A 57,671-nucleotide genomic window follows, 5' to 3' on the forward strand; every position below is an offset into this window, starting at 1 on the left:
CATCCTCACGGTCCAACGTCAGGTCATCGGCGAAATGCCGGTCACCGGTCGCATCGGGCACGTACTTCACACAGACAACGATCCTCAAGCTCACGGCGGCTCTCCTGTACTTCGTGATGTCTCTGCAGCGATCCTATGGTACCCAGTACCCTGCGTAAAGGTACGCAGTGCCGGATGCGCCGTTCCGGTGCTACGTTTCCGGCATGACCGATGACCGCGGGCCGGCCAAGAAGCCCCCCATGCGTGACGTGCTCGCCGAGGCGGCCTTCGCGCTCTTCATGGAGCGCGGGTTCGAGCGGACCACGGTGGACGACATCGTCGCCAGCGCCGGGGTGGGGCGGCGGTCCTTCTTCCGCTACTTCCCCTCGAAGGAGGACGCGGTCTTCCCTGATCACGAGCGCTGCCTCGCGGACATGACCGCGTTCCTGGAGGCCGCGGGGGAAGGCGATCCGGTGGAGGCGGTGTGCGATGCGGCCCGGCTGGTGCTGCGGATGTACGCCGAGAAGCCCGAGTTCTCCGTGCAGCGCTACCGGCTCACCCGGGAAGTGCCCGGCCTGCGCACCTATGAGCTCTCCGTCGTGCGCCGCTACGAGCGGACCATGGCCGGGTATCTGGAACGGCGGTGGGACGGTGCTCCGGACGCGGCCCTGCGGGCCGAGGTGATCGCCGCGTCGGTGGTCGCGGCGCACAACAACGGGCTGCGGTCCTGGCTGCGTTCGGGCGGCCGGGGCGATGCCGGTGCCGAGGTCGACCGGGCGCTCGAACTCGTCCGTTCCGTATGGGGAGCGGCGGCCGATCGCCCCCCGGCGCCCGCCGCCGAGGACGACGTGATCGTGATGATCGCACCGAAGGGTGCCCCGATGTGGCGCGTCGTGCAGCGCATCGAATCGGCATTCGGTGAGGAACAAGGCGTCACTGAGAGGTAGTTCACTCAGCGGTTCACTTCACCCCGGCACTGAGTACCTTTACTTCATGGAACTAAGTGCCATACGGTGCCGGTGTGCCGCCGCCGGAGGTGCGGCGCACCGAGCCGAGCGCGGGAGGCCGAGACGTGTCCATCACCGGAATCGACGTGGAACCCACTGCTCGCGACGTAGCGGGGCCCCGCCGCACGGAAGGTCTGGTGTACCAGGTGTGCCGGTGGTGCGGCACCGCCTCCTTCCGTAAACTCCTGTGCCCCGTCTGCGCGTCGAGCGATCTGGAGGCGGAACACAGCGACGGCCACGGTGTCGTCGTACGGTCCAGCGTCGTGAACCGCTACTCGCGGGTCATGCGCAACGAGTCCCTGGTCCGGTTCCCCGAAGGCTTCGTGTACCGGTGCCGCATCGTGGGCGCGGCTCCGCACCTGGTGAACGCCGGAGACCGGGTCCGGCCCGTCGGCGGCATGACCTCCGAGGCGGGTGAGGTGGTACTCGAGCTGTGCGACCCGCCCCGGGGTGCCGACTGGTACTGACGCCGGCCGCTCCCGGTGGTCCCGCGCTCACGCCTCCAGATAGCGCAGCACGGCGAGGATCCGCCGGTTGTAGCCGGTGGTCTGCGCTGCCGTCGGGGTCCGCGCCGCCGGTGCCGTCGTCGCGGACGAGCACGGTGAGGACATCGTCCTGCCGTGTGACGCTCACGAGGATGTCCCCGGCGCCCGAGTGCTTGGCGGCGTTCGTCACGGACTCCGAGACGACGAAGTACGCGGCCGTCTCGACGGACGTCGGCAGCGGTCCGGAGACCTCGTACACCACCCCGACGGGGAGGGAGCACCGCTCCGCCACCCCGACCAGCGCCTCCCGCAGCCCCAGACTGTCGAGCGCCGTCGGATAGGCCCGCCATGCCACCTCGCGCAGTTCGGCGAGAACTTCGCCCGACTCCCTGTGCGCCTGCGCCAGGAGCGCGTCCGCCTGCTCGGCGTCGCGGGCGCGACGGGCCCGGCCGAGCAGCATCGCGAGCGCGACGAGCCGCTGCTGGACGCCGTCGTACAGATCGCGTTCGACGCGCCGCCGCTCGCGGTCCACCGCCCGCACCACCGCGGCGCGGCTCGCGGCGAGTTCGTCGATGCGCCGTTCCAGCAGTTCCCGTTCACCGGGTCCGAAGCACTCCCGCGCGAGCCCGGCGTCCAGCGCGGCGAGCGAGAACAGCCCCTGCACGTCCAGGAAGAGCAGCACGGAGCCGAGGACCGTCTGGGTGAGCAACTCCTGCCAGCCCGGCGTCGACCGGGCGACCCCGGTGGCGAGCAGCCCGGCCAGTACGAGGCCGAGGACCAGCAGCCCCGTCACCACCGCGCACAGCAGCCCCGCGTAGGTGCGGGAGGCCGGACAGCGCAGGACCTGCTGATCGGAGGCGTGGTGTCCGGGAAACCGGTCGTCGAAGAAGACGGACCGGCGCCACCGTTCGACAACCGTCAGTCTCCTGGCCCCCGCGACCAGGAGGGCCCGCGCACGGCCGCGGGTGCGCGGCCACAGCAGAAGGGCCCCCAACAGCGCCCCGGCCACGGCGAAGTAGAGCAGACGGGCGAGTGCGGTCGAACAGCCGAGGGGCGCCCCCGCGACCCCGGACACCCGGCCGGTGAAACCGGCCGCACTTCCGGCCGGTGCACCGGCCGGCTGAGTGGAGGGGGGAGGGGCGGGAGTGTCTGTCGCGTTGCCCGTCACGTTCACCGACCCCAGGGCCTCACGTCCGGATCATGCCGGGCTCGCGGGCCGGATCATGCCGGCCTGCGGGTGGCCGGAGCTGTCGGCGCCTCAAGCGGCACGGCGGTGCTGGGCGCGCGCACGCCCGGACCGGACGCGCACCACGACGTAGAGGGCGAGCGCCGCCAGGACCAGGAGCAGTACGGCCTTGGAGAGGAACCCGACATAGGTCTCCACCCAAGGGTGAGCATCACGGGATCCATGCGGGGTCTCCAAACGGGGCGGGGGCCGGACAGGGCGCCACGGCTCCCGGCCACGCCGGGAACCGCAGGACCGCGGCGGTATGCGGGGAGCCGCCGCGTGCGGTGCGGGTTGCCGTACGGCCTACTGCGGTTTCCCGCAGGGCCGGGCCGGGGCCGGCCAGGCAGTCACCGCTGCCAGGTGTGCGCCAACTGCACTGTCGGGCAGTCGGTTTGGTGCCGACGCGGCGGGAGCGGCCGTCACTGTTCCGGCGTTACGGGCGAATTACGTGACGCTGCCGCAATGGTGACGGGGAGCCGGGTCCAAGTCATCCGATGAACCCTGCGCACCACCTTCTCGTGGCGGGTTCCCGCCGCTACCATCGGGACGCGAATGGGAGCGCTCCCACATCCGTGCCCGCCCTGTACCGCCGCTGTCGGCGGTCTCGTTCGGAGAGGACGTTTCCGTGCGCTCAAGCGCTAGACCCCTTGCCGCCCTCCTGGCAGCACTCACTCTCACCGCCGGCCTGTTCGCCACCGGCGCCCCGGCATCGGCGCGAGCCAACGATGCCGTACCTGCCGCCGAAGCATCCGATGTGTCCCTGGCCGCGGACACGTATGACTGGAAGAACGTCCGTATCGACGGCGGCGGTTTCGTCCCCGGCATCGTCTTCAACCGGTCGGAGAAGAACCTCGCCTACGCCCGCACCGACATCGGCGGTGCCTACCGCTGGGACCAGGCGGGCAAGCAGTGGACACCGCTGCTCGACTGGGTGGACTGGGACCACTGGGGCTGGTCCGGGGTGGTGAGCCTCGCCTCCGACTCGGCCGACCCGGACAACGTGTACGCCGCCGTGGGCACGTACACCAACAGCTGGGATCCGACCGACGGCGCGGTCCTGCGCTCCTCGGACCGGGGCGCCACATGGAAGGCGGCCGAGCTCCCCTTCAAGCTCGGCGGGAACATGCCGGGCCGCGGAATGGGTGAGCGCCTCGCGGTCGACCCGAACAAGAACTCCGTGCTGTACCTGGGTGCGCCCAGCGGAAAGGGACTGTGGCGTTCCACCGACTCGGGGGCGACCTGGTCGCAGGTGACGGCCTTCCCGAACCCGGGCAACTACTCCCAGGACCCCACCGACTCCAGCGGATACGGCAACGACAACCAGGGCATCGTCTGGGTGACCTTCGACGAGCGCACCGGCAGCGCGGGCAGCGCGACCCAGGACATCTACGTCGGGGTCGCCGACAAGGAGAACACCGTCTACCGCTCCACCGACGGCGGCGTCACATGGTCGCGGATCGCCGGACAGCCGACCGGATACCTGGCCCACAAGGGCGTGCTCGACTCGGCGGGCGGCCATCTGTATCTGACGCTGAGCGACACCGGCGGCCCGTACGACGGCGGCAAGGGCCGGATCTGGCGCTACACCACCGCCACCGGTGAGTGGAAGGACGTCAGCCCGGTCGCGGAGGCGGACACCTACTACGGCTTCAGCGGACTGTCCGTGGACCGGCAGCAGCCCGGCACCCTGATGGCGACCGCGTACAGCTCCTGGTGGCCGGACACCCAGATCTTCCGCTCCACCGACAGCGGGGCGACCTGGACGCAGGCCTGGGACTACAGCGGTTACCCGAACCGCACCAACCGCTTCACCCAGGACGTCTCCTCCGTGCCCTGGCTGACCTGGGGTGCCAGTCCGACGCCGCCCGAGACCTCGCCCAAGCTGGGCTGGATGACGGAGGCGCTGGAGATCGACCCGTTCGACTCGAACCGGATGATGTATGGCACCGGAGCCACGATCTACGGCACCGAGAACCTCAAGAACTGGGACTCCGGCAGCCAGTTCAAGATCACCCCGATGGTGAAGGGGCTGGAGGAGACGGCCGTCAACGACCTGGCGAGCCCGCCGTCCGGGGCCCCGCTGCTCAGCGCGCTCGGCGACATCGGAGGCTTCCGGCACACCGATCTCGACGCGGTGCCGGGCATGATGTTCACCTCGCCCAACCTCACCTCGACGACCAGCCTCGACTTCGCGGAGAGCAGCCCGAACACGGTCGTACGGGTCGGCAGCGCCGACGCCGCCCCGCACATCGGCTTCTCCACGGACAACGGGTCCAACTGGTTCCAGGGTTCCGAGCCCTCCGGGGTCACCGGAGGCGGCACGGTCGCGGCCGCGGCCGACGGCAGCGGGTTCGTGTGGAGCCCGGAGGGCGTGGGCGTCCAGCACACCACCGGGTACGGGAGTTCGTGGTCCGCGTCCACCGGCATACCGGCCGGGGCGGCCGTCGAGTCCGACCGGAAGAACCCGAAGAAGTTCTACGGGTACAAGGCAGGCACCTTCTACGTCTCGACGGATGCCGGCGCCTCGTTCACCGCGAAGGCGTCGAGCGGCCTGCCCGCCGAGGGCAACGTCCGCTTCAAGGCGGTGCCCGGCACCGAGGGCGACGTGTGGCTCGCGGGCGGCAGCACGACCGGGGTCTACGGCCTGTGGCACTCCATCGACTCGGGCGCGACGTTCACCAAGCTGTCCGGGGTCGAGCAGGCGGACTCGGTCGGCTTCGGCAAGGCGGCCGCTGGAGCCTCGTACCAGACGCTCTTCGTCACCGCGAAGATCGGCGGTGTGCGCGGTGTCTTCCGCTCCACGGATGCGGGCACGACCTGGACCCGGATCAACGACGACGCGCACCAGTGGGGCTGGATCGGAGCTTCCATCACCGGCGATCCGCGGATCTACGGGCGGGTGTACGTCTCGACCAACGGGCGCGGAATCATGTACGGCGACTCCTCGGACGGTGACGGGGGCGGCACCGACCCGGGCACGGACCCCGGCACCGACCCGGGGAACCCGCCCTGGGACGCCGCCTGTTCGGTGACGTACAAGATCACCAACCAGTGGTCGGGCGGCTTCCAGGCCGATGTGACGCTCACCAACACCGGGGCCGCGGCACTGGACGGCTGGCAGCTCGGCTGGACGTTCGCGGACGGGCAGAAGGTCACCCAGATGTGGAACGCGACGCCCACCCAGGACGGGGCGAAGGTGAAGGCCGCCGGCGTCTCCTGGAACGGCAAGGTGGCGCCGGGGGCCTCGGTGGGCTTCGGCTTCACCGGCTCCCTGACGGGTGGCAACACCGAACCGGCCGCGTTCGCCCTGGGCGACGAGGTCTGCGCCACCGGCTGACCGACGGGCCGAGGGGCCTGGGAGGAACGGGGGAGGGGCGGGCCGAGCGGGCGGGCCCGCCCTGTGCCGTGTCCTCGGTCCCGCTCCCGCTCCCGGTCTCGCTCCCGGGGAGGTGGCGGCGCGCGACGGCCTCACTGGCCCCGTACAGGTTCGTCGGCCATACTGCCCGCCGTGGAGCAGCGCATAGATTCGAACACTCAGCCCGCGTACGCCGCAGGGACAGACCCGGCGTACATCCCTGGTCTCACGGCCCCCCGAACCGTCGCGAAGGCGGACGAGGACCCGGAGCAGACCGAGGAGCCCGCACCCGAGGATGCCGTCGTGGAGGCCGCATCCGAGGACGCGGCGCCCGACGGCGAGCCCGCCGCCGGTACGGCGTCGGACGACGAGGAGGACGAGAACGAGAACGAGGACGGGGCGGTCGAGGACCCCGCGTCCGAGGACGGGGCCGCCGACGGCCCGTCGTTCGAAGTGAGCGACCGGCGTGGTTCGATCACCGCGGATCGGGAGGGCATCCGGTTCACGCTGGACGACCAGGCGGCCGACTTCCACTGGGACGAGATCGGTGCCGTCGAGCTGAAGCCGGCCCGGTTCGGCCGCCGGTTCACGATCACGGTCCACATGTCGGCCCAGCGCTGGTTCAACGCCGAGGTCGAGGCGCCCGCCAGGAACAACCTCAAGGAGTGGACGGAGGGCTTCGACGCGGTCCTGGACGCCTACTTCGAGGAATCCTGAGGCTGCGGGGCTCCGTGGCCCGTGCCGAGCAGCACTTCGAGCAGGTGCGGCCAGGCGTCCGCCCCGAGCGCGGCGTCGGCGGCGGGTGAACCTCCGTACCGGAAGCGGTCGGACGGGGTCGCGGGGCCCTCGCCCGGCAGCCGGGGACGGTGTCCCGCGTCGGCGCGGGTGACCAGACGTACGGGGAGACCGGCCGCCCTGCGACGGGCGGCCAGTTCCCCGGCGAACCGCAGGGAGGGCCACATCAGGTCGGCGCCTCCCGCGACCAGTACGAGTTCGGTGCCGGGCCCGGCCGGCGGGATCGACGCGGCCGGGACACGGCCGGCCGCGGTCCGCAGGCTCCGCTCGTAGTGGCCGAGCACCGAGACGGGCTCTCCGTCCTGCTCCACGGGTGCCCAGGCGTCGTCGTAGGGGACGAACGGCAGCGGCTTGCCGCGCCAGGTCCAGGACGACCGGTGCGGCTGCGTCCTGCCGTCGCGGCCCGGTCCCACATTCGCCCAGGTCAGCGAGGTGGGTGAGAGCGCCACGACGGCGTCGACGCCGTCGTGGAGGCCGGCAAGGTGCAGGGCGGCCTCGGCGCCCTTGGAGGTGCCCAGGACGCCGATGCGCCGCACCCCCTCCGCGCGCAGCCACTCGATCGCGGACACGAAGGTCTCCAGCGGGACTTCACAGATGCCCGGGGGCTGTCCCGGGCCGCCGAACCACTGGATCGACAGGGCGGTCAGGCCCTGCCGGGCGAGCAGCCGGCACCGCGCGTCCTCGATCCGCCCGCTGGACCCGGCGAGGACGAGTACGCCGGCGACGCCGCCGTGCTCGGGGGTGGCGAGGAAGCCCGTCCAGGCGTCCGCGCCGCCCCCGGGTCCGGCCGGCACCGCGCGTTCTGCGATCTTCATGGTCCGCTCAGTATCCCGGGCAGTACCCCGTTCGGCTCAGGCGTCCGTCAGGACCACCGACCGGGTCAGGTGTCCGCCGGGACCACCGAGCGGCTCAGGCGTCCGCCAGGACCACCGAGCGGGTCAGGTGGCGGGGGCTGTCCGGGTCCAGACCGCGGGCGGCGGCGCGGGCGATGGCCAGGCGCTGGACGCGGACCAGTTCGGCCAGCGGGTCCAGGCCGCTCTCCACCCAGCGGGCGCCGGTGGCGAGGACCTGCTCGCGCAGTCCCTCGGGGGCGGTGCCGAACGTCCAGGTGGCGGTGCCGGTGGTGGCGATACTGATGGGGCCGTGGCGGTATTCCATCGAGGCGTACGCCTCCGTCCAGGAGAGCGAGGCCTCCTTCATCTTCAGTGCCGCCTCGTTGGCGAGGCCGGCCGTCCAGCCACGGCCGAGGAAGGTGAACTGGGTGCAGTCCAGCAGCCCTTCGGGCAACGGCTCGGCCAGTGCGGTCTCCGCGTCGCGGACCACGGCGTCGGTGTGCAGGCCGAGGTGGGCGCGGAGCAGGGTGAGCAGGGTGGTGGCGAACCGGGTCTGCACCACGGACTGCTCGTCCGCGAAGTCGAGGACGACGACGGCGTCGGCGGACGTCATCACCGGCGTGTTCGGGTCGGCGGTGATGGCCACTGTCGGAGTGGTCCCGCGCAGCCGGTCGAGCAGTTCGAGCACCTCGGTCGTGGTGCCCGAGCGGGTGAGGGCGACGACACGGTCGTAGCGGCGGCGGGCGGGGAACTCCGAGGCGGCGAAGGCGTCGGACTCACCCTGTCCGGACTCCTCGCGGAGCGAGGTGTATGCCTGAGCCATGTAGAACGAGGTGCCGCAGCCGACCACGGCGATGCGCTCGCCGGGGGCGGGCAGCGCGGCGGCATGGCTCGGAGCGAGGTCTGCGGCGCGGCGCCAGCAGTCCGGCTGGCTGGCTGTCTCGATCTCGACAAAAGACACTTTTGCACTCCGTACTGAGGGTTGGATGCTCGTTTACGCACGTTACTCGGTATGAGCGAGCATTATCAAGCATTCAACGTGCATGCGGCTTGACTCGTCGGAGCCTTGTGCGACGCTTGCGCGTGTCCGGTGACCGCGCCCAAGGGGATGGGTGCTCGCAGACCGGGCCCGTAAGGAGACTTCTCTTGTCCAGGGACACCCGGTGGAACGAACTGCTGGAACTCGTCGGCAAGCACGGCCGGGTGGACGTCGAGGACGCCGCCAGGACGCTGGACGTGTCGGCGGCGACCATCCGCCGTGACCTGGACCAGCTGGCCGAGCAGCAGCTGCTCACCCGCACGAGGGGCGGCGCGGTCGCGCACGGTGTGAGCTACGAGCTGGCCCTGCGCTACAAGACGGGGCGCAACGCTCCGGAGAAGCAGGCCATCGGCCGTGCCGTCGCCGAACTGGTCGCGGTCGGCGAAGTGGTGGGGCTGACCGGCGGCACCACCATCACGGAGGTGGCACGGTCGCTCGCCGTGCGGTCCGACCTGGTGGGTGAAGGCGCCGGCGGGACGTCCGGTCAGCCGACCCTGACGGTGGTCACCAACGCCCTCAACATCGCCAACGAGCTGGTGATCCGGCCGCAGATCAAGATCGTGGTCACCGGCGGCGTGGCCAGGCCCCAGTCGTACGAGCTGACGGGCCCGCTGGCCAGCGGTGTGCTGGGCGAGATCACGCTGGACGTCGCCGTGCTGGGCGTCAACGCGATCGACACCGAACGCGGTGCGTACGTCCACCACGAGGGCGAGGCCAGCATCAACCGGCTCCTCGCCCAGCAGGCCCAGCGGGTGGTGGTGGCGGCCGACTCCTCGAAGATCGGCAAGCGGGCCTTCGCCCGGGTCTGCGACCTGGGCGCGGTCGATTTCCTGGTCACCGACAAGGGCGTCACGCCCGAGGCCACCGCGCGCTTCACGGAGGCGGGCGTCACGGTCATCGCGGTCTGACCGCCTCGCTCCGGCCTGTCCCCACCTGCGGTTCGCGGTGTTCTCGGGGCGCCGTCGTGCCCGATCGAGACCCCCGTGTGCTCTCCGGGTGTGCCGGCGGGTGGCCGATCAATGTCAAGAGATGTTTGCCAGCACCCCTAAATGAACAACTCTTGCCATGAGGGTGCGCGGTCGTGAACTATGAGCTGTCGCCGCGAAGGAGGCTTCGGCCTGCCTGCACCGGTGCGGTCCGTCCGTCCGGGCGGGGTGCTCTCGCGCGCCATCGGTCCTGGAAGCCGCACCGCCCGCCGTCGCAGGCCGCCTTCGCCCGCACGACCGTACGTAAAGAAGGGACTCCCGTGTCAGACCTGCGACTCGGCGTCATCGGGCTCGGCCTGCGCCGTTCCATCGCGACGTCCGCCCACCACCCCGGACGGGGATCGGCGATCACCGCCGTCTGCGACCTCGACCCCGAGGTGCGCCGACGCGAGGCCGAGGCCTTCGCCACCGATGTCGCGGTCGAGGACTACAAGCTGCTCCTCGACCGGGACGACCTGGACGCGGTCGTCATCGCCACGCCGGACGACACCCACGAGGCCATCGCCATCGACGCTCTCCGCGCCGGCAAGGCGGTCTTCGTGGAGAAGCCGCTGGGGATCACCGTCGAGAGCTGCGACAACGTCCTGCGCGCCGCGTACGAGACCGGGACCCGGCTCTACGTCGGTCACAACATGCGGCACATGGGCGTCGTGCGGCTGATGCGCGACATCATCGCCCGCGGCGACATCGGGGAGCCCAAGGCCGTCTGGGTGCGGCACTTCGTCGGCTACGGCGGCGACTACTACTTCAAGGACTGGCACGCCGACCGGACCCGGACCACCGGTCTGCTCCTCCAGAAGGCCGCGCACGACATCGACGTGCTGCACTGGCTGGCCGGCGGCTACACCCGGCGCGTCAACGCACTGGGTGACCTTCTCGTCTACGGCGGGCTGCCGCGCCGCGAGGCGGACACCCCGCGCCCGGACAACTGGCTGCGGGAGTTCGACTGGCCGCCGACGGCCCGCAAGGACCTGCACCACATCGTCGATGTCGAGGACGTCTCGGTGATGAACATGCAGCTCGACAACGGCGTCGTGGCCGCCTATCAGCAGTGCCACTTCACCCCGGACTACTGGCGCAACTACACCGTCATCGGCACCGAGGGGCGGCTGGAGAACTTCGGCGACAGCCCCGGTGACGAGGTGAAGGTCTGGAACACCGGCCCCAGCGGATACCGCGCCGACGCCGACATCACCTACCGGGTGCCGGAGGCCGGCGGCACGCACGGCGGCGGCGACACCCGGATCATGGAGGAGTTCTGCCGGTTCGTGCGCGACGGGGGAGTCACCGACACCTCACCGGTCGCCGCCCGGATGAGCGTCGCCGCCGGTGTCCTCGCGACCCGCTCCCTGCGAGAGGGCGGTGTGCCGTACGACGTGCCGGCCCTCGACCCCGAGCTGGTCGCGTACTTCGAACGCGGGCAGGTCCGTTCCTGAGGGCCTGACCGGGAAAGGCCGGACAGGGCCGCGGCCCTGTCCGGCGGGATTCACCGCAACAGATGCGCCGAGCCGGTCCGCACGGCCGGTGCACGCAAGGGCAACGATCCCCCTTCCCCCCACCGGAAGCAGGTGCAACGCATGACCCTGCGCCACTTGTCAGGCACGCTCACCGCCACCGCCACCGCCCTGGCGGCCGCACTGGCCCTGCTCGGCACGGCCGCCCCCACCCGGGCCGCGGAGCTCGGCACGGCCGCCTCCACTCAGGCCGCGGAGCTCGGCACGACTCCCGGCACCTACACCAACTACTCCTTTCCCGGCACTCCGGCACTGACCGAAGTCACCTGGTCCACCACGGTCCTGCACGACCCCGGGTACCGGGCGAACGTCTTCTGGAGCCATCAGTTCGGCTTCGACAAGGGCAGCGGCGCGTACTTCGGGATGCAGTCCAACGGAGGGTCGAAGCGGACGCTTCTCTTCTCCGTCTGGGACGTCTCCGAGGCCACCGCCGGCTCCGCCGGGAGCTGGTGCCAGACCTTCGGCGGTGAGGGCGAAGGCATGAGCTGCCGGATGAACCTCGACTGGACCGCCGGCCACCGCTACGCGTTCGAGGTCGCGGCCGAGGGCGACGGCTGGTTCGGCGCCACCGTCGCGGACACCGCCACCGGCGCCTCGTACAAGCTCGGCAGCATCAAGACACCGGCCACCGCCATCTCGCCCTCCGGGATGGTCGACTGGACCGAGTACTTCGAGTGGAACAATCCTCGCGCCACCTGCTTCGACCAGCCGTTCAGCGACGCCCGTTTCGGGGTGCCCACCGGCAACGGCGGTACGGTCACCGGCGCGGTCGCCTCCACGTCGAGCAGCGGCAACGCCTGTGCGACCCGGATCGACGTCGCCGCCGGCTCCACCGTGCAGAACCTCTCCGTCGGCAACTCGGTGCGCGGCGCGGTGACCGGGCTCGCCGGGAAATGCCTGGATGCGTTGGGAGGTGTCGCGGACGGAGCCGTCGCCGGCCTGTACTCCTGCTCGGGCGGGGCCAACCAGGCCTGGGTGCGAGGGGCCGACGGCACGCTGCGGCTTCCGTCCGACTACTGCCTGACCGCGGAGGGTACGGGCAGCGGCGCCGCCGTACGCGTACGTGACTGTGCGGGAACGGGCGCGGGCGGTGCGGTCACCGACCCGGCCCGGCAATGGACGTACAGCACCACCACGCACGCACTCGTCAACAAGGCGTCCGGGCGCTGCCTCGACGTCCCGGGAAGCGACACCGTGAACGGGGCCGCTCTCGGGCTCTGGGACTGCCACGGCGGCGCCAACCAGCAGTGGAACGTGCCCGCGGCCTACTAGCCCGCGTCGTCGCACTGCCGGGCCCGCGAGTCACAAGCCCCCGGGGTGCCGCCTCCAGCGGTCCTCTCCGGGGGCTTTCGGCGTCTGTTTCCAGCCATGCTCGGTGGGTAATCGGCCTCTGTCGGTTTGACGACGGGCTGCCGTGTATCAGTGACGGTGCGACAGTTGACGGGTTCTTTCTGCGAAAATGTCCCGATGGTTCCATGTGGTGGCCGGTTCGATTGCTCTCGTACGGTGACCGGCCGGGCAACCTCGGAGTGATGGGCAGTCGAATTCACGCCAATGGGATTCCGTTGTTGCCGAGTTCGAACGCGCGACCGGATCGCGGTCGGCATAATCGCGTCCATGTCGATCACGGGTGGAGACGTCGTTGACCTGGGCCGGGGCCTGTACGCATGGCTCCCGCCGAAACGGGGTTGGGGCCTGGCCAACTGCGGCCTGCTCGTCTCACCGCGTGGCGCGCTGTGGATCGACACCCCGTACGACACGGTGCTGGCGGGACAGTTCCTGGCCGAGAGCACGAAGCTGCTGCCCGACGGTGTCTCCATCGACCGTGTGATCGTCACGCACGCCAACGGGGACCACTTCTGGGGCGCCGGAGTGCTTCCGGACGCGGAGATCATCGCGACCCGCGAGGCCCGGGAGCACATCCACTACGAACCCACTCCGCAGCAGCAGCACGCCCTGGTCAACGGCAGTGATCCGGCCACGGCGCTCGGCGCCTACCTCGGGCGGCACTTCGGCCCCTTCGACTGGTCGCAGACCGATCCGGTCCGGCCGACGACCTACTTCACCGGGGAGCTCGAACTGACCCTGGGGGAGTTCCCCGTCCGGATCACGGCCCTGCCTTCCGCACACACGACGGGGGACCTCATGGTCCACCTGCCCGCGCAGGGCGTCGTGTTCAGCGGAGACATCATCTTCTCCTCGACCCCGCAGCAGCCGGGCGACCACCCGATCCACTGGGCCGGCCCGCTGGGCAATGTGATCGCGGCCTGCGAACAGGTACTGGCCACCGGTGCGGAGACCGTCGTGCCGGGCCACGGGCCGGTGCTGGACCGGGCCGGCGTACGCGACCACATCGTCTACCTGGAGTACGTACGGGAGCGTGCCCACGCCCTCCACGCCGCCGGCGTTCCCGCCCTGGAGGCGGCCCGCCGGGTGATCGGCGAGGGGCGGCACCCCGAACTAGGCCTCCCCGAGCGGCTGGTGGTCACCATCGGCAGCGAGTACCGGCAGCTCGACGGCTCCGAACTCCCCAGCGTGCTCCAGGTCATGACCGATGTCGCAGCGGTCGCGCAAGAAGTGGAGCAGGCCAGTGAGACGGCAGGCCGGGCGGACTGACCACCCGGTCCATCGCCGCCCAGGCCAAGGGACCGGCATTCGCCGCCCCGGCCGCACGACCGACCCGACGACAGAAACGCGGTAACGGCATGGGATGGATCGTGGCGGTGGTCGCCGTCATGGCCGCCGTGGCAGCATCGGCACGCTCCTACCGGGCCGCCCGCTCGGAACAGCTGGCCGTGGCCCACGCCGAGCTGGCCGAACGCCAGGCGAAGGCCGCCGAGGCCCGTACCGCGGCCCTCGTCGACGAGATCCGGCAACTGGCGCGCAAGCGCATTCCGGCTGCCGCGCTCGCCCTCTCCCACCCCAGCGCCCAGGTCCCCGGGCTGCGGGAGGCGGCCGATGTCGACGGCGGCGCGGCCCGGCTGCTCACCGAGGCCGTGCAGGCGGCCAAGACCGCGGTCATGGAGGAACGGCAGCGCGTCGACGCGGCCGCCCGAGCGGCGATGCGCGGCACCTCGGCCAAGATCCAGTCCCTGCTCAACCAGTCCCAGCAACTGCTGCACGAGCTCCAGCACGAGTACGACGACCCGCGCATCCTGCAACTGGACTTCCGCAACGAGCTCGCGCTGCGCCGTACCCAGGCCACCGCCGTGCTCTGCGACGCATGGCCCGGCCTCGCCCGGCAGAGCTCACCCCTCGTCGAGATCGTCCTCGGCGCACAGTCCCGGGTCGCCGGCTACGAGCGGATCAAGGTGGCCAACCACCTGCGCGACGAGCGGCTCGCGCTCGCGGCCCGGGCCGCCGAACCCCTCGCGATCGCCCTCGCCGAACTGCTCGCCAACGCCACCGCCTATTCGCACCCCGACACCGACGTACAGGTGACGGTCCAGCAGAGCGGCGGCCGCGGAGCGTTCCTGGTGGTCGACGACGCGGGCATCGGCATGGACGAGGATGCGCTCGACCGGGCCCGCACCCTGTTGGCGGGGCCGTCCGAGGTCCTGCTGACCGAGCTGGGCGACCCGCCGCAGACCGGGTTCGCGGTCGTCGGCCGGCTGGTCCTGCAGTACGGCTTCCACTGCCACATCGAGGCCTCGCCGTTCGGCGGCATGCGCACGATCCTGCGTGTCCCCGCACACCTGCTGACCGTGCTGGAGGACGACCACACCCTTTCCGTCCTGGCCCCGGTGCCGGTGTCGGCGGTCCCTGCCCCGGACCGGCCGGCCGCCCCCGCGGAACCCGGACCGGAGGCACCGCAGCCCGGCGCTGCAGCCTCGGGGCCCGCGGGGCTCCCCAGCCGGCGCCGCCGCGCCCCCCGCCCCGCGCCGGCCGCCACGGCCCCCGCAGCCCCGGCCGCCGGACAGGTGCCCCGTACACCTGAGCAGGCGGAGTCTTCCTGGGCGGCCCTCCAGCAGGGCACCCTGATCGGCAGGAGCGTCGCCGGGCGGGCCCCCGCACCGGATTCGGACGGCCACGACCGCCTGGGCGACCAGGACGAGCAAGGAGACGACGAGAAGTGAGCGCCCCCACTCCCACCACCGGTGACCTCGCATGGGTGCTGACCCCGCTGCTGGAACTGCCCGGAGTCCAGCACGCCGTGGTCGCCACCGGCGACGGTCTCGTCGAGGGCGCCTCGCCCGGCCTCGACCGGGCGTCCGGCGAACGGGTCGCCGCGATGACGGCCACGCTGCACGCCGCGGCCCGCGCCTTCACCACCGCCTTCACCAACGCGGAGTCCCCGCAACTGGCCCAGACCGTCGTCGAGTCGGACCTGGGGTTCGCGATCGTCGTACCGGCGGGGAAGAACACCACGCTCGCCCTGTTCGCCGAACCCGGCGCCAAACTCGGTGACATCGCCTACCAGATGCAGGTGCAGGTCACCGCGCTGACGCGGGCGATGCACGCGCCCGCCCGCCAACCGGACACCTCCCCACGGCCATGACCGCCGGCCCAGGACGCCGTCTGATCCCCGCCTACCTCGTCACCGGAGGCCGGTCCCGGCCCACCGGTCCCACGCTCGACCGGCTCGCCGTGCTCGTGCGCACCGAGGAGGCACTGCCGCAGGACACGGGATCCGAGCAGCGCAGACTGTGCGGACTGCTGGAGCCGGGCGCCCTCACCGTCGTGGAGTGCGCGGCCCATCTGGACCTGCCGGTCAGCGCCACCGTATTCCTGGCCACGGACCTCGCGGCCGCCGGACTTCTGCTCACGCGACCGCCGATACCCAGTGCCGGGGAGATCGACCGGTCGCTCGTCGAGAGGCTGCTCGTTGGACTCCGCTCCCTCCACTGACCGGACGGGCGTCGGCTATCTGCCGGCTACCGCCCGGACCCTGATGAAGCTTGTCGTCACGGGTCCCTTCGGCGTGGGCAAGACGACCCTGATCCGAACCCTCTCGGAGATCCCCACGCTCCACACCGAAGAGGCGATGACCCAGTCCAGCACCCTGCTCGACGACACAGCGGGGCTGCCCGACAAGACCACGACCACGGTCGCCATCGACTTCGGACGCCTCACCGTCCTGGACGACCTCGTGCTCTACATGTTCGGTACGCCCGGCCAGGAGCGGTTCCTGCCGCTCTGGGAGGACATCGCGCGCGGGGCCCTGGGCGCACTGGTCCTGGTGGACACCCGCCGGCTCGCCGACTCCTTCGCCGTCATGGACATGGTCGAAGAACAGGGACTGCCGTACGCCGTCGCGGTCAACCGCTTCCCCGATGCTCCCGCCCACAGCGACGAGGTCCTGCGCAAACACCTCGACCTCGCCGCCGGTACCCCGCTGGTCCAGTGCGACGCGAGGGGGCGACGCGGCAGCATCGACGCCCTGATCGCACTGGCCGAACACGTGCTGACCCGACTGCCGCAGCCCGAGGACCCGTCATGACATCGCATCCGCAGCCGCCGCAGTCCCTGGCGCTGTACGGCCCCGACTTCGCGGCCGACCCGCACGGCCACTACCGCAGACTGCGCGAGCACGGCCCCCTCGCGCCGGTCCGCATCGCCCCCGGCGTCGAGGCGATGCTGGTCACCGACTACCAGGCGGCCGTCGACCTGCTGCGCGACACCCACACCTTCAGCAAGGACCCCCGCACCTGGCAGGCGACGGTCCCCGCGGACTCGCCGGTGCTGCCCGTACTCGGACACCGCCCCACCGCGCTGTTCAGTGACGGCCCGGAACACGCACGCTACCGCGAGGCCATCAACGACACCCTGGCCCTGATCGAACCCCACATCCTGCGCACCGAGGTGGCCAGGGTCGCCCAGCAGCTCATCGGCGAGTTCGCCGCCACCGGCAGCGGGGATCTCATCGGCCAGTACGCGCGGCTGCTCCCGCTGCACGTCTTCGTCACCTGGTTCGGAGTCGACCCCGAGGACGGCGAACGCATCGTCGACGGCGTCGGCGGCATGATGAACTCGGCCCAGGGCGCCGCCGCCGCGTACGCCGACCTCGTCGATGTCGTCACGCGTCTCGTCGCAGACCGGCGGGCCAGGCCGCGCCGCGATCTGACCTCGTACTTCCTCGCGCATCCGGCCCGTCTCGACAACGACGAGACTGTGCGTCAGATCACTTTGCTGATGAGCGCGGGTCACGATCCGGCGACCAATCTGATCGGCAACGCGATCCTGCACATGCTCACCGACGGGCGGTACGCGGGCTCGGTGCACAGGGGTGCGATGACCGCTCACGAGGCGATCAACGAGGTGCTGTGGCGGGATCCGCCGATCGCCAATCTGGCGGCGCACTACCCGCGCCACGACACCGAGTTCCACGGGGTCAGGCTGCGCGCCGGACAGCTCCTCCTGGTCTCCTTCGGAGCGGCCAACACCCAGTCCGGACCGGCGACTTCGGACACCGGAGTCCGGTCCGGGGGCAGCGCCCATCTCGCCTGGTCGGCAGGGCCCCACCGATGCCCCGCGCAGCAGCCCGCACTGCTCATCGCGATGACCGCGATCGAGCAGCTGACCAGCCAGCTGTGCGATGCGGAGCTTGCTGTTCCGGTGGGCGAACTGCTGTGGCGGCCCGGTCCGTTCCACCGCGCACTGGTGCACCTTCCGGTACGTTTCACGCCCTTGGACACCACCGCGTCCACGGGCCCGGACCGGGGCCGGGCGGGTGAGCCGGCCGTTCCGATCGGCTCCTGAACCGTGTCGCTGGTAGGCCGAACGGGTGAGGGGCGAGAGAATTGCCCGATGAACAGTGAGCGCAGCCGGCGTAACGCCAACCGATGCACAGACGGGGTGGTCCGGTGAGCAGGTACGACAGGTACGACGTCACGGACGAGCAGTGGGAGGGGCTGGCCCAGGTCGTACCGTTGCGCAGCCGCAACGAGTGGCCTTCCCGGGTCGACCACCGCACGGTCCCGGACGAGCGGGAGACCGCCGAACAGCGGCGCATGGTGGTGCTGCGGGTCCAGATCTTCGCGGACGCGCGCGAGGTCGCCGAGTACCTGGTCGCGCAGATTCCGGTGCTCCTCGATCTGACCAGCGCCGAGACCGATGTGGCCAAGCGGATCCTGGATTTCACCAGCGGGGTCGTCTTCGGCCTGGGCAGCGGTATGCATCGCGTCGACCGCAACGTCTTCCTCCTGTCGCCCATCGGCATGGAGGTCGAGGGCGTGACGGCGGCGGGCGTACCGGGGGCGTAGCCGGTCTTTCCGAGGGCGCCGCGGCACCCGGTACGGCGTCGTCTCCGGTACGCCGTGACCGGGTGCGGCCCGGCATGCCGTCGGCCCGAGCGGGTGCCGTGGCCGGAGGGCGGGGTCGATGAGTGTGGCCGGCAGGCGTCGACGGAGGACGGGGTCGGTGAACGTGGCCGGGCGGGCGTGGACGGAAGGCAAGGTCGGTGAACGTGGACGATGAGCGTGGCCGGCGCGCGTGGTCGGGGCGGGGTCGCGCTGACATGCGAGGCCGCTCGCACGGGCGGGGGCCGATTCCGGCCGAAGGGCGCCCGGAGCGGCAGTGGTAGACCTGGGGACGTGACAGAACTCGACGTACGGATGCTCCAGGAACGGCTCGCCGCCTTCGCGGCCGCACGGGACTGGGGGCAGTACCACACCCCCAAGAACCTCGCGTCGGCGCTGAGCGTCGAGGCCGCCGAACTCGTGGAGATCTTCCAGTGGCTGACGCCGGAACAGTCGGCGCGGGTCATGGAGGACCCCGGAACGGCCCCCAGGGTCGCGGACGAGGTCGCGGACGTTCTCGCCTACCTGCTGCAGTTCTGCGAGGTGCTGGGCATCGACGCGCTGGCGGCGCTGGCGGCGAAGATCGAGCGGAACGAGCTGCGCTTCCCGGTGCCGGAGCCGACGGATTCCACCGCCCGTCACTCTTCGGAGTGATCGACTTGTTCACAGTCGACTCGGTGTCCACAGATTTCCGAAATCCTCTGGCCTTTCGGTACCGCCACCCTCACTGTGGGTAATGGAAGAGGTGAGTGGGTTTTCGTATCGAACGGGGGCGACGGATGGAAGCGGAGCGGCTTGTAGCAGTCATCCGGAGGGCGCTGGCACAGAGCCGGGGCACGCCGGACATCATCGCCGAGGCCTGGCAGGCCCAGGCGCTGGCGCAGGCGATCGGGAGCCGGCTGGCGGCGAGCGGCCCCAAGGAGTTACGGGGCGAGGCGGGCGGACTCAGCGAGATCGGCGGGCGGAGCAACGGTGCGCTGGACCACCCGGCGGCGCGGGCCGGTGTGGCCCGCGCCGCGCAGCTCTCCGAGGTCGCCGATCCGCGAGCGTCCCTGACGGGCCTGGGCGCGCTGCTCGGGGAAGTGGGGATAGCCCTGGTCGGAGTGGCGTGCGAGACGGATGAACAGGGCCTGTACTGGCAGTGCATGGAGGCGATCGACGCCGCCGACGAGTCGACGGACCGGGTGCACGGGATGCTCCGGCTGCTCGACGAGCGCGACCGGGAACACCGGGAGGATCTGGAGCGCGGCAGGGAGCGCGACGGCCCGCACGGCGTGCTGCACGGACCGGTGGGGCCCGCGACCGACATCGCCTGAGCGTCCGGCACCCGGTGCGCCCGGCGTCCGGCACGCCCCGGCACCCGGCACACCCCGGCGTCCGGCACGACGCGGGCGCGGAGCGGTGGAGAAGGCAGCGGGAGGGGAATCGCGGCGTCCGGAGGTGCAGGATGGAGGCATGGATCTTCGAATCTTCACCGAGCCCCAGCAAGGGGCGAGCTACGACACACTGCTCACCGTCGCGAAGGCGGCCGAGGACCTCGGTTTCGATGCCTTCTACCGGTCCGACCACTATCTGCGCATGGGGCAGGGCGACGGCCTCCCCGGTCCGACGGACGCATGGATCACGCTGGCCGGACTGGCGCGCGAGACCAAGCGGATCCGCCTCGGCACACTGATGACGGCGGGGACGTTCCGGCTGCCCGGAGTGCTCGCCATCCAGGTGGCCCAGGTCGACCAGATGTCCGGCGGCCGCGTCGAACTGGGCCTGGGGGCCGGCTGGTTCGAGGAGGAGCACAAGGCGTACGGCATTCCCTTCCCCAAGGAGAAGTTCGGCCGGCTGGAGGAGCAGCTGGCGATCGTCACCGGTCTGTGGGCCACCGAGGTCGGCAAGACGTTCAGCTACGACGGCACGTACTACCAGCTCACGGACTCGCCTGCGCTGCCCAAGCCCGCGCAGGCCAAGGTGCCGGTGCTGATCGGCGGACACGGCGCGAAGCGGACGCCGCGGCTGGCCGCTCAGTACGCCGACGAGTTCAACATCCCCTTCGCCTCACTGGATGACAGCGAGAAGCAGTTCGGCCGGGTCAGGGCGGCGGTCGCGGAGGCGGGCAGGCGCCCGGACGATCTGGTGTACTCCAACGCCCTGGTCGTCTGCGTCGGCAAGGACGATGCGGAGGTGGCGCGCCGGGCCGCCGTCATCGGACGGGACGTGGCGGAGCTGAAGGCCAACGGACTGGCCGGCTCGCCCGCCGAGGTGGTCGACAAGATCGGCCGGTTCGGTGCGATCGGGGCGTCTCGTATCTACCTCCAGGTACTGGACCTTGATGACCTGGAGCACCTGGAGCTGATCTCGTCGCAGGTCCAGTCCCAGCTCAACTGAGAGAGGAGCCACTGTGTCACCCGCCCGCCACTCCGGCCGATCCGCCGTGCCTCCCTCCGGAACGCTCGCAGCGGCGCTCGACGAGGGCCCGGTTCTGCTCGACGGAGGGCTCTCCAACCAGTTGGAGGCGCAGGGCTGCGATCTCTCCGACGCGCTGTGGTCCGCCCGGCTGCTCGCCGACGGGCCGGAGCAGATCGAGGCGGCGCACGGGGCGTATGTGCGGGCGGGCGCGCAGGTGCTCATCACCGCCAGTTACCAGGCGAGTTTCGAAGGGTTCAGGCAGCGCGGGATCGGGCGGGCGGAGGCGGCCGGGCTCTTCGCCCGCAGCGTGGAGCTGGCTCGTCGGGCGGCGGAGGCGGTGGACCGGGACGTCTGGGTCGCCGCCTCGGTCGGCCCGTACGGGGCGGTCACGGCGGACGGGGCGGAGTACCGGGGCCGCTACGGGCTCACGGTCCGGGAGCTGGAGCGCTTCCACCGCCCCCGGATCGAGGCCCTGGCCGCAGCCGGCCCCGATGTGCTCGCGCTGGAGACGGTGCCGGACACGGACGAGGCGCAGGCGCTGTTGCGGGTGGCGGGGGAGTGCGGGCTGCCGGTCTGGCTCTCGTACACCGTGGCCGGCGACCGGACCAGGGCCGGGCAGCGTCTGGAGGAGGCGTTCGCCCTCGTCGACGGAGAGGAGCAGGTGGTGGCGGCAGGGGTGAACTGCTGCGACCCGGCCGACGCGGACGGGGCGGTCCGGATGGCGGCGGAGACGACCGGGAAGCCGGTCGTCGTCTACCCGAACAGCGGTGAGCGCTGGGATGCGAACGGAAGGAGATGGGCCGGGAGCGCCACGTTCGACCCCGGCCGGGTCAGGGCCTGGCAGAACGCCGGGGCTCGGCTGGTCGGCGGCTGCTGCCGCGTCGGTCCGGCCACCATCGCGGAACTGGCCGCGCTGCTCGGCGAAGGAGGAGCGGCAACCGAGCCCGGGGGGTGAAAATGCCTGGTGAGGGCGAATGAACCGGACCATACTCGGACGCGTGTTCCTGACGATCAGTACCACCGGCACCCCGGAGCGTCCCGCCACCGATCTCGGCTTCCTGCTGCACAAGCATCCCGAGAAGGCGCAGACGTATTCCACCTCCCATGGCACCGCGCACGTCTTCTATCCCGAGGCGTCCGCGGAGCACTGCACGGCAGCCCTGCTGCTGGAGGTGGATCCCGTGGCGCTGGTGCGGCGGGGCAAGGGCAAGGGCCGCGGTGGTGCCCCCGACGCGGCACTCGCGCAGTACGTCAACGACCGCCCCTACGCCGCGTCCTCGCTGCTTTCCGTCGCGATGAGCACCGTCTTCAAGTCCGCGCTGAGCGGCACCTGCAAGACGATGCCCGAGCGGGCGGCGGCACCGATGCCGCTGCGGATCGAGGTGCCCGCCCTCCCGGCCCGTGGTGGTGCCGAGCTGGTGCGCAAGCTCTTCGGGCCGCTCGGCTGGTCGAGGGTGGACGCGGTGGCCGTACCGCTGGACGAGCAGTTCCCCGAGTGGGGGGACTCGCGTTACGTACAGCTCGTACTGGAAGGCGAGTTGAGGCTCGCGGACGCGTTGCGCCAGCTGTACGTCCTGCTGCCGGTACTCGACGACGCCAAGCACTACTGGGTGGCGCCGGACGAGGTGGACAAGCTGCTGCGGGCGGGTGAGGGCTGGCTGGCGGACCACCCGGAGCAGAAGCTGATCACCAGCCGTTACCTGTCGCGGCGCTGGGGGCTGACCCGGCAGGCGATGCAGCGGCTGGAACTGGTGCGGCTGGCCGAGTCCGACGACCTGGACGTCGAGAACATCGACAACGCCGTCGACGAGACGGCCGACACCGAGGAGCGGCCGGTGCCGCTCGCCGAGCAGCGCAGGGCCGCGATCCTGGCGGCGCTGACCGCTGCCGGGGCGAGCCGGGTGCTCGACCTGGGCTGCGGTCAGGGCCAGTTGGTGCAGGCCCTGCTCAAGGATGTGCGCTTCACCGAGATCGTCGGCGTCGACGTCTCGATGCGCGCCCTGACGATCGCCTCGCGGAGGCTGAAGCTGGACCGGATGGGGGAGCGGCAGGCCGCCCGGGTGACGCTCAGACAGGGCTCGCTCACGTACACGGACAAGCAGCTCAAGGGATACGACGCGGCGGTGCTGAGCGAGGTCGTGGAGCACCTCGACCTGCCGCGGCTGCCGGCTCTGGAGTACGCGGTGTTCGGCGTGGCCCGCCCCCGCACGGTGCTCGTGACCACGCCGAACGTCGAGTACAACGTCCGCTGGGAGACCCTCCCGGCCGGGCACGTCCGGCACGGCGACCACCGCTTCGAGTGGACGCGGGCCGAATTCCGGGACTGGGCCGGCGAAGTGGCCCACAGGCACGGGTACGGGGTGGAGTTCGTCCCGGTGGGCCCCGACGACCCCGAGGTGGGTCCGCCCACCCAGCTGGCCGTGTTCACGATGACCGCGGCCGACGTGGCCGACGTGGCCGAGAGTGTGGACGGGACCGGGAGGTCGGGCGCGACGGAGAAGGCCGGCGCGGCCGTGAACGCCGACAACACCGAGATGCCCGGTGCTGCCGCGAACGTCGACAAGACCGAGACGCCCGACAAGACGGACAAGGCCACGAAGCCCACGAAGGCCACGAAGAGCGAGAAGGAGGCGAAGGCAGCATGAGCAGTACCAACGACGGCACGAGCGACAGCACCAGCGACGGCACCAGCGACAGCACCAGCGACGCCACCCGTGACACCACCGGCGACAGCACCAGCGACGCCACCCGTGACACCACCGGCGGCAGCACCGCGCGTGTCCTGCCGGTGACGGACCTCTCCCTCGTCGTTCTCATCGGGGCGAGCGGCTCGGGCAAGTCCACCTTCGCCCACAGGCACTTCAAGCCGACCGAGATCATCTCCTCCGACTTCTGCAGGGGCCTGGTCGCCGACGACGAGAACGACCAGAGCGCCAGCCGGGACGCCTTCGACGTCCTGCACTACATCGCGGGCAAGCGCCTGGCAGCGGGACGGCTGACCGTCGTCGACGCCACCAACGTCCAGTCGGAGAGCCGCCGCCAGCTGGTCCAGCTGGCCCGGGAGCACGACGTGCTGCCCATCGCGATCGTCCTCGACCTGCCCGAAGAGGTCTGCCTCGCACGCAACGCGGCCCGCCCGGACCGTGCCGACATGCCCCGCCACGTCGTCCAGCGCCACCGCCGGGAGCTGCGCCGGTCATTGCGCGGCCTGGAGCGCGAGGGCTTCCGCAAGGTCCATGTCCTGCGCACCGAGGAGGAGGCCGAGCACACCGAAGTGGTCCTGGAGCGCCGTTACAACGACCTCCGCCACCTCACCGGTCCCTTCGACATCATCGGTGACATCCACGGCTGCAGCTCCGAGCTGGAGACCCTGCTCGGCAAGCTCGGCTACGTGAACGGCTCGCACCCGGAAGGGCGTACGGCGGTGTTCGTCGGCGACCTCGTCGACCGCGGGCCCGACAGCCCAGGTGTGCTGCGCCGCGTCATGTCCATGGTCTCGGACGGCGACGCGCTCTGCGTGCCGGGCAACCACGAGAACAAGCTCGGCCGTTACCTCAAGGGCCGCAAGGTCCAGCAGACCCACGGGCTCGCCGAGACGATCGAGCAGTTGGAGCGGGAGGACGCCGAGAACCCGGAATTCCGGGAGCAGGTGAGGGTGTTCATCGACGGCCTCGTCAGCCATTACGTGCTGGACGAGGGCAAGCTGGTCGTCTGCCACGCCGGTCTGCCCGAGAAGTACCACGGGCGCACCTCCGGGCGGGTCCGTTCGCACGCGCTCTACGGCGACACGACCGGCGAGACCGACGAGTTCGGGCTTCCGGTGCGCTACCCCTGGGCGGAGGACTACCGCGGCCGCGCCACCGTGGTCTACGGCCACACCCCCGTGCCGACCACCTCATGGATCAACAACACCATCTGCCTGGACACCGGGGCCGTGTTCGGCGGAAAGATGACCGCGCTGCGCTGGCCGGAGCGTGAGCTGGTCGACGTACCGGCCGAGCAGGTCTGGTACGAGCCCGTGAAGCCGCTGACCACGGAGGCGCCGGGCGGCCGGGAGGGCCGGCCGCTCGACCTCGCCGATGTGCAGGGCCGACGGGTCGTGGAGACCCGGCACATGGGCCGGATCGCGGTGCGCGAGGAGAACGCCGCGGCGGCGCTGGAGGTCATGAGCCGGTTCGCCGTCGACCCCCGGCTGCTCGCCTATCTCCCGCCGACGATGGCGCCGACCGCCACCTCGCACGAGGAGGGGTATCTGGAGCACCCGGCCGAGGCGTTCGCGCAGTACCGGGCGGACGGCGTGGCCGAGGTCGTGTGCGAGGAGAAGCACATGGGCTCCAGGGCCGTGGCCCTGGTCTGCCGGGACGCGGACGCGGCGCGGGAGCGCTTCGGCACGGGCGACTCCGGCGAGGGCGGCCCGACGGGTGCGCTGCACACCCGAACCGGACGGCCGTTCCTGGACGATCCCGCGCTCACCGAGGACGTGCTGGGCCGGCTGCGCGCGGCCGTCACCGCTGCCGGGCTGTGGGAGGAGTGGGACACGGACTGGGTGCTGCTCGACGCCGAGCTGATGCCCTGGTCGCTGAAGGCGGCCGGACTGCTCCGCTCGCAGTACGCGGCGGTCGGTGCCGCGTCCGGCGCCGTCTTCCCGGCCGCCACCGGGGCGCTCGCGGCGGCTGCGGCACGCGGCATCGACGTCGGTGCGCTCGCGGCGCGGCAGCGGGGGCGGGCCGAGGACGCGGCCGCGTTCACCGAGGCCTATCGCCGGTACTGCTGGAGCACCGAAGGCCTGGACGGGGTGCGCCTCGCGCCGTTCCAGATCCTCGCGGTGCAGGGCCGTTCGCTCGCCTCCGTACCGCACGACGAGCAGCTGGCCTGGCTGGACCGGCTGGTGGAGCACGACCCCACCGGACTGCTCCAGGTCACCCGGCGGCTTGTCGTCGACACCGCCGACGAGGAGTCGGTCCGCTCCGGCGTCGAGTGGTGGCTGGAGATGACCGGCCGCGGCGGCGAGGGAATGGTCGTCAAGCCGCTCGGCGCGCTCGTCAGGGACGGGCAGGACCGCCTCGTACAGCCCGGGATCAAGGTGCGCGGCCGGGAGTACCTGCGGATCATCTACGGCCCCGAGTACACCCGCCCGGAGAACCTGGACCGGCTGCGCGGGCGCTTCCTCGGCCACAAGCGGTCGCTCGCCCTGCGCGAGTACGCCCTTGGCCTGGAAGCCCTGGACCGGCTGGCCGAGGGGGAGCCGCTGTGGCGGGTCCATGAGGCGGTGTTCGCGGTTCTGGCGCTGGAGTCGGAGCCGGTGGACCCGCGGCTGTAGTGCCCCGGCGACGGGCCGGACCGTGAGGGGTCCCGGCCCGTCGGCAGAACCTGCTGGCGATTCGCCGGGTGAACGGTGTCCCGCGCGGTGAGGATGAGGACATGGGATTCCATGTCGACTCCGAGGCCGGGCGGCTGCGCCGCGTCATCCTGCACCGCCCCGATCTGGAACTGAAACGGCTCACTCCGGGCAACAAGGACGCGCTGCTCTTCGACGACGTGCTGTGGGTGCGCCGGGCCCGCCAGGAGCACGACGGCTTCGCGGACGTGCTGCGCGACCGCGGGGTGGAGGTGCACCTCTTCGGTGACCTGCTCCGGGAGGCGCTGGAGATTCCCGTGGCCCGACGGCTCGTACTGGACCGGGTCTTCGCGGAGAAGGAGTACGGTCCGCTGGCCACCGAGCACCTGCGGGCCGCCTTCGAGGAGTTGTCCACCGCCGACCTCTGCGAGGCGCTGGTCGGCGGGATGACGAAGCGGGAGTTCCTGGAGCGGTACCGCGAGCCGACCTCCGTGCGCTTCCACGTCATGGACCTGGACGACTTCCTCCTCGGCCCACTGCCCAACCACCTCTTCACCCGCGACACCTCGGCCTGGATCTACGACGGCGTCTCCATCAACGCCATGCGCTGGCCGGCCCGGCAGCGCGAGACCGTCCACTTCGAGGCGATCTACCGCCACCACCCGCTCTTCACGGGCCCCGACGCGGGCGCCTTCCACCACTGGTCGGAGGGCCAGGACGACTACCCCTCCACCATCGAGGGCGGCGACGTCCTCGTCATCGGCCAGGGGGCCGTGCTCATCGGGATGAGCGAACGCACCACCCCGCAGGCGGTGGAGATGCTGGCCCGAGGCCTCTTCGACGCCGGGTCCGCCCGGACGATCGTGGCGCTCGACATGCCCAAGAGCCGGGCCTTCATGCACCTCGACACGGTGATGACGATGGTCGACGGGGACACCTTCACCAAGTACGCGGGCCTGGGCATGCTCCGCTCGTACACCATCGAACCCGGGGACGGGCCGCGCGATCTCAAGGTCACCGACCATCCGCCCGAGCACATGCACCGCGCCATCGCCGAGGCGCTGGGGCTGGACGAGATCCGGGTCCTGACCGCCACCCAGGACGTGCACGCGGCCGCGCGCGAGCAGTGGGACGACGGCTGCAACGTGCTGGCCGTCGAACCGGGTGTCGTCGTCGCCTACGAGCGCAACGCCACCACCAACACCCATCTGCGCAAGGAAGGCATCGAGGTCATCGAGATCCGCGGCAGCGAACTGGGCCGGGGCCGGGGCGGGCCCCGCTGCATGAGCTGCCCGGTGGTCAGGGATCCGGTGTAGGCGGGGCGTACGGCGAGGGCGGGCGGCAGTCCGCGGGCGGGGCAGTGCATCACTGCCGCTGTACAGCGGCAGTGATGCACTGTCTCTGTATAGCGATGCATTGCGTCGTATAGACTTCCAGGGTTACCGTATGCCTCCCCGTCCGACCCAGGAGCAGTCACCATGGCCATAGACCTCGCAGGCCGCCACTTCCTCAAGGAGCTGGACTTCACGGCCGAGGAGCTCCGCGGCCTGATCGCCCTGGCCGCCGAGCTCAAGGCCGCGAAGAAGTCGGGGACCGAGGTCCAGCAGCTCCGCGGCCGGAACATCGCGCTGATCTTCGAGAAGACCTCGACCCGTACCCGCTGCGCGTTCGAGGTGGCAGCCGCCGACCAGGGGGCCTCCACCACCTACCTCGACCCCTCCGGCTCGCAGATGGGGCACAAGGAGTCCGTGAAGGACACCGCCCGCGTCCTCGGCCGGATGTTCGACGGCATCGAGTACCGCGGCGACAGCCAGGACGCCGTCGAGGAGCTGGCGGCCCACGGCGGTGTGCCGGTCTTCAACGGGCTGACCGACGACTGGCACCCCACGCAGATGCTCGCCGACGTCCTCACGATGACCGAGCACAGCGCGAAGCCGCTGGAGCGCATCGCCTTCGCCTACCTCGGCGACGCCCGGTTCAACATGGGCAACTCCTACCTCGTCACCGGCGCCCTGCTGGGCATGGACGTGCGCATCGTCGCGCCGAAGGCCTACTGGCCCGCCGATGCCGTCGTCGCACAGGCCCGTGAGCTCGCCGTGGCCAGCGGTGCGACGGTCACGCTCACCGAGGACATCGCAGAGGGGGTGCGCGGCGCGGACTTCGTCGCCACCGACGTCTGGGTCTCGATGGGTGAGCCCAAGGAGGTCTGGGACGAGCGCATCGCCGCCCTCGCGCCGTACGCCGTCACCATGGACGTCCTGCGGGCCACCGGCAACTCCGACGTGAAGTTCCTGCACTGCCTCCCGGCCTTCCACGACCTCGGCACCAAGGTGGGGCGCGAGATCCACGCCCGGCACGGTCTGACCGAGCTGGAGGTCAGTGACGAGGTCTTCGAGTCCGCGCACTCCGTCGTCTTCGACGAGGCCGAGAACCGGATGCACACGATCAAGGCCGTCCTGGTCGCGACGATGGCCACGCGCTGACGCGGTGGTGCCGCATGAGAATGCACCTAATTGGGTGAATATGCGCAGGGGGCCTAATATGGTCCCCGTTGGTGGGGTTCGGGCTCGCACGCTCGAACCCCATTTTCGTGTGCGGCGACCGGCCCCCACTGCCGTTGCCGCACCATCCCCCCACCTGCACCGCCAGAGATGAGACCACCGCCGTGAGCCCCCTGCGCCTGCCCGGCCCGCCACACCGCGTCAAGGACCCGCACCAGCTGATCGCCGAGTCCGGCGCCGACCTGGAGGGCCACGGGCTCAAGCGCACCATGGGGCTCTTCCAGCTGGTGTGCTTCGGGGTCGGCGCGGTCGTCGGCACCGGCATCTTCGTCGGCCTGTCCGACAGCGTGGCCGAGGCCGGTCCCGCGGTCGTGCTGTCCTTCGCCCTCGCGGCCGTCACCTGCATCTTCACCGCGTTCTCGTTCGCCGAGCTGGGCAGCGCGATTCCAGTGTCCGGCAGCTCGTACTCCTTCGCCTACGCCACGCTCGGCGAGCGCACGGCCTTCCTCGTCGGCTGGTGCCTGCTCCTGGAGTACGGCGTGTCCGTCTCCGCGGTGGCGGTGGGCTGGAGCCAGTACGTCAACGAGCTGCTCGACAGCCTCTTCGGATGGCAGCTGCCGGCCGCGCTCTCCGCCGGTCCCGGCGACGGCGGTGTGATCAACCTGCCGGCCGTGCTCGTGGTGATGATGGCCGCGACGCTGCTGGTGCGCGGCGTCCGGGAGAGCGCCGGGGCCACGGCGGCGATGGCCGTCCTCAAGATCACCATTCTGATCATGTTCTGCGTCATCGCCTTCACGGCCTTCGAGCACGACAACCTCACGCCGTTCGTGTCCCATGGCGCGGGCGGCGTCACCGCGGGCGCCTCGCTGGCGTTCTTCTCGTACATCGGGTTCGACGCCATCACCACCACGGGCGAGGAGGTCAAGAACCCACGGCGGAACATTCCGATCGCGATCATGATCTGCATCGGCCTGGTCACGCTGCTCTACTGCGCGGTCGCCCTCGCCGCGATCGGCGCCCTCGGCCCGGACGCCGTCTCCGACAAGCCTGCCGCGCTCTCGCTGATCGTGGACCAGGTCACCGAATCGACGGTCGGCGGCGGCATCATCGCGTTCGGTGCGGTCGTCGCCATCGCCTCGGTCGTCCTCGCGGTGATGTACGGGCAGACCCGCATCCTGATGTCCATGTCGCGCGACGGCCTGGTCCCGCGGGTCTTCGAACGGGTCTCACCGCGCACCGCGACGCCGGTCGCCAACACCTGGATCGTCGCCGGCGTCTTCGCCGTTCCGGCGGCCTTCTCCTCGCTCGACGTGGTGGTGAACCTGACCACCATCGGGACGCTGGCCACGATGGTCGCGGTCAATGTCGCCGTGATCGTGCTGCGCCGCCGCAATCCGGAGGTGAAGGGCTCGTTCCGGGTCCCGCTCCACCCGCTCAGCCCGCTCCTCGGCGTCGGCTTCTGCGTGTATCTGATGTACGGGACCGGCTGGTCGACCTGGGTGCAGTTCGCGGTGTTCCTGGTGGCCGGTGCGGCGGTGTACGCCGGCTACGGGCGCAGCCGTTCGCGGCTGGCGGGCCGGGCCGGCGGCTGAGCGGTCCGCCGGGTCAGGCCGTCGGGCGGGTGAGCGACGGCAGGGTGAACCACACCGCCTTGCCGCGCTCCGTCGTGCGGTGACCGCAGGACGAGCTGAGGGTACGGATCAGCAGCAGCCCCCGGCCGTGCTCCTGCCACGGATCGGGCGTCCAGCCCGGCTCCGGGCGGGACAGATCGCCCGGCGGGGCCGGATCGCCGTCGTGCACCTCCACCTGGCACCCGGTCGGCAGGAGCTCCACCACCAGCTCGACGGGCTCGTCGCCGGGGGTGTGCTCCACGGCGTTGGCGACCAGCTCCGCGGTCAGCAGTTCGGCGGTGTCGCTGTCGGCGGGGGCGTCGGAGTCCGGGCCGATGGACGCCAGCACCGAACGGATCAGCGCGCGGGCGATCGGCACTGCGGCCGCGGAGTGCGGCAGTGCGATACGCCAGGCGGCGGGTGCGGAGGCATCGGGCGGCACGGCAGGGCTTCCGTTCGGGAGAGCGTCAACAGTCCTGGGCTCAAGAGTTCCGGAGCTCAAAACTTCTTGGTTTCAACCTTACGAATCCCCATGACACGGGCAAGGGCCTGCCGACCGGTACGAAGGGGACGTTCGTCACTCCGGTTTCACGCTCCACTTATCGCGTACTCGTGACGGAAGTCACGTACGAGTGATAAATTCGGGGTCAGGCAGCAGCCCGACGGCCGAAGGGGACCACCCTCGATGAGTCCGTTTCCCAGCTCCGCTTCCCCCACGGAGAACTGGCGCCATCTGCGGGTCACGACGCAGGACGGCGTCGCCACCGTCACCCTCGCCCGGCCCGAGAAGCTGAACGCGCTGACCTTCGGCGCCTACGCGGATCTGCGCGACCTCCTGGCCGAGCTGGCGCGGGAGCGCTCCGTGCGGGCCCTGGTGCTGGCCGGTGAGGGGCGCGGCTTCTGCTCGGGCGGCGACGTGGACGAGATCATCGGCGCCACCCTCGCGATGGACACCGCCCAGCTGCTGGACTTCAACCGGATGACGGGTCAGGTCGTACGGGCCCTGCGGGAGTGCCCGTTCCCCGTCGTCGCGGCCGTGCACGGGGTCGCCGCCGGAGCGGGCGCCGTTCTCGCGCTGGCCGCCGACTTCCGGGTCGCCGACCCCTCGGCCCGGTTCGCCTTCCTGTTCACCCGCGTCGGGCTCTCCGGCGGGGACATGGGCGCGGCCTACCTGCTGCCCCGGGTCGTCGGCCTCGGCCACGCCACCCGGCTGCTGATGCTGGGCGAACCGGTCCGCGCCCCCGAGGCCGAGCGCATCGGGCTGATCAGCGAACTGGCCGAGGAGGGCGGGGCCGACGCACGGGCCGCGGCGCTCGCCCGCCGCCTCGCGGACGGGCCCGCGCTCGCCCTCGCCCAGACCAAGGCGCTGCTCACCGCCGAACTGGACATGCCGCTGGCCGCCGCCGTGGAGATGGACGCCGCCACCCAGGCCCTTCTGATGCACGGCGAGGACTACACCGAGTTCCACGCCGCGTTCACCGAGAAACGGCCGCCGAAATGGCAGGGCCGGTGATCCGGGTGACACCCCCCGAAGTCCGGCGCCCCGGCCCCTTGCCCCACGGCAGGGAGGCGAACACACTCCGCCGGATCGCCGTCATCGGCGGCGGACCCGGCGGGCTCTACGCCGCGGCACTGCTCAAGCGGCTCGGCCCGGAGCGGGAGATCACCCTCTGGGAGCGCAACGCCCCCGACGACACCTTCGGCTTCGGCGTCGTCCTCTCCGACGAGACCCTCGGCGGCATCGAGCACGCCGACCCCGCAGTCCACGCCGCACTCCAGCGCGAGTTCGTCCGCTGGGACGACATCGACATCGTCCACCGCGGCCACACCCAGACCTCCGGCGGCCACGGCTTCGCCGCACTCGGCCGCCGCCGGCTGCTTGAGATCCTGCACGCACGCTGCGCCGGCCTCGGGGTGCGGCTGCGCTTCCGCGAGGAGGCGCCGCCCGCCGCCGAACTCGCCGCCTCCTACGACCTGGTGATCGCGGCCGACGGCGTGCACAGCCTCACCCGCGACACGCACGCCGAGAGCTTCGGGCCCCGCCTCACCACCCACCGCTGCCGGTACATCTGGCTCGCCGCGGACTTCGCCCTCGACGCGTTCCGCTTCGAGACCGCCGAGACGGCGTACGGCGTGATGCAACTGCACGCCTACCCCTTCTCTCCCGATGCCTCGACCGTCATCGTCGAGATGCGCGAAGAGGTCTGGCGCGCGGCCGGATTCGACACCTGCGACCCCGACGAGTCGACCCGGCACTGCGCCAAGATCTTCGCCGACGCCCTCGGCCACCGCCCGCTGCGCTCCAACAGCTCCTCCTGGCTCACCTTCCGTACCGTCGTCAACAAGCACTGGTCGCACGGGAACACCGTTCTCATCGGCGACGCCGCCCACACCGCGCACTTCTCCATCGGCTCCGGCACGAAACTCGCCGTCGAGGACGCCCTCGCCCTCGCCGCCTGCATCGAGGAACAGCCCGGCCTGTCCGCCGCTCTCGCCGCGTACGAGGGTGAGCGCCGGCCCGTCGTCGAGTCGACCCAGCGCGCCGCCGCGGCCAGCCTGCGCTGGTTCGAGGAGCTGGGCACGTACGTCGACCAGCCGCCCCGCCAGTTCGCCTTCAACCTCCTCACCCGCAGCCGCCGCGTCACCCATGACAATCTGCGGCTGCGCGACGCCTCGTTCACCGCGGCCGTCGAGGACGAGTTCGGCTGCGCCCCCGGCACCCCGCCGATGTTCACCCCGCTGCGGCTGCGGGGCCTGGAGCTGCGCAACCGGGTCGTCGTCTCGCCCATGGACATGTACTCCGCCACCGACGGCGTCCCGGGCGACTTCCACCTCGTCCACCTCGGGGCGCGCGCTCTCGGGGGTGCCGGGCTGGTCATGACGGAAATGGTGTGCGTGAGCCCCGAGGGCCGCATCACCCCGGGCTGCACCGGCCTCTACACCGATGAGCAGGCGGCCGCCTGGACCAGGATCACCGACTTCGTGCACGCCGGATCGCCGGGCACCGCTGTCGGAGTCCAGCTGGGCCACTCCGGCCGCAAGGGCTCCACCAAGCTCATGTGGGAAGGCATCGACAAGCCGCTGGACGACGGCAACTGGCCGCTCGCCGCCGCCTCCCCGCTCCCGTACGCTCCGGGTGTCAACCAGGTCCCGCACGCACTGGACCACGCCGGTCTGAAGGCTGTCCGCGAGCAGTTCGCGTCCGCCGCCGAGCGGGCAGACACCTGCGGGTTCGACCTCCTCGAACTCCACTGCGCCCACGGCTACCTGCTCTCCGGATTCCTCTCCCCGCTCACCAACCACCGCACCGACGCGTACGGCGGCACTCCGGCGAACCGGCTCCGCTTCCCGCTGGAGGTCTTCGACGCGGTCCGCGAACGGTGGCCCGACGACCGGCCGATGACTGTCCGGATCTCCGCGACGGACTGGGCCGACGGCGGGACGACGGGCGAGGACGCCGTCGAGATCGCCCGCGCGTTCGTCGCGCACGGCGCCGACGCCATCGACGTCTCCACCGGCCAGGTCGTCCCCTCCGAACGGCCCGAGTACGGGCGCTCGTACCAGACCCCGTACGCCGACCGGATCCGCAACGCCCTGTGCGTGCCCGTCATCGCCGTCGGCGCCATCTCCTCCTGGGACGACGTGAACTCGCTGCTGCTAGCGGGCCGCGCCGACCTCTGCGCTCTGGCCCGCCCGCATCTGTACGACCCGCACTGGACGCTCCACGCTGCGGCCGACCAGGGCTACTCCGGAGCGAGCGCGCCCTGGCCGCTCCCGTACCGCGCGGGCAGCCGGACCCCGCCGACCGGCCGTACCGACGCACCGAAGCCGCGGCTCACCCTGGACTGAGCGGCAGGCACTCGTGGCAGAGGCAGGGATCGGGGTGCGCGGCGGCGTGGTGGGTGTGGCGCCCGGTGCGCGCGATGCGTTGCAGCCGTTCCGCCAGTTCCGCCGCCTCCTCACGCGTCCGCGGGAGCATCCCCGCACACCGTCGGAGTACGGCCGGGGAGTACACCGACTGCGGTCGGAAGGTGTGCAGATGCCGGGTCCCGGTGTCGATGGTGATCCAGCGCCCGGTGTGCCGGCCGCGGCCCACCGCGGTCAGCTGCTCGTTGCCCGTCCCGGGGTAGGTGTCCAGGACGTAGACCTTCGCCCCGCCCCTGAACGCCTTCGTGCCGGGCCGGAACTCCTGCCCCAGATCCCCGTACCGCCGCCATCGCACCACGTTCGCCGCGACCATCCACACCGGCTCGGGCGGTTCATCCATCGCTCGCCTCCTCGGCGCTGACCACCAGCCGGTCCGAGACCGCGCGGTAGCCGATGCGCGTGTACACACCGTTGCTCGTCGGGTTGGCGAGATCGGTGAAGAGCAGCACCTCGTCAGCACCAGCCTCCCGGGCGGCGCGGCTGACCTCGGCGGTCACCGCCGCCGCGTAGCCGCGGCCGCGGTGCTCCGGCGGGGTGTAGACGGGAGCGACGCGCGCGGTGCCCGCGAGCTGCAGCGAGATGCCTGCCATCGACACGGGGACACCGCCGTCCTCCCAGAGCGTCAGCCGGCCCTCCGCCGTCCGCTCGTCGACCGCCCGCCCATGACGTTCGCCGTGCCCGCCCGGCCCGCCGATGTCGACGGCGAACCCGGCGTACCAGCGCAGCAGCAGCTCCCGGTCCGCAGGGGCCGCCGCCCTTGCGCGGCCGCCGGGAGCGGGCGACGGCGGGGTCAACTCGCCCAGCCGGTAGAGCCGCTGCTCCTCGTCGACACGGTGTCCCGGCCAGTGGGCCGTCACCGCCCGAGCGGTGGCCCGGTCCGCGTTGACGCGGGTGAGCCGACGGGCGTCCATCAACGGACCCACCGCCTCCGGGGCGAGCGCGTTCAGCGTCGCCGGGTAGGGCGGCGTGTGCAGCAGGGTGCCCGCCACCTCGCCGTCGGCACCGCGCCACCAGCCCATCACCGGGGCGTGGTCGCCATAGGTGTGCGGGCCGTGGCGGCGCAGGGCCGCGGTGACGGTCAGCACGACCGTGCTCTCGGCCGGGCGGGCGGCCAGCGAGGGGCCGGCTTTGTCGAGGAACACGTCGACGTCGTCAGTGAAGGTCCAGGTCATGCGTCCGCATTCTGCCGGGCGCACCACGGTCGGGGCAGCGGTTTATCCGCGGACGAACTCCGCCCCCGCATCCCGCAACCGCTCGTGCAACAGCCCGAAGACTTCCGCCGATCTGCCGCCCGGCCACTTCTCCGGAAGCAGTTCCCTCGGAAGCCCCGGATCCGCGTACGGCACCTGCCGCCAGGAGTCCAGTGCCATCAGGTAGTCCCGGTACGCAGTCTCCGGGACAGGCGATCCGGCCGGACGCGCCTCCCAGGACCGCAGCACCGGTTCGTGGCGCTCCAGGAACTGGTCGTGCAGCCGGGCCACCGCGTCGAGGTCCCACCAGCGGGCCACCGACTCGCCTGTGGCCGTGAATCCCAGATGGTCACCGCGGAACAGGTCCACGTACGGCGCGAGGCCGAGGCGCTCCAGGGTGTGCCGCGTCTCCTCGTGCAGTGCCGCCGGCGCGATCCACACACCGGGTGCGGCGGTGCCGAAGCCGAGCCCGGACAGCCGCGAGCGCAGCAGATGCCGCTTGTGGCGTTCGGCCTCCGGTACGGAGAACACGGCGAGCACCCAGCCGTCCTCGATCCGCGGGTCCGGCCGCCGGTAGATCCGCCGGTCGCCGTCGTCGAGCAGCTGGCGGGCATCGGCCGAGAGCGCGTATCCGGCCGCCCCGCCCGGCGTCCGGGCCGCGACGAGCAGTCCGCGCCGCTTCAGCCGGGAGACGGAGGACCGGACGGCGGGGGCCTCCACGCCGACGGCGCCCAGCAGCCGGACGAGTTCCGCCACCGGCATCGGGACGTCGCCCGGGGTGCGGCCGTACGCACCGTAGAGGGTGACGATCAGTGAGCGGGGGGTGTGCGGTTCGACCATGTGATCATTCTCGGCCCGGTGCGCCGGAGTCCGCACCGGGTTCGTCCGCGCGAAGCCGGAACCGTTGCAGTTTGCCGGTCGCGGTACGGGGCAGTGCGGGCAGGAACGTGATGAGGCGGGGGCATTTGTGCGGGGCCAGTTCGGCCCGCATGAAGGTGCGCAGCGCATCGGCCGACAGGGTGGAGCCCTCGCGCAGCACCACGTACGCCGCGACGATCCGGCCGCGCAGCTCGTCCGCACGGCCCACCACCGCGGCCTCCGCCACCTCGGGGTGGCGCAGCAGGGCGTCCTCGACCTCGGGTCCCGCGATGTTGTACCCGGAGGAGATGATCATGTCGTCGGCGCGGGCCACGTAGCGGAAGTAGCCGTCCGCGTCGCGCACATAGGTGTCGCCGGTGAGGTTCCAGCCGTGCCGTACGTACTCCCGCTGCCGCTCGTCGGCGAGGTAGCGGCAGCCGACCGGCCCGCGCACGGCGAGCAGGCCCGGCTCACCGTCCGGCACCGGTTCGCCGTCCCGGTCCACCACCCGGGCCTGCCAGCCGGGGACCGGGACGCCGGTGGTGCCGGGGCGGATCGCCTCGTCGGCGGCGGAGACGAAGATGTGCAGCAGCTCGGTGGCGCCGATGCCGTTGATGATCGGCAGACCCGTCCGCTCGAACCAGGAGTGCCAGGTCGCGACGGGCAGGTTCTCACCCGCGGAGACACAGCGGCGCAGCGCGGAGAGGTCGTGACCGTCGAGCTGGTCGAGCATCACCCGGTAGGCGGTCGGGGCGGTGAACAGCACCGAGACCCGGTGTGCGGCCAGGGCGGGCAGCAACTGCTTGGGGCCCGCCTGCTCCAGCAGCAGGGCCGAGGCGCCGGCCCGCAGCGGGAAGACGACCAGGCCGCCGAGCCCGAAGGTGAAGCCGAGCGGCGGACTGCCGGCGAACACGTCGTCGGGCACCGGCCGCAGGACGTGTCGCGAGAAGGTGTCCGCGACGGCGAGCACGTCGCGGTGCAGATGCATGCAGCCCTTGGGGCGCCCGGTGGTCCCCGAGGTGAACGCGATCAGTGCCACGTCGTCCGCCGCGGTGTCGACGGCCCGGTACGGCCCCGGCCGGCCGGCGGCCAGCCGCAGCAGGTCGTCGGGTGCGTCACCGCCGTACGTCGTGATCCGCAGCCCCGGTACCTCCGCCTTCACCAGGTCCTCGGCCGACCGGGCATCGCACAGCGCATGGCTGATCCGGGCGATCGAGCAGATCGTGGCGAGTTCGGCGGCCCGCTGTTGCGCCAGTACGGTGACGGCGATCGCGCCGGCCTTCAGCACCGCCAGCCAGCAGGCGGCGAGGCGAGGCGTGGTGGGGCCGCGCAGCAGCACGCGGTTGCCGGGCACCACTCCCAGGTCCGAGGTGAGGACATGGGCGATCCGGTCGACCAGATCCCGCAGCTCCCCGTAGCTCAGCACCCCGCCGTCGGGCGTACGGAAGGCGGGCCGGTCCGGTCCGAAGTGCTCGGCCGTACGGTCCAGGAGCTCGGCGGCGCAGTTGAGCCGGTCCGGATAGTGCAGCTCGGGCAGGTCGAAGACCAGTTCCGGCCACTGGTCGGCGGGCGGCAGATGTTCCCTGGCGAAGCTGTCGATGTGCGCTGAGGTGTTCGGGTCCATGAAGGATCGCCCCCTTGTCGCCCTTGGAGCGTATCGTTTGGGTGACGGTAGTCAACGGTCCGCGATAAAACCCGCGGCGTCCAGCAGGACGGCACACGCACGGCTTTGACGGGACTTTCGACAAGAGAGGCGCCGGTATGACGGCATTCTCGCTCGATCCGGCACGGACCGCCTGGTGCGAGGAGCTGCGCACCCTGGCCGATGAGCGGCTGCGCCCGCTCGTCGAGAAGGGCGAGCCGGGGCACGTCAACCGTCCCTTGGTCGCCGAGCTCGGCGAGCTCGGACTGCTGGACCGGCTGTTCGGCTCCGGCGCGCTCGACCTGTGCCTGCTGCGCGAGTCGCTCGCTCGCGGCTGCACGGAGGCCGAGACCGCCCTCGCCCTCCAGGGCCTCGGGGCGTACCCCGTGGTGCAGGCGGGCACCCCCGCCCAATGCGAGCGCTGGCTCCCCGAGGTCCGTTCGGGCCGCGCCGTCGCCGCCTTCGCGCTGAGTGAGCCGGGGGCCGGATCCGACGCGGCGGCCCTGGCCCTCGACGCCGTGCCCGCGCCCGACGGCTGGCGGCTGACCGGCGAGAAGTGCTGGATCTCCAACGCCCCGGAAGCGGACTTCTACACCGTCTTCGCCCGGACGACCGCGGGCGCCGGAGCGCGCGGCGTCACCGCGTTCCTGGTCCCCGCCGACCGTCCCGGGCTGACCGGCACCGCGCTGGACATGCTCTCCCCGCACCCGATCGGCGCCCTCCGCTTCGACGCGGTTCCGGTCACCCCCGACGACGTGCTCGGCGAACCGGACCGGGGCTTCCGGGTCGCCATGAACACCCTCAACCTCTTCCGGCCCAGCGTCGGCGCCTTCGCCGTCGGCATGGCCCGGGCCGCCCTCGACGCCACCGTGGAGCACACCGCCACACGCACCGCGTTCGGCGGCCCCCTGAGCGGCCTTCAGGCCGTCTCCCACCAGGTCGCGGAGATGGCCACCCGCACCGAGGCGGCCCGGCTGCTGGTGTACGCGGCCGCCGCCGCGTACGACGCGGGGGAACCCGGCGTCCCGCGACGGGCCGCCATGGCGAAGCTGTACGCCACCGAGACCGCGCAGTACGTCGTGGACACCGCCGTCCAACTGCACGGCGCCCGCGCCCTGCGCCGCGGCCATCTCCTCGAACACCTCTACCGCGAGGTCCGCGCCCCCCGCATCTACGAGGGCGCAAGCGAGGTCCAGCGCACCATCATCGCCAAGGAGCTGTACGCGAACCGGGAGCCGTCCGCATGAGCCCGATCCACCGGATCAACCCCGCCGAACTCTCACCGCCGGCAGGCTTCTCGCACGCGGTCACCGCCACCGGGAGCCAACTGGTGTTCCTGGCCGGGCAGACCGCCCTGGACCAGCGGGGCGCCATCACCGGAAGCACGCTGCCCGAACAGTTCGCCACCGCCCTCACCAACCTCCTCACCGCCCTGCGCGCGGCCGGCGGCTCCCCGGCCGACCTGGCCCGGGTCACGGTCTACGCCACCGACGTCGCCGACTACCGGGCGAACGCCGCCGAGCTGGGCCGCGTCTGGCGGCGGCTCGCGGGCCGCGACTACCCGGCGATGGCCGTCATCGGGGCAGCACGGCTCTGGGACGAACAGGCGCTCGTGGAGATCGACGGGGTGGCGGTCCTGCCCTGACCACACGAACGCCCCGTGCGGGCCCGGGAATCCGGGCCCGCACGGGGCGTTCGCGATCTTCGGCGCGCTCAGCGCATGATCAGTACGGCTGTACCAGCACGTGCGCCGCACCCGGGATGCCGACCTTCAGCAGCTCGTCCTCCTCGGGCGTCGTCTCCCCGCCCGTCTCCTGCTTGAGCACGGCACGCGACATGGCCTGCACCCACATGGCACGGGGGCGGCGGCGGGCCTCCCAGACGTCGAGCGCGGCGGCGACGTCCGCCTCGGCGTCCAGCGACTCGGCGAGCACCAGTGCGTCCTCCACGGCCATCGCCGCACCCTGCGCGATGTGCGGGGTGCTCGCGTGCGCGGCGTCACCGGCCAGGACCACCCGGCCGACGTGCCACGGCTCCTCGACGGTCACCTGGGAGATCCGCGAGTACACCACCGCTTCCGGTCCCGTGACCGCGGCGAGCGCCTCGGCGACCGGGCCGGAGAACATCGGCAGCCGCTCCTTGAGCTGCTCGTGAGCCTTCTCCGCGTCGGGCCGGAAGTCCTCGGACTCGGCGAACACCGCGCCCAGGTACATCAGTTCGTCCGTGATCGGGGTGAGCAGCGCCTTGGCGGCCTGGCCCGCGGTGCCCATCACGACGCCCCGCACGTGCTCCTGACGGGGCACGGTGACACGCCAGTTGGCGAAGCCGGTGTACTCGGGGACGTACCGGTCGCCGTACAGCCGGGTGCGCAGCGGCGAGCCGATGCCGTCGAAGCCGACGACCAGGTCCCAGCGCGCGGCCGAGCCGTCGGACAGGGTGACGTCCACGCCCTCGCCGTCGTCGGTGAGCTCCGAGACTGTCGCGCCGAAACGGATCGTCGCGCCGGCCGCCGTGGCCGCGGCGCCGAGCACCTGGGCGAGCGCGGGGCGCGGGATGCCGTTGTTGGACGGGGCGTCGCCCATGCGGGGCTGCGGGATCTCGGCCAGGGTGTTGCCGGCCGGGTCGGCGATGGTGAGGACCTCCCACTCGAAGCCCGCCTTGAGGCAGTCGTCGAGGACCCCGATCTCGCGCATGACGTGCAGGGCGTTGGACGGCTGGATGATGCCGACGCCGAGTGCGTCCAGCTCGTTGCGGAGTTCGGCGACCTCGACGGTGTGGCCGCGCCGGGCCAGGGCGGTGGCGAGCGTCAGCCCGCCGATGCCGCCACCGTGGATCAGGACGCGCAGGGGTGTTGCCATATCGGATCTCTCCAGTGCGGGAAAAGTGCGAAGTGTCGGGGAGGAGGGTCAGCCGGCCGCGACGGGCAGGCTCATCAGGTGGTCCACCAGGGCCAGCAGCACATCACGGCCGAAGGGCCGCTCGCGTACGTCGCCGAGCAGCAGGGGGACATGCGGATCGAGGTCGAGAGCAGCCCTGATCTCTTCCAGGGTGCGGGTGTTGTGGCCGTGGAAGCAGTTGATCGCCACCACGAACGGGATGTCCCGGCTCTCGAAGAAGTCGATCGAGGCGAAGCTGGTCTCCAGCCGCCGGGTGTCGGCGATCACGACGCCGCCGAGGGCCCCGTTGACCAGGTCGTTCCACATGAACCAGAAGCGCTCCTGGCCCGGCGTGCCGAACAGGTAGACGACGAGCTCCGGACTGACCGTGATCCGGCCGAAGTCCAGGGCCACGGTGGTCGTGTCCTTCTCCCCGACACCGGCCAGGTCGTCGACGCCGATGCTCGCCTTGGTCAGGAACTCCTCGGTGCGCAGGGGCGCGACCTCACTGACTGCACCCACGAGGGTGGTCTTGCCGACGCCGAAGCCGCCGGCGATCAGAATCTTTACGGCGGCGGGGGCCGCCTGACTGATGGTCATCTTGGCTCAGAGTCTCCCGAGTCCGTCGCGAAGGGTGGCCAGCATTCCCATGTCGGCGCCGCCGGCCGCCCGGGCCACCGAAAGGGGCGCACGGGCGAGCAGCAGGCCCTGGGCGACCAGGTCGGCCAGCAGGATCTTGGTCACCGTGACCGGGAGGTTGAGGTCCGCGGAGACCTCGGCGACAGCGGCGGGGCGCCGGCAGCGGTCCAGGATCATCCGGTGCTCCGGCTGGAGCCTGCCCGGATGGACCGCCGCGCCGCGTCCGTCACGCGGGTCGTCCGCGGTGGTCAGCACGGTGATGAGGGTGAAGTCGTCCCGGTCGGGAGCGGTCCGGCCACGGGTGATGGTGTACGGGCGCACCATGGTGCCCGCCCCGTCCTCCCCGTCCGCCCAGCCCGGTTCGTTCTCCTCGTCCTCCCAGTGCGGGGTCACGCGCGCGGCCCGTCCCCGCCGCCGAAGGCGTTGAAGTCGTTCCGCACGGGGGTGGTGAGCTTCTGGCCGACCTGCTGGACGAGGTTGTGCATGGCGAGCGACATGATCTCGGCATCCACCTCCTGGGATGCGACGACGGCCAGGTGTGTGCCCTGGGCGGCCGAGATGATGAAGAGCCACAGATCCGACAGCTCGACGATCACCTGGTGCACGCCGCCGCCGTTGAAGAGCTGGCCCACACCGCGGGCCAGGCTCTGCTGGCCGGTGCAGATGGCGGCCAGCCGTTCGGCGTCGGACCGCTCCACGGTGCGCGAGTGGCTCACCACCAGGCCGTCGTCGGAGAGCAGCACGGCGTTCAGGGTCTCGGCCACCGAGTCCACCAGACCGTCGAGCAGCCAGTCGAGGTCCTGGTGAGTGGCGGTTGTGCGTGTCATGGCCGTTCTTCTCTCGTGGGGAGGGGTGCGGGAGGGGCGGGCTGCGTCGGCGGCTCGTCGGTCGCGCGTGCGGCGCGGGACCGACGCTGGAAGGCTCCGATGGCGGCACCGGCGCGGCGCGGGGCCGGCCGGGGCACCGGGTTGGCGGACAGGCTCGGCGGCTGAGGTGCGGCAGGCCCGGAGGCCGGGTCGATCCGCAGTTCGTCCGCGAGGCTGGCCTGTCGTACCCGGCGCGGCAGCGGAGGTTCCGCGGCGGGTGCTGCCGGCAGGGCGGGCCGCCCCGGCCCGCCCTCCCGGCCGGTCGTTCCCGCCGCCGGGGGCGCCGGATGGTCGGGTTCGGACACCGGCAGCTGTCCGTGGTGCCCGGCGGACGGTTCCGGCTGCCGGGGCCCGGGGACCGGGAAGCCGGTCCGGTCGGGGACGCCCGCGTACGGTCCCTCGTACGGCTGGTGCGGAGTCATGTACGGCTCCTCGGGCGTCTGGTAGGGCTGGTGCGATACCGGGTACTGGCCCTCGGCCTTCATGTACGGCTGCTCGGCACCGGCGTACGGGGCGGACTCGCCGTACGGGGCGTCGTTCCGGCTGCCGTACCCGTTCGGGTCCGTGCCGCCGCCGTACGGGGACGTGGGCGCGGTGGGGCCGTACGTGTTCCCCGGCGCGCTGTCGGCGTAGGGGGTGTACGGAGTCACCAGGTCACCGAACGGGTCGTCGGAGGGGGCCGGCTGCGGCTGCTCCTCCCGGTCGGGGAGGGGCTCGTCCGCCACCGTGTAGGGCGTACCGGTGGTCTCGAACGGCGTGTTCGCGGCGTGCAGTGCCGTGACCCCGGCGAGAGCCTGACCGCGGCCCCGGCTGGGCAGCGCGTCGGCATCGCGGGTCGGGGCGGGTGCCGGGACCGGTTCGGCGCCGACGTCCTCGGGGGACGGGACCGCGACCGGACCGGAGTGCGGACCGGGGACGGTGAGCGCGTCGGGGACGAGAAGGACGACCCGGGTGCCGCCGAAGGCCGAGTGGCGGAACTCCACCCGCAGGCCGTGCTGGTCGGCGAGGCGCGCGATCACGTACAGACCCAGCCGGATGTCGTCGGAGTGCGCCAGCACGTCCATCCGGGGCGGCTTGCTCATCAGCTCGTTGGCCTCGGCGAGCTGATCCTCCTCCATGCCGAGCCCGCGGTCCTCGACCTCGATGGCCAGGCCCCGGCTGACCCGGGCCGCCCTGACCTCGACGGGACTGGGCGGCTTGGAGAAGGTGAGGGCGTTCTCGATCAGCTCCGCCAGCACGTGGGAGACCGGGCCGACAGCGCGCTCGGAGAGCCACGGGGCGCCGTCCGGATCCAGCACCACGCGCCGGTAGTCCTGCACTTCGCCCTGGGCGGAGCGCATGACGTCCAGCAGCGGTACGGGCTTGCGCCAGCGCCGGTGCGGGGAGCCGCCCGCGAGGATCACGAGGTTCTCCTCGTAGCGCCGGAGGCGGGCCGTGAGGTGGTCGAGGTCGAAGAGGCCGTCCAGCACCTCGGGGTCCTCGTGCTTGCGCTCCAGCTCGTCCAGCTTCTTCAGCTGCTGGCCGATCAACTGCTGGGTGCGGCGCGCGATGCGCTGCAGCAGCCGCTCGAAGCCGCGATGCTGGTCGGCCTGTTTGACGGCCGCCTGGAGAGCGCTGGTGCGTGCCAGGTCGAGCGCGTCACCGAGCTGGGTCAGCTCGTCGGTCCTACCGCCCTTGCCGTCGTTCCCGATGGCACGCGCCTCGGCCTCGACATCGATGCGTTCGCCCTTGGCGAGCCGCTCGACGACGTCGGGCAGCGTCTTCTCCAGCTCCTCGGCCCGCTCCTGCAGCCGGCCGATCCGGCGGCGCAGATTGCGGGTGAGGCGCCAGGTGATCCAGATGACCGCGACGACGGCGACAAGGCCGACGACCGAGGTCAGCACGACCCTGATCAGCAGGGAGATGGCGCTGTCGGTGCCGATCGTGATCACCAGGTCGGTGCGGTGCTCCATCAGCTTCACCAGCTGGGGCGTGACCTCGTCCATCGCGCCGCGCCAGGTCTTCTCCTCGGCGCCGAGGCTGACGAAGCCGGCGCTGTCCGGGTCGGCGGGCCGCAGCACCTCGTTCTCCACCTGGGTCTTGGTCTTCCAGGCAGAACTGGCCGAGATCTCCTCCCACATGGCCTTCTCGTCCGCCGGAAGGTACGGGACGACCTTGGTGGCGTACTGGAAGGACTGGCCGGAAACGGCCTGTCGGACCTGCTGGAGGTCCTCCGTGCTCAGCTTGCCCTTGGGCCAGCCACGGGCCAGCAGGGCGTCCGAGCGCGACATCATCTCCTTGGCCCAGAACAGGTCGACCAGCGGCTGGGAGATCGTGGTGGTCTGGCCGTTGTCCACGTGGCTGAGCGCGGTGAAGAGCTTCAGGTCGACGTCGATCAGGTCCGTGTAGTAGCGGTACACGGCCTTCTGCTGGTCGCTGTCCCCCTCGTCGACGAGTGAGCGCTGCGCCGGGAGTTGAGTGATCGCCGTACGGGCCTGGCTGACCGCGTCCAGGACCTCGTCGGGGGCGTCGTCGGCGGAGATGTCGGAGAGGGACTGGAAGCTGGTGATCGCTTCGTCGGTCAGCGTGCGCTGCTTGCGCAGCGCGTCGGTGGCACCTCCCTGACGGGCCAGAGCCTCGGCGCTCAGCCGCCGCTCCTCCTGCAGGTTGTAGTAGACGATGTTGGACGGTTGGCCGGCCCTCTGGGCCAATTGCCCCTGGGCTGCCTGTTTCTGGAAGTCGAGCAGAGTCTGACCACTGGTGACGGCCCAGAGGGCGGCCAGTGCGACACCGGGGACGATGGCCAGTACGAGCAGGGCCGTCCGCAGCGACATTGTGGTCGAGTCGCTCCGCCGTGACGCGCGCGTGCGCAGGGCATGCTCCTTGACGTGATGCCAGCCTCGCGACTGGCCAAATCCGTTGGAAACTTCGACACATAGATATTAGTCACACTGCAAAAATGGAAAGGAAGCGGGCTCACATGTGCAACACCGATCGCCCACAGAAACACCATCAACGCGCGAAGCTGTCCGGAAAGTGACGTCAGGGCTTCGACTCCGAGGGGCGGAAGCGTCGGTTCGGGGCGCCGTCGGAGCCGGTACGGAGTGATGGTGACAGGGCGTCACCGTCGGCCGTCGTGCGTGCGGCCGTACGTGTGCGTCCCGTCCGGGGGTGCCGACCGCAACTGATCCCAGCGGGCCGGAGTGGGCGCGGCGCGCCGTACGGGTGAAGCGGGGTCGGGGATATATCTGTACTTAGTGCCCATTGTCTGTTCTGTGCCTCCTCGCACCGCGCGACCCGGTGCCGTGACCCGTCGGGCTTCGACAACCCGCGCCGTACCGGCCGGTTCGACGCGGCCTGTCGGGCCCCGGACGCCCTCCCGGGACGGGCGCGGGGCACTCCGCGGGGCCGTATGACCGCGCTCGTCATCTGTCACTTCGTCCTCGCCGCGTGCGCGCGCCCGCTGGTGCGGCGGTTGGGCGCACGCGCCTTCGTGGTCCTCGCGCTGCCGCCGGCCGCCACCACCTGCTGGGCGCTCGCCCAGTGGGACACGACGGCCTCCGGTTCCTCGGTCACCTGGTCATGGACCTGGATCCCCGCCTACGACGTCTCCGTCGCCCTGCGCCTGGACGCCCTCGCCGAACTCATGGTGCTGCTCGCGGCAGGCGTCGGCACGCTCGTCCTGCTCTACTGCGCCTCCTACTTCACCGACGACACCCCGCAACTGGCCGGATTCGCCGGGAACCTGCTCGCCTTCGCCGGGGCCATGCTCGCCCTCGTCCTCACCGACGACCTGATCTCGCTCTACGTGTTCTGGGAGCTGACCACGGTCTTCTCCTACCTGCTCATCGGATACGACAGCGAGCAGCGGCACAGCCGCCGCTCCGCCCTCCAGGCGCTCACCGTCACCACGCTCGGCGGACTCGCCATGCTCGTCGGCTTCCTGATCATCGGACAGGCTGCGGGCACCTACCGCATCTCCACGATCCTCGCCGACCCGCCCGACGACGGCCTCGCCGTCTCGGTGGCCGTGGTGCTGATCCTGTGCGGGGCCCTGTCGAAATCGGCGATCTGGCCGTTCAGTCTCTGGCTCCCGAACGCCATGGCGGCGCCCACCCCCGTCAGCGCCTACCTGCACGCCGCGGCCATGGTCAAGGCCGGCGTCTACCTGGTCGCCCGGCTCGCCCCGGGCTTCGCCGACGTACCCGTCTGGCGGCCCGTCGTGATGATCCTCGGCGCCGCGACGATGCTGCTCGGCGGCTGGCGGGCCCTGCGGCTCCACGATCTGAAACTCGTCCTCGCCTACGGCACGGTCAGCCAGCTCGGCTTCCTCACCCTGCTCGCCGGCGTCGGCAACCGCGACGCGGCGCTGGCCGCCGCCGTCATGATCCTTGGTCACGCCCTGTTCAAGGCACCGCTGTTCCTCGTCACGGGCATCGTCGACCACGCGGCCGGCACCCGGGACCTGCGCAGACTCTCCGGTGTCGGACGGTCGCTGCCGCATGTCTGCGCCGTCGCCGTGACCGCCGCCGCCTCCATGGCCGCGCTGCCCCCGCTGCTCGGCTTCGCCGCGAAGGAGGCCGCTTTCGACGCGCTGCAGCACGGTGACACCGCGGACCGCTGGGCGCTGGGCATCACGGTCGTGGGGTCGATACTGACCGTCGCGTACACCGTCCGCTTCGTCTGGGGCGCCTTCTGGCGCAAGACGGGTGTGGCCGACACCCCCGTCCACCGGGTCGGCTGGGCCTTCCTGGCACCGCCCGCCCTGCTCGCGGCCTGCGGGCTGGTGCTGGGTCCGGGCGTCGGGTGGACCGACCGGCTGCTGAGCGCGTACGCGGACACCTTCCCCGCCTCCGCCCACCCCTACCACCTCGCCCTCTGGCACGGCTGGGGCACCGCCCTGCTGTTGTCGGCCGTCGCCACTGCGGGCGGCGCGGTGCTCTTCGCCGCGCGCGGCCCGGTCACCCGGCTCTCCCGGCGGATCGCCTGGCCGACCGCGGACATCGTCTTCGGCCATCTGCTGCTGGGCCTCGAACGGTTCTCCCTCCAGGTCACCGGTTTCGTCCAGCGCGGCTCCCTGTCCGTCTACCTCGCCACCACCCTGCTCGCGATGCTCGCCGGTCAGCTCGCCGTGCTCGGCGTCGACCGGCCCTGGCACGGCGCCGCGGCGCCACGCCTGTGGGACGTACCGCTGCAGGGCGCCGTCGCTGCGCTGACCTGTGCGGCGGCGCTGTTCTGCCTGACCGTCAGGCGCCGCATGAAGGCAGTGGTGCTGGCCGGACTCACCGGATACGGGACCGCGCTGCTCTTCGTCGTCCAGGGTGCACCGGATCTGGCGCTCACCCAGTTCTGCGTGGAGACGGTGTCGATGATCGTGTTCGTGCTGGTGCTGCGGCGGATGCCCGTGCACTTCCAGGAGTCGATGAGCACCTGGCGGCGGGCCGTCCGTATCCCGGTGGCGCTGGCCGCGGCCGCCACCCTGAGCGTGGTGGTGTGGGTCGCGGCGGCCGCCCGTACCGCGGAGCCGGCGGGCGCCGCCATGGTCGAGGAGACCGCCCACCACGGCCTCAAGGACGTGGTGGCCACGATCCTGGTGGACCTGCGGGCCTGGGACACGATGGGGGAGTCGGCCGTCCTGGCCGCCGCGGCGATCGGTGTGACGAGCCTGATCTACCTGCACCGCCGCGCCGAGGGCGCGGCAGCGCCGCCGGAGGTCCAGGGACACACCGCCTGGTCGGTCACCACCACCCCGCTGACGGGACTGCCGCAGGGAGACGAAGGGGCGCCGGAGCGCGACTGGCTGGCGGCCGGTGCCACGCTCGCGCCCGAGCACCGCTCCATCGTCTTCGAGGTGGTGGCCCGCCTGCTGTTCCACCCGATCCTGGTGCTCTCGGTGTATCTGCTGTTCTGCGCCGAGAACATGCCGGGCGGCGGTTTCGTCGCCGGGCTGGTCGCCGGGGTCGCGCTGATCACCCGCTACCTGGCGGGCGGCCGCTTCGAACTCGCCGAGGCCGCGCCCTTGCAGCCCGGGCTCTTCACCGGCCTCGGCCTTTTCCTGTCCACCGGAGTCGCGCTGCTCGGTCTCGCCGACGGCACGGTCCTGCACGCCTGGACCCACCACGGACACCTCCCGCTGATCGGCGACTACCACTTCGGCACGCCGGTGATCTTCGACTGCGGGGTCTATCTGCTGGTCCTGGGCGTGGTGCTGGACATCGTGCGGGCGCTCGGCGCCAAGATCGACCGGCAGATCGAGCGGGCGGCGGCCGAACAGGCGGCAGCCGGGCCGGCGGCAGGACCCGCTCCCGGGACGGGAGGCGCCACCCCGTGACCGTCAGCGCCTCGCTCCTCGCCACCGCCGCGGTCCTGTGCGCGGTCGGCGGAATCCTCATGCTCACCCGGCCCCTCACCCGGATCCTGCTGGGTGCGGTCATCGCGGGCAACGGCATCAACCTGCTCGTCCTCTCCGCCACCGGATCGGCCGGCCGCGAACCCCTGCTCTACGGCGTCGACCTGGGCCGCGTCACCGACCCGCTGCCCCAGGCCATCGCTCTCACCGCCATCGTCATCACGCTGGCCACCACCGCGTTCCTTCTCGCCATGGCCTACCGCAGCCACCAGCTGACCGGCACGGACGAGGTGCACGACGACGACGAGGACCGGCGCATCGTGCTGCGCGCCGAGGTACTGGGGGAGCGCGACGAACTGCGCGAGCAGTACCGGGCCGAGTCCGACCGCACGGCCGAGGCCCGCCGCCGCTACCGCGAGGAGCGCCGCCGACTGCGGGCCAGGCTGCGCGCCGACCGCGCTCTCCAGGCCCGCGGCCGGGACGCGAGCGGGGACCTGTGGCACGACGTCCTGGGCGCGGACCCGGAGGACTACGCGGCGAAGCAGCCCGCCGAAGGCCCTGACGGGCCCGAGCCGCCCGGCACCCCCGACGACGCGAACCGAGGAGACAACGGGTGAACGCACTCGTCCCGCTGCCGGTGCTGCTGCCGCTCTGCGCCACCGGCCTGAGCCTCGCCTTCGGTACCCGGCTCAAACAGTTCCAGCGCTTCATCAGCGTCGCGGTGCTCACCGCCGTACTGGGCCTCTCGGTCGCCCTGATGATCGGCGCCGACAGGGACGGCCCGCTCACCGTGCACCTCGGCGACTTCGCCCCGCCGCTCGGCATCACGCTCGTCGCGGACCGGCTCTCCGGACTGATGCTGACCGTCTCCTCGGCCGTCACCCTCTGCGTCCTCGTCTACTCCCTGGGCCAGGGCATGGCCGACCGGGACGAGGAGACACCGGTCGCGGTCTTCCACCCCGCCTACCTGATCCTGGTCGCCGGGGTCTCCTGCACCTTCCTCGCCGGTGACCTGGTCAACCTGTACGTCGGCTTCGAGATCATGCTGGTCGCGAGCTTCGTCCTGCTCACGCTCGGCGGCACCGGGCCCCGGATCCGGGCGGGCTCCACGTACGTGATCATCTCCCTGTTCTCCTCGATGCTCTTCCTCACCGCCATCGCCATGACGTACGCGGCCACCGGTACCGCCAACTTCGCCCAGCTGGCCGGCCGCCTCGCCGAACTCCCGCTGGGTGTCCAGACCCTGATCCAGGCGATGCTGCTGACCGTCTTCGCCATCAAGGCCGCCGTCTTCCCCCTCGCGGCCTGGCTCCCCGACTCCTACCCGACCGCACCGGCTCCCGTCACCGCGGTCTTCGCCGGACTGCTCACCAAGGTCGGCGTCTACTGCATGCTGCGCACCGAGACCCTGCTGTTCCCCGGCAACCGGCTCGGCGACCTGCTGATGGCCGCGGCTCTCGCCTCGATGGTCGTCGGCATCCTGGGCGCCGTCGCCCAGACCGACTTGAAGAGGCTGCTCTCCTTCACCCTCATCAGCCACATCGGTTACATGGTCTTCGGGATCGGCCTCGCCACCCGGGAGGCGTACGGCGGCGCGATCGTCTACGTCGTCCACCACATCACCGTCCAGACCACGCTGTTCCTGGTGGCCGGACTGATCGAACGGCGGGGCGGCACCACCGAACTCACCCGGCTCGGCGGCATCGCCAAGGCCGCACCGCTGCTGGCCGTCCTCTTCTTCGTACCCGCGATGAACCTGGCCGGCATTCCCCCGCTCTCCGGCTTCATCGGCAAGCTCGGACTCATGCGGGCCGGTGTCGCCGACGGCAGCGTCTGGGCGTGGATCCTCGTCATCGGGTCCACGGTGACCAGCCTGCTCACCCTGTACGTGATGGCCAAGGTCTGGAACCTCGCGTTCTGGCGGGCCGCGCCTCCCGGCCAGGCCGCGGACGGCACGGTCCTGGAGTCGGACGACGACAGCGGCGACGACGACAGCGACGAGGGCCCCGACCGGATGCCCGGCACCGGCGACGAAGGGGTACGGCCCCGCCACGAGCCGGCCGGCCGCGCCGTCGCGGCCACCCTCCACGGCCACGCCGTCAGGACCACGACCAAGCTGCCGCATCTGATGACCTGGGCCACCGCGGCCACGATCGCGCTCGGCCTCGCCTTCACCGTGTTCGCCGGACCGCTGACCTCGTACACCGACCGCTCGGCGGCCGAACTCATCGCGCGCGTCCCCTACATCGAGGCGGTGCTCGGCCGGTGAAACGCCTGATCACGTTCTCCTACCGGAACAAGAACCTGCCGCCCTTCAGCTGTGAGTTCGGCGGCCGCCGGCCGCGTGTGCTCGATCTTCCGCTGATCGCCTGGCTCACCGTCATCTGGGTACTGCTCTGGTCCAGCCTGAACTGGGCCAACGTACTGACCGGTGCCGCGGTCGCGGTGGTCGTCTGTCTGGCCTTTCCCCTGCCACAGGTGGATCTGGGGCTGCGACTGCACCCCTGGGGCATCCTGCGGCTGGCCGCCTATCTGCTCTACGACATGTACACCTCCGGCGTGAAGGTCACCCGGCAGATCTTCGGGAACTACCCGCACCGGGCCGCGGTCATCGCCGTACCGCTGCGCTGCCGCTCGGACCTGATGCTCACCGCGACGGCGGTCGCCGTGTCGAACGTGCCGGGGGGATCGGTCGTCGAGGTGCGCCGCGCCACCGCCACCGTCTTCGTGCACGTCCTCGACGCGGACCGGCCCGCCGAGCTGGTCGCGGCCCGGCGTTCCGTCTGGCGCATGGAGGAGCTGACCGTCCGGGCCTTCGGCACCCGTGACGAGATCGACCGCGTCGCCGGACCGCCCCCGTCGCCGCCGCACCCCGGCGAGCGGCCGGGAGACCAGGAGGAGGGCGCATGAGTGTGCCGGAGACCGTCGACCGGGTGCTGCTGACCGCGGCCGTCGTCCTGATCGTCCTCGCCGGAGCGGGTCTGCTGTTCCGTATCTGGCGCGGCCCCTCGATGCTGGACCGGGCGATCTCGCTGGATGTCTGCGCGGCGCTCATCATCGCCGGGCTCGGCGCCAAGTCCGCCTTCGCCCGGGACCCGTTCTACTTCCCGATCATGCTGGTGCTGGCCTTCCTCGGCTTCACCGGATCGGTCGGCATCGCGCGCTTCATCGCGGTACGCGACCGGCCGCCGGGCCGCCCGCGCACCGACGGCGACCCGCGGACCGGAAAGGAGGCACCGTGAGCCTCTGGCTCCAGATCGTCGACACGGCGGGCGCGGTCCTGCTGCTGATCGGCGCGGCAGTCTGCCTGCTCGGTGTGATCGGCATGCTGCGGCTGCCCGACGTCCTGTCCCGCAGCCACGCCGCGACCAAGCCGCAGTCACTCGGCATGCTGCTCGTGCTGGCCGGGGTCGCGCTGCGGCTGCGCAGCGGCATGGACCTCGCGACGCTGGCGCTGATCGGCTTCTTCCAGCTGATGACCGGCCCGGTGGCCGCGCACCTGGTCGCGCGCTCCGCGTACCGCACCGGCCAGATCGACCACGGCGAGCTGCTCTTCGACGAACTGGACGAGCAGCTCACCGAGGAGAACTGACCCCGAGCGCCCTTCAGTACTCCTGGCGCATCGCGCTGCGGCCGGCGGCGGACAGCAGGGAACCGATCGCGATGCCGATGACGAGGTACAGCGCGGCCGAGCCGATCTTGGCGTCCAGCGCGGCGGAGGTGGTGAAGGGCAGCAGCACCATCACGGCGGTGGCGAGGGTGACGATCCAGACGAAGAAGGTCCCCGGCTGCGGTGTCGCCAGCATCAGTACGTGCAGGAGGCCGGTGGCCACCAGGGCGGCGAGGGCCGCCCCCATGGCCAGTACCCCCGTCGACGCGTCGCCCATCGCCCCGTCACCCTCCGGCGCGAACACGGGAATGCCCAGCACCCCGCGGATCAGCAGCAGTCCGACGACGGCGGTGAGCGCGGCCACGACGGCGGTCATGGCACCGCCCGCCCAGAGCCGTCCGGCGTCGACGCGGGGGGCCTGGGGCCGGGGCCGGTGCTGGGGCGGTACGTATCCGGTCTGCTGCGTCTGCCACTCGTAACCGTCCTGTGGGTCCATGACGGACCTCTCCCCTCGCTCGGCCGAATCCCGATCGTCGAACGGCCGCCGGGGAACGGCGACCGGGCGCGGGCCGTACGGGTGACGCCCCGTCGGCTACCCGTCCGTCTGCCGGTCGTCGGCCCCGGCCGTCAGGAGCGCCTCCACCGTGCCTTCCCGGAGCGGGTGCGGGGACCGGGCGCCCAGGCGTGCGTACAGGCGGTGCCAGGCGGCCTCGTCCTCCGCCGGCAGGTGCTCGCGCACCAGCCCCGCCACCCTGCTCACCGCCTCGGCCACGGCCGCGGGCGCGTCCGGCCGGTGCCTCGCGTCGCCGAGGTACCGCAGGACGCAGGGGGCCTGTCCGGCGACGGTGATCAGGTCGTCGGACGTGACCGGCCCCTGCTCCAGCATCCGGTCCAGCTGGTCGACGGCTCCGTCGGGGGTGCTTCCGTAGCCGATGCCGGTCCGCAGGATCCCGCGGGCGACCATCGGATCGCCGCTCCGGCACACGGTTCCGTGCGGCACACTGCGGGCTGCCGGCCGGGCATGCCGGGCCAGCACCTCCGGGGGCGTCGAGGGGCGGTTCACGACCTGTGGCCAGTGCTCGAAGGGCTCACGGACATGCTCCGCCTCCAGGTACGGCCAGTCGATCTCCCAGCTGTCGAAGAGCCCCATCAGCTGCGCCGTGTCCGTGGCGCCCGAGCTCAGGCTCACCCGGCGCAGCCGGGCGGCCAGCTTCGGCGTGGTGAACTCCCGCCGGGCCCGCGCACGGAGTGCGGCGCCGGGATCGGGGGCCGTCAGCGCCTTGGCGCACATACGGGCCACGGCGGGCGCGACCAGGCCGGTGGCCAGGAGCGCCGTCAGCCGGGTCGGCCCGCCCGCGCGCAGGAGCGCCAGAGCGCCCGTCAGGTGTTCCTGGGCCTTGAACTTCTTCCGGTGGGGCCCGCCGAACGCCGCCTCGACCAGCTCCGGTTCACGCGCCTGGAGGCACTCGTGGTGGACGAGGGAGGAGATCTCCGACACCCGCGGGGCGAGGTCCACCGCGGGGTCGGTGAGTGCCTTCCGGCGCTGATCCGGAGTGACCCGGGCCCATGTGTTCACCACCATCAGATGAATGTCCTGATCACCCAGGGCCAGCAGGGGCACGGCGGTCCGTCCGTCCAGATCCACGCCGCCGGCCAGGACGAGCAGCGCGTCGCGGTCGCCGACGGCCATGAGATGGCTCAGCACGGCCGGGGGAGTGCCGTGCCGCAGGGCGACCACGTACCGGGCGAGCAGCACGCCCGTTTCGGCGGGAAGGGCGGGCATGACGAGCCCGAGGACGGTGCTGTCGGCCCGGCGCAGCACCTCACCGGCCGGCCACCACCACGTCGCGTCGAAGAGTTCGTCCGCAGCCGTCCGCCGCACGCTGCGGCGCGAGTACATCCATTGGTCCTCCAGGTCGCGGGTGGGCAGCAGGACGGCTGGATCGGGCTCGGTGGACGCGGCCAGTCCGACCAGCTGCGGCCAGGTGATGTCCGGCCGGTCAGAGGTGCTGCGGCACGTCAGCTCCACCGCCGTCAGAAGCCCGAGCCAGGCCTGCTGATCGGTGCCCAGCGCTCCGGTCAGCAAGGTCCGCAGCGCGCGCTCGAAGGCATGACGGACGCGGCTCGGCTGCCACCTCACCCGGACCGGCATCGACAGGCGGGCCGGCAGCACCTCCAGGATGTCCGCGGCCGTGACCACGCCGCCCAGGTAGTACGGGGAGAGCCAGGTGGCGGTGTCCTTGGCGCTCCTGCGGCCGGGCAGGCCCCGCGCCGCCCGGTCCGTCTCGGTCCGCAGCCGCTCCAGGACCTCCGCACGACCGGGCACGGGCGCCGGGCGGGGGCCGTGCGGGTCGCCCTCGGGGAACCCGCAGTCCGCCCAGGCCCCCGTCAGCCAGTCCGGGCAGCCCGTCGCCGGCGGCCAGAAGGTGCTGTGCGTGGCGCCGAGGAACCGGACGACCTCCGGATCGCGGGGTGCCGGCGGCAGGACCCCGCTCCCGTCCGCCGCCAGCCGCCGCAGCAGGTCGATCGCGGCGACGGCGGCGCGCTCGGCCGGACCGAACGGGGCCCGGTGGACGCCCCGGCTCCGGTCGGTGCGCCCCGCTTCGGATGCCGGCACCCGCGTCGCGCCGTCAGTTTCCGCGTCTGCTTCTGCCGCCCCTGTGGTTGTCACGGGAAGAGTTCAGCACACGGCTCCGACAACGATGCGCGGGGCGAGGGCCGTCGGCGCCGTGCCCGGTCAAGCCGACTGACCGCCCCGGATGTTGGAGAGGCCGAGGCCCAGAACCCGGCCGTGCCGGTGGGCCAGTCCGTCCTCCATCACCTCGACGAGGAGGGCGAGGGCGTCCACCACCTTCTTCCGGTCCTCGCCGAGACCGGCCAGCAGCTCGGCCTCGGTGGTGAGCTGGCGCGGGAAGATCTGGTCGATGGCCTGCCTGCCCGACTCCGTGATCGTCACGAGTGCGGCCCGGCGGTCGGCGGGGTTCGGCGTGCGTTCGATGTGGCCGCGCTTCTCCAGCTTGGCCAGCGTCTTGCTGACCCCGGCGCGCGACATCCCCATGTTGTCGGCCAGCCGGCGGGCGATGGACGGCTCGGTCGCGTAGCGCAGGGGGATGAGCAGGTCGGCCTCGGGGGCGGTGAGCGGAGCGCCCTCGTAGACCGGTTCCAGAGCGCGGTCGAAGAGCGCGGACACCTGCTTGACGAGGGCTACGACATCCATGGCGGAGGCGTCGAGCCCAGGATTGTGACGGACCCAGTCGTCGCGGACACCATCGGGATGGGATTGCACCAGCACTCCTTTGTTAACCAGTGAACCATCGGTTATCTTTATATCCATGCTAACTCCTTCCCCCGCCTCCGACGAGGCGGTGTCCCAGGCTGCCCGGACCCCGTCCGGCCCGCAGCCGTCCGCCCCGGCCGTGTCCCCCAAGCGGGTGGGCGCCCTCATCGCGGTACTGGGCGCGCTCACCGCCGTGGCCCCCCTGGCCACCGACATGTACGTGCCCGGATTCCCCTCGATGGGGGCCACGCTGCACGCGAGCAGCTCGGCCGTACAGCTCACGCTGACGGCCTTCCTGGTCGGCATGGTGGTGGGCCAGCTGCTGATCGGCCCGCTGAGCGACGGCTGGGGCCGCCGCAAGCTCCTGCTCGCCGGGTCGGCGGGCTTCGTCCTCTTCTCCCTGCTGTGCGCCGTCGCACCGAACGTGGAACTGCTCACCGCCGCCCGTTTCCTCCAGGGCTTCGCAGGCGCGGCCGGCATGGTGCTCGCCCGCGCGGTGATCACCGACTGCTTCCGCGGAGCGGACGTACCCCGCTACTTCGCGCTGCTCTCGCAGATCCTCGGCATCGCACCGATCGCCGCGCCCGTCGTCGGCGGCGCGGTCCTGTCGCTGTCGACCTGGCGTGCCGTCTTCGTCGTCCTCGCCGTCCTCGGCGCACTGCTGATGTTCGCCGTACTGAAGAACGTCCCCGAGACGCTGCCGCCCGAGCGCCGGCACAGCGGCGGCCTCGGCGGCACCTTCCGCACCATGGGCACCCTGCTCAAGCACCGTGCCTTCATGGGGTACGTACTCGTGCTCAGCTTCACCTCGGCGGCCCTGTTCGCCTACATCAGCGGTTCGAGCTTCGTCTTCCAGAACGTGCACGGCGTATCACCCACCGCCTACTCGCTGATCTTCGCGTCGAACGCCGTGGGCATGCTGATCGCCGGAGTCACCTTCGCACGGCTCTCCGCGCGGGTCCGGCTGAACACGCTCCTGATCGCCGGGCTCGGCGTCTCCGGTCTGGGAGCCGTGGCCCTGCTCGTCCTTCCGCTGGTGACGGGGGAGAACCTGGCCGTCAGCTGGATCTGCCTCTTCGTCGCCATCTCCGGCATCGCGATCATCTTCCCCTCGACCATGAGCATCGGCCAGAGCCTGGGCCGCAGCGCACCGGGCGCGGCCTCGGCGCTCATCGGCGGACTCCAGTTCCTGTTCGGCGCCGTGGCCTCACCGCTCGTCGGCCTCTTCGGAGAGGACAGTGCGACTCCCATGGCCGCCATCATTCTCATCGCCCTCGCCCTGGCGGGCGTCTTCCTGGTTCTGCTCGCCCGGCCGTGGATGAGTCACGGCGAGGTCACCCACGAGCCGGCCGTGAGCGGGAAGGCCTGACGGGCGACGCAACCGGTACACGCTGTTCCTCCCCGCGGAAGTTCACGTAGCCTCTGCCCGCAACGGGACGACGGCACGCGGGAGGAACCAGTGGACGACAACCGGATGAGGGCACGTGAGCTGGGAGTCCCCCTGACCGGCGATCCGGGGCCGTGGAACGCGATCACGGACGTTCCCGGCGTCGAGGTGGGCTATGTGACCCTCTGCGAGGGTGACGACGTACGCACCGGAGTCACCGCTCTCCTCCCGCGGGGCAGGAACGGCGTGGGCACTCCCTGCTCGGCCGGCTGGCACTCGTTCAACGGCAACGGCGAGATGACCGGCACCGCCTGGATCGAGGAGAGCGGTTCGCTCGCCGTTCCGGTGGTCATCACCAACACGTACGCGGTCGGCCCCGTGCACCGCGGCGTCGTCGAGTGGGTGCGCGCCAACCGCCGCGACATGGCGCCCGAATGGCTGCTGCCGGTGGTCACCGAGACCTGGGACGGTCACCTCAACGACATCCACGGCGCGGCCGTGGAGCCCTGCCACGCGGCGGACGCCATCGAGGCGGCGTCGTCCGGTCCGGTCGAGGAGGGGTGCGTGGGCGGCGGTATGGGCATGCGCTGCTACGGCTTCAAGGGCGGCTCGGGCACCTCTTCGCGGGTGGTTGAGTACGGCGAGGACCGGTACACCGTGGGCGCCTTCGTGCAGGCAAACTTCGGCGCGCGGCGCGAACTGGTGGTGGCCGGCGTCCCGGTGGGCCGCGAACTGCCCGACGGGCCCGAGCCGGCACTCGACG

At 71.6% G+C, this 57,671-nt stretch carries 51 protein-coding genes and 2 pseudogenes (1 of these 53 running past the window's edge); 35 read left to right on the forward strand and 18 right to left on the reverse strand.

Annotated features, from left to right (window positions below):
* Positions 1-94, reverse strand: a pseudogene (locus ABT025_RS25005) (electron transfer flavoprotein subunit beta); the annotation flags it as partial.
* Between the two features lie 109 nt (positions 95-203).
* Here ABT025_RS25005 and ABT025_RS25010 point away from each other — a divergent pair.
* Together ABT025_RS25010 and ABT025_RS25015 are read left to right on the forward strand one after the other, a co-directional pair.
* The gene (locus ABT025_RS25010; protein ID WP_350998589.1) at positions 204-926 is read left to right on the forward strand and encodes a TetR family transcriptional regulator; all 723 of its coding nucleotides are present in this window, start codon (positions 204-206) and stop codon (positions 924-926) included.
* Positions 927-1,051: 125 nt separating this feature from the next.
* Entirely contained in the window at positions 1,052-1,453 is a 402-nt protein-coding gene (locus ABT025_RS25015) for a zinc ribbon domain-containing protein (RefSeq protein WP_502972021.1), read from the forward strand.
* Between the two features lie 160 nt (positions 1,454-1,613).
* Here the strand turns inward: ABT025_RS25015 and ABT025_RS25020 are convergent.
* Together ABT025_RS25020 and ABT025_RS25025 are read right to left on the reverse strand one after the other, a co-directional pair.
* Positions 1,614-2,645 (reverse strand): annotated as a pseudogene (locus ABT025_RS25020) (sensor histidine kinase); the annotation flags it as partial.
* 84 nt (positions 2,646-2,729) lie between these two features.
* Positions 2,730-2,855, reverse strand: a complete 126-nt coding sequence (locus ABT025_RS25025; RefSeq protein WP_350998592.1) for a hypothetical protein — start codon at positions 2,853-2,855, stop codon at positions 2,730-2,732.
* A 469-nt stretch (positions 2,856-3,324) separates the two neighbouring features.
* Here ABT025_RS25025 and ABT025_RS25030 point away from each other — a divergent pair, with 469 nt between their 5' ends.
* The gene (locus ABT025_RS25030) at positions 3,325-6,036 is read left to right on the forward strand and encodes a cellulose binding domain-containing protein (protein WP_350998595.1); all 2,712 of its coding nucleotides are present in this window, start codon (positions 3,325-3,327) and stop codon (positions 6,034-6,036) included.
* Positions 6,037-6,207: 171 nt separating this feature from the next.
* Positions 6,208-6,771, forward strand: a complete 564-nt coding sequence (locus ABT025_RS25035) for a hypothetical protein (RefSeq protein ID WP_350998598.1) — start codon at positions 6,208-6,210, stop codon at positions 6,769-6,771.
* Here ABT025_RS25035 and ABT025_RS25040 read toward each other — a convergent pair.
* Both ABT025_RS25040 and ABT025_RS25045 read right to left on the reverse strand, forming a co-directional pair.
* Positions 6,753-7,664, reverse strand: a complete 912-nt coding sequence (locus ABT025_RS25040) for an acyl-CoA thioester hydrolase/BAAT C-terminal domain-containing protein (RefSeq protein WP_350998600.1) — start codon at positions 7,662-7,664, stop codon at positions 6,753-6,755. The two genes, ABT025_RS25035 and ABT025_RS25040, sit on opposite strands and share 19 nt — an antisense overlap.
* A gap of 94 nt (positions 7,665-7,758) precedes the next feature.
* A complete protein-coding gene (locus tag ABT025_RS25045) occupies positions 7,759-8,643 on the reverse strand; it encodes an SIS domain-containing protein (protein WP_350998602.1) in 885 nt (294 codons plus the stop codon).
* 185 nt (positions 8,644-8,828) lie between these two features.
* Between ABT025_RS25045 and ABT025_RS25050 the strand changes: the two genes are divergently transcribed.
* The 19 genes from ABT025_RS25050 to ABT025_RS25140 all read left to right on the forward strand — a co-directional run bounded on the left by ABT025_RS25050 (position 8,829) and on the right by ABT025_RS25140 (position 30,290).
* Entirely contained in the window at positions 8,829-9,629 is an 801-nt protein-coding gene (locus ABT025_RS25050) for a DeoR/GlpR family DNA-binding transcription regulator (protein WP_350998605.1), read from the forward strand.
* Between the two features lie 338 nt (positions 9,630-9,967).
* Positions 9,968-11,143: a Gfo/Idh/MocA family protein gene (locus ABT025_RS25055; RefSeq protein WP_350998608.1), complete on the forward strand. Its 1,176-nt coding sequence runs from the start codon at positions 9,968-9,970 to the stop codon at positions 11,141-11,143.
* Between the two features lie 141 nt (positions 11,144-11,284).
* On the forward strand, positions 11,285-12,493 hold the full coding sequence (locus ABT025_RS25060; protein WP_350998611.1) for an RICIN domain-containing protein: 1,209 nt from the start codon (positions 11,285-11,287) through the stop codon (positions 12,491-12,493).
* Between the two features lie 345 nt (positions 12,494-12,838).
* The gene (locus ABT025_RS25065) at positions 12,839-13,837 is read left to right on the forward strand and encodes an MBL fold metallo-hydrolase (RefSeq protein WP_350998614.1); all 999 of its coding nucleotides are present in this window, start codon (positions 12,839-12,841) and stop codon (positions 13,835-13,837) included.
* Positions 13,838-13,926: 89 nt separating this feature from the next.
* The gene (locus ABT025_RS25070; RefSeq protein ID WP_350998617.1) at positions 13,927-15,297 is read left to right on the forward strand and encodes an ATP-binding protein; all 1,371 of its coding nucleotides are present in this window, start codon (positions 13,927-13,929) and stop codon (positions 15,295-15,297) included.
* Positions 15,294-15,719 carry a roadblock/LC7 domain-containing protein gene (locus ABT025_RS25075; RefSeq protein WP_350998620.1) on the forward strand — a complete coding sequence of 142 codons (426 nt, stop codon included), beginning with the start codon at positions 15,294-15,296 and terminating at the stop codon, positions 15,717-15,719. Before ABT025_RS25070 ends, ABT025_RS25075 begins: the two co-directional genes overlap by 4 nt.
* A complete protein-coding gene (locus tag ABT025_RS25080) occupies positions 15,716-16,069 on the forward strand; it encodes a DUF742 domain-containing protein (protein WP_350998623.1) in 354 nt (117 codons plus the stop codon). Before ABT025_RS25075 ends, ABT025_RS25080 begins: the two co-directional genes overlap by 4 nt.
* Positions 16,047-16,661 (forward strand): GTP-binding protein, encoded by a 615-nt coding sequence (locus ABT025_RS25085; protein ID WP_350998626.1) that lies wholly within the window; start codon positions 16,047-16,049, stop codon positions 16,659-16,661. The genes ABT025_RS25080 and ABT025_RS25085 overlap by 23 nt, the downstream gene beginning before the upstream one ends.
* Positions 16,658-17,920 (forward strand): cytochrome P450 family protein, encoded by a 1,263-nt coding sequence (locus ABT025_RS25090; protein ID WP_350998629.1) that lies wholly within the window; start codon positions 16,658-16,660, stop codon positions 17,918-17,920. The genes ABT025_RS25085 and ABT025_RS25090 overlap by 4 nt, the downstream gene beginning before the upstream one ends.
* Positions 17,921-18,003: 83 nt before the next feature.
* Positions 18,004-18,423 carry a cell division protein SepF gene (locus tag ABT025_RS25095; RefSeq protein ID WP_350998631.1) on the forward strand — a complete coding sequence of 140 codons (420 nt, stop codon included), beginning with the start codon at positions 18,004-18,006 and terminating at the stop codon, positions 18,421-18,423.
* A gap of 330 nt (positions 18,424-18,753) precedes the next feature.
* Positions 18,754-19,113: a nucleotide pyrophosphohydrolase gene (locus tag ABT025_RS25100; RefSeq protein WP_350998633.1), complete on the forward strand. Its 360-nt coding sequence runs from the start codon at positions 18,754-18,756 to the stop codon at positions 19,111-19,113.
* A 125-nt stretch (positions 19,114-19,238) separates the two neighbouring features.
* The gene (locus ABT025_RS25105) at positions 19,239-19,775 is read left to right on the forward strand and encodes a DUF6099 family protein (protein ID WP_350998733.1); all 537 of its coding nucleotides are present in this window, start codon (positions 19,239-19,241) and stop codon (positions 19,773-19,775) included.
* A 139-nt stretch (positions 19,776-19,914) separates the two neighbouring features.
* Positions 19,915-20,838 carry an LLM class F420-dependent oxidoreductase gene (locus tag ABT025_RS25110; RefSeq protein ID WP_350998636.1) on the forward strand — a complete coding sequence of 308 codons (924 nt, stop codon included), beginning with the start codon at positions 19,915-19,917 and terminating at the stop codon, positions 20,836-20,838.
* 13 nt (positions 20,839-20,851) lie between these two features.
* Complete coding sequence (mmuM, locus tag ABT025_RS25115; RefSeq protein ID WP_502972023.1) at positions 20,852-21,814, forward strand: homocysteine S-methyltransferase; 963 nt, start codon at positions 20,852-20,854, stop codon at positions 21,812-21,814.
* A gap of 43 nt (positions 21,815-21,857) precedes the next feature.
* Positions 21,858-23,504, forward strand: a complete 1,647-nt coding sequence (locus ABT025_RS25120) for a 3' terminal RNA ribose 2'-O-methyltransferase Hen1 (RefSeq protein WP_350998639.1) — start codon at positions 21,858-21,860, stop codon at positions 23,502-23,504.
* The gene (locus tag ABT025_RS25125; RefSeq protein WP_350998641.1) at positions 23,501-26,179 is read left to right on the forward strand and encodes a polynucleotide kinase-phosphatase; all 2,679 of its coding nucleotides are present in this window, start codon (positions 23,501-23,503) and stop codon (positions 26,177-26,179) included. The genes ABT025_RS25120 and ABT025_RS25125 overlap by 4 nt, the downstream gene beginning before the upstream one ends.
* 101 nt (positions 26,180-26,280) lie before the next feature.
* Entirely contained in the window at positions 26,281-27,513 is a 1,233-nt protein-coding gene (locus ABT025_RS25130) for an arginine deiminase (RefSeq protein WP_350998646.1), read from the forward strand.
* Between the two features lie 162 nt (positions 27,514-27,675).
* Positions 27,676-28,680, forward strand: a complete 1,005-nt coding sequence (gene argF / locus ABT025_RS25135; RefSeq protein WP_350998652.1) for an ornithine carbamoyltransferase — start codon at positions 27,676-27,678, stop codon at positions 28,678-28,680.
* Between the two features lie 182 nt (positions 28,681-28,862).
* Positions 28,863-30,290, forward strand: coding sequence for an amino acid permease (locus ABT025_RS25140; RefSeq protein WP_350998655.1), 1,428 nt, complete (start codon positions 28,863-28,865; stop codon positions 30,288-30,290).
* A gap of 13 nt (positions 30,291-30,303) precedes the next feature.
* Here ABT025_RS25140 and ABT025_RS25145 read toward each other — a convergent pair whose 3' ends face one another.
* On the reverse strand, positions 30,304-30,750 hold the full coding sequence (locus ABT025_RS25145) for an ATP-binding protein (RefSeq protein WP_350998657.1): 447 nt from the start codon (positions 30,748-30,750) through the stop codon (positions 30,304-30,306).
* Positions 30,751-30,993: 243 nt separating this feature from the next.
* On the opposite strand from ABT025_RS25145, the gene ABT025_RS25150 reads away from it, so the two are divergent.
* Positions 30,994-31,821 (forward strand): enoyl-CoA hydratase family protein, encoded by an 828-nt coding sequence (locus ABT025_RS25150; protein WP_350998660.1) that lies wholly within the window; start codon positions 30,994-30,996, stop codon positions 31,819-31,821.
* Complete coding sequence (locus ABT025_RS25155; protein ID WP_502972024.1) at positions 31,806-34,157, forward strand: bifunctional salicylyl-CoA 5-hydroxylase/oxidoreductase; 2,352 nt, start codon at positions 31,806-31,808, stop codon at positions 34,155-34,157. The genes ABT025_RS25150 and ABT025_RS25155 overlap by 16 nt, the downstream gene beginning before the upstream one ends.
* Here ABT025_RS25155 and ABT025_RS25160 read toward each other — a convergent pair.
* From ABT025_RS25160 to ABT025_RS25175, 4 genes are read right to left on the reverse strand one after another with little or no spacing between them, the layout of a single operon-like run.
* On the reverse strand, positions 34,144-34,575 hold the full coding sequence (locus tag ABT025_RS25160) for a hypothetical protein (protein WP_350998663.1): 432 nt from the start codon (positions 34,573-34,575) through the stop codon (positions 34,144-34,146). The two genes, ABT025_RS25155 and ABT025_RS25160, sit on opposite strands and share 14 nt — an antisense overlap.
* Positions 34,568-35,407: a GNAT family N-acetyltransferase gene (locus ABT025_RS25165; RefSeq protein WP_350998666.1), complete on the reverse strand. Its 840-nt coding sequence runs from the start codon at positions 35,405-35,407 to the stop codon at positions 34,568-34,570. Before ABT025_RS25165 ends, ABT025_RS25160 begins: the two co-directional genes overlap by 8 nt.
* A gap of 42 nt (positions 35,408-35,449) precedes the next feature.
* Positions 35,450-36,265, reverse strand: a complete 816-nt coding sequence (locus ABT025_RS25170) for a PaaX family transcriptional regulator (RefSeq protein WP_350998669.1) — start codon at positions 36,263-36,265, stop codon at positions 35,450-35,452.
* A gap of 4 nt (positions 36,266-36,269) precedes the next feature.
* Positions 36,270-37,907 carry an AMP-binding protein gene (locus ABT025_RS25175; RefSeq protein WP_350998672.1) on the reverse strand — a complete coding sequence of 546 codons (1,638 nt, stop codon included), beginning with the start codon at positions 37,905-37,907 and terminating at the stop codon, positions 36,270-36,272.
* 137 nt (positions 37,908-38,044) lie between these two features.
* Here ABT025_RS25175 and ABT025_RS25180 point away from each other — a divergent pair, with 137 nt between their 5' ends.
* Positions 38,045-39,172: an acyl-CoA dehydrogenase family protein gene (locus ABT025_RS25180; RefSeq protein WP_350998675.1), complete on the forward strand. Its 1,128-nt coding sequence runs from the start codon at positions 38,045-38,047 to the stop codon at positions 39,170-39,172.
* Positions 39,169-39,570: a RidA family protein gene (locus tag ABT025_RS25185; RefSeq protein WP_350998677.1), complete on the forward strand. Its 402-nt coding sequence runs from the start codon at positions 39,169-39,171 to the stop codon at positions 39,568-39,570. Before ABT025_RS25180 ends, ABT025_RS25185 begins: the two co-directional genes overlap by 4 nt.
* A 79-nt stretch (positions 39,571-39,649) precedes the next feature.
* Here the strand turns inward: ABT025_RS25185 and ABT025_RS25190 are convergent, their stop codons facing one another.
* From ABT025_RS25190 to ABT025_RS25210, 5 genes are read right to left on the reverse strand one after another with little or no spacing between them, the layout of a single operon-like run.
* Positions 39,650-40,783, reverse strand: a complete 1,134-nt coding sequence (locus tag ABT025_RS25190; RefSeq protein WP_350998679.1) for an FAD-dependent monooxygenase — start codon at positions 40,781-40,783, stop codon at positions 39,650-39,652.
* Between the two features lie 48 nt (positions 40,784-40,831).
* A complete protein-coding gene (locus tag ABT025_RS25195; RefSeq protein WP_350998681.1) occupies positions 40,832-41,401 on the reverse strand; it encodes a GTP-binding protein in 570 nt (189 codons plus the stop codon).
* Between the two features lie 6 nt (positions 41,402-41,407).
* Positions 41,408-41,833, reverse strand: coding sequence for a DUF742 domain-containing protein (locus ABT025_RS25200; protein WP_350998683.1), 426 nt, complete (start codon positions 41,831-41,833; stop codon positions 41,408-41,410).
* Positions 41,830-42,267, reverse strand: a complete 438-nt coding sequence (locus ABT025_RS25205) for a roadblock/LC7 domain-containing protein (RefSeq protein ID WP_350998686.1) — start codon at positions 42,265-42,267, stop codon at positions 41,830-41,832. Before ABT025_RS25205 ends, ABT025_RS25200 begins: the two co-directional genes overlap by 4 nt.
* Positions 42,264-45,119, reverse strand: coding sequence for a sensor histidine kinase (locus ABT025_RS25210; RefSeq protein WP_350998689.1), 2,856 nt, complete (start codon positions 45,117-45,119; stop codon positions 42,264-42,266). Before ABT025_RS25210 ends, ABT025_RS25205 begins: the two co-directional genes overlap by 4 nt.
* Positions 45,120-45,697: 578 nt before the next feature.
* Here ABT025_RS25210 and ABT025_RS25215 point away from each other — a divergent pair.
* From ABT025_RS25215 to mnhG, 6 genes are read left to right on the forward strand one after another with little or no spacing between them, the layout of a single operon-like run.
* Positions 45,698-48,616: a Na+/H+ antiporter subunit A gene (locus tag ABT025_RS25215; RefSeq protein WP_350998695.1), complete on the forward strand. Its 2,919-nt coding sequence runs from the start codon at positions 45,698-45,700 to the stop codon at positions 48,614-48,616.
* Positions 48,613-49,251, forward strand: coding sequence for a Na(+)/H(+) antiporter subunit C (locus ABT025_RS25220; protein WP_350998697.1), 639 nt, complete (start codon positions 48,613-48,615; stop codon positions 49,249-49,251). The genes ABT025_RS25215 and ABT025_RS25220 overlap by 4 nt, the downstream gene beginning before the upstream one ends.
* A complete protein-coding gene (locus ABT025_RS25225) occupies positions 49,248-50,903 on the forward strand; it encodes a Na+/H+ antiporter subunit D (protein ID WP_350998699.1) in 1,656 nt (551 codons plus the stop codon). Before ABT025_RS25220 ends, ABT025_RS25225 begins: the two co-directional genes overlap by 4 nt.
* Positions 50,900-51,544 carry a Na+/H+ antiporter subunit E gene (locus tag ABT025_RS25230; protein ID WP_350998702.1) on the forward strand — a complete coding sequence of 215 codons (645 nt, stop codon included), beginning with the start codon at positions 50,900-50,902 and terminating at the stop codon, positions 51,542-51,544. Before ABT025_RS25225 ends, ABT025_RS25230 begins: the two co-directional genes overlap by 4 nt.
* Positions 51,541-51,876, forward strand: coding sequence for an MrpF/PhaF family protein (locus ABT025_RS25235; protein WP_350998705.1), 336 nt, complete (start codon positions 51,541-51,543; stop codon positions 51,874-51,876). The genes ABT025_RS25230 and ABT025_RS25235 overlap by 4 nt, the downstream gene beginning before the upstream one ends.
* Positions 51,873-52,226 carry a monovalent cation/H(+) antiporter subunit G gene (gene mnhG / locus ABT025_RS25240; protein WP_350998708.1) on the forward strand — a complete coding sequence of 118 codons (354 nt, stop codon included), beginning with the start codon at positions 51,873-51,875 and terminating at the stop codon, positions 52,224-52,226. Before ABT025_RS25235 ends, mnhG begins: the two co-directional genes overlap by 4 nt.
* 13 nt (positions 52,227-52,239) lie before the next feature.
* Here the strand turns inward: mnhG and ABT025_RS25245 are convergent, their stop codons facing one another.
* From ABT025_RS25245 to ABT025_RS25255, 3 genes are all read right to left on the reverse strand, one after another.
* Positions 52,240-52,740, reverse strand: coding sequence for a DUF6069 family protein (locus ABT025_RS25245; RefSeq protein WP_350998711.1), 501 nt, complete (start codon positions 52,738-52,740; stop codon positions 52,240-52,242).
* A 96-nt stretch (positions 52,741-52,836) separates the two neighbouring features.
* Entirely contained in the window at positions 52,837-54,861 is a 2,025-nt protein-coding gene (locus tag ABT025_RS25250; protein WP_350998713.1) for a hypothetical protein, read from the reverse strand.
* 120 nt (positions 54,862-54,981) lie between these two features.
* On the reverse strand, positions 54,982-55,530 hold the full coding sequence (locus ABT025_RS25255; RefSeq protein WP_350998716.1) for a MarR family winged helix-turn-helix transcriptional regulator: 549 nt from the start codon (positions 55,528-55,530) through the stop codon (positions 54,982-54,984).
* Between the two features lie 46 nt (positions 55,531-55,576).
* Between ABT025_RS25255 and ABT025_RS25260 the strand changes: the two genes are divergently transcribed.
* Both ABT025_RS25260 and ABT025_RS25265 read left to right on the forward strand, forming a co-directional pair.
* Positions 55,577-56,890 (forward strand): multidrug effflux MFS transporter, encoded by a 1,314-nt coding sequence (locus ABT025_RS25260; protein ID WP_350998718.1) that lies wholly within the window; start codon positions 55,577-55,579, stop codon positions 56,888-56,890.
* A 105-nt stretch (positions 56,891-56,995) separates the two neighbouring features.
* Positions 56,996-57,671: the 5' portion of a DmpA family aminopeptidase gene (locus ABT025_RS25265; protein WP_350998721.1), read on the forward strand. The gene runs 422 nt beyond the window's last position; only the first 676 of its 1,098 coding nucleotides appear in the window; its start codon is at positions 56,996-56,998; its stop codon lies off the right edge, out of view.

The sequence above is a fragment of the Streptomyces sp. NPDC002809 genome, assembly GCF_040295435.1.
Classification (GTDB): Bacteria; Actinomycetota; Actinomycetes; order Streptomycetales; family Streptomycetaceae; genus Streptomyces.

What these genes read in the sequence shown, in the direction of transcription:
- ABT025_RS25010 (WP_350998589.1), top strand. Translation starts at nt 204, where the DNA reads ATGACCGATGACCGCGGGCCGGCCAAGAAGCCCCCCATGCGTGACGTG.
- ABT025_RS25040 (WP_350998600.1), bottom strand. Translation starts at nt 7,664, where the DNA reads ATGAAGATCGCAGAACGCGCGGTGCCGGCCGGACCCGGGGGCGGCGCG.
- ABT025_RS25060 (WP_350998611.1), top strand. Translation starts at nt 11,285, where the DNA reads ATGACCCTGCGCCACTTGTCAGGCACGCTCACCGCCACCGCCACCGCC.
- ABT025_RS25065 (WP_350998614.1), top strand. Translation starts at nt 12,839, where the DNA reads ATGTCGATCACGGGTGGAGACGTCGTTGACCTGGGCCGGGGCCTGTAC.
- ABT025_RS25070 (WP_350998617.1), top strand. Translation starts at nt 13,927, where the DNA reads ATGGGATGGATCGTGGCGGTGGTCGCCGTCATGGCCGCCGTGGCAGCA.
- ABT025_RS25080 (WP_350998623.1), top strand. Translation starts at nt 15,716, where the DNA reads ATGACCGCCGGCCCAGGACGCCGTCTGATCCCCGCCTACCTCGTCACC.
- ABT025_RS25090 (WP_350998629.1), top strand. Translation starts at nt 16,658, where the DNA reads ATGACATCGCATCCGCAGCCGCCGCAGTCCCTGGCGCTGTACGGCCCC.
- ABT025_RS25095 (WP_350998631.1), top strand. Translation starts at nt 18,004, where the DNA reads ATGCACAGACGGGGTGGTCCGGTGAGCAGGTACGACAGGTACGACGTC.
- ABT025_RS25105 (WP_350998733.1), top strand. Translation starts at nt 19,239, where the DNA reads ATGGAAGCGGAGCGGCTTGTAGCAGTCATCCGGAGGGCGCTGGCACAG.
- ABT025_RS25110 (WP_350998636.1), top strand. Translation starts at nt 19,915, where the DNA reads ATGGATCTTCGAATCTTCACCGAGCCCCAGCAAGGGGCGAGCTACGAC.
- ABT025_RS25125 (WP_350998641.1), top strand. Translation starts at nt 23,501, where the DNA reads ATGAGCAGTACCAACGACGGCACGAGCGACAGCACCAGCGACGGCACC.
- ABT025_RS25130 (WP_350998646.1), top strand. Translation starts at nt 26,281, where the DNA reads ATGGGATTCCATGTCGACTCCGAGGCCGGGCGGCTGCGCCGCGTCATC.
- argF (WP_350998652.1), top strand. Translation starts at nt 27,676, where the DNA reads ATGGCCATAGACCTCGCAGGCCGCCACTTCCTCAAGGAGCTGGACTTC.
- ABT025_RS25150 (WP_350998660.1), top strand. Translation starts at nt 30,994, where the DNA reads ATGAGTCCGTTTCCCAGCTCCGCTTCCCCCACGGAGAACTGGCGCCAT.
- ABT025_RS25155 (WP_502972024.1), top strand. Translation starts at nt 31,806, where the DNA reads ATGGCAGGGCCGGTGATCCGGGTGACACCCCCCGAAGTCCGGCGCCCC.
- ABT025_RS25160 (WP_350998663.1), bottom strand. Translation starts at nt 34,575, where the DNA reads ATGGATGAACCGCCCGAGCCGGTGTGGATGGTCGCGGCGAACGTGGTG.
- ABT025_RS25165 (WP_350998666.1), bottom strand. Translation starts at nt 35,407, where the DNA reads ATGACCTGGACCTTCACTGACGACGTCGACGTGTTCCTCGACAAAGCC.
- ABT025_RS25170 (WP_350998669.1), bottom strand. Translation starts at nt 36,265, where the DNA reads ATGGTCGAACCGCACACCCCCCGCTCACTGATCGTCACCCTCTACGGT.
- ABT025_RS25175 (WP_350998672.1), bottom strand. Translation starts at nt 37,907, where the DNA reads ATGGACCCGAACACCTCAGCGCACATCGACAGCTTCGCCAGGGAACAT.
- ABT025_RS25180 (WP_350998675.1), top strand. Translation starts at nt 38,045, where the DNA reads ATGACGGCATTCTCGCTCGATCCGGCACGGACCGCCTGGTGCGAGGAG.
- ABT025_RS25185 (WP_350998677.1), top strand. Translation starts at nt 39,169, where the DNA reads ATGAGCCCGATCCACCGGATCAACCCCGCCGAACTCTCACCGCCGGCA.
- ABT025_RS25190 (WP_350998679.1), bottom strand. Translation starts at nt 40,783, where the DNA reads ATGGCAACACCCCTGCGCGTCCTGATCCACGGTGGCGGCATCGGCGGG.
- ABT025_RS25195 (WP_350998681.1), bottom strand. Translation starts at nt 41,401, where the DNA reads ATGACCATCAGTCAGGCGGCCCCCGCCGCCGTAAAGATTCTGATCGCC.
- ABT025_RS25205 (WP_350998686.1), bottom strand. Translation starts at nt 42,267, where the DNA reads ATGACACGCACAACCGCCACTCACCAGGACCTCGACTGGCTGCTCGAC.
- ABT025_RS25210 (WP_350998689.1), bottom strand. Translation starts at nt 45,119, where the DNA reads ATGTCGCTGCGGACGGCCCTGCTCGTACTGGCCATCGTCCCCGGTGTC.
- ABT025_RS25215 (WP_350998695.1), top strand. Translation starts at nt 45,698, where the DNA reads ATGACCGCGCTCGTCATCTGTCACTTCGTCCTCGCCGCGTGCGCGCGC.
- ABT025_RS25235 (WP_350998705.1), top strand. Translation starts at nt 51,541, where the DNA reads ATGAGTGTGCCGGAGACCGTCGACCGGGTGCTGCTGACCGCGGCCGTC.
- ABT025_RS25245 (WP_350998711.1), bottom strand. Translation starts at nt 52,740, where the DNA reads ATGGACCCACAGGACGGTTACGAGTGGCAGACGCAGCAGACCGGATAC.
- ABT025_RS25260 (WP_350998718.1), top strand. Translation starts at nt 55,577, where the DNA reads ATGCTAACTCCTTCCCCCGCCTCCGACGAGGCGGTGTCCCAGGCTGCC.